41 protein-coding genes and 1 tRNA gene are annotated in these 45,027 nt (G+C 48.8%); 21 read left to right on the top strand and 21 right to left on the bottom strand.

Annotated features, from left to right (window positions below):
• Positions 1–113: 113 nt before the first annotated feature.
• Both BOO20_RS06380 and BOO20_RS12620 read left to right on the top strand, forming a co-directional pair.
• Positions 114–452 carry a DUF5615 family PIN-like protein gene (locus BOO20_RS06380; protein ID WP_233120912.1) on the top strand — a complete coding sequence of 113 codons (339 nt, stop codon included), beginning with the start codon at positions 114–116 and terminating at the stop codon, positions 450–452.
• 570 nt (positions 453–1,022) lie between these two features.
• The gene (locus tag BOO20_RS12620) at positions 1,023–1,565 is read left to right on the top strand and encodes an energy transducer TonB (protein ID WP_083694578.1); all 543 of its coding nucleotides are present in this window, start codon (positions 1,023–1,025) and stop codon (positions 1,563–1,565) included.
• A 34-nt stretch (positions 1,566–1,599) separates the two neighbouring features.
• Here the strand turns inward: BOO20_RS12620 and BOO20_RS06370 are convergent, their stop codons facing one another.
• Together BOO20_RS06370 and BOO20_RS06365 are read right to left on the bottom strand one after the other, a co-directional pair.
• Entirely contained in the window at positions 1,600–1,890 is a 291-nt protein-coding gene (locus BOO20_RS06370) for a type II toxin-antitoxin system RelE/ParE family toxin (protein WP_076791457.1), read from the bottom strand.
• On the bottom strand, positions 1,878–2,147 hold the full coding sequence (locus tag BOO20_RS06365) for a CopG family ribbon-helix-helix protein (RefSeq protein WP_076791456.1): 270 nt from the start codon (positions 2,145–2,147) through the stop codon (positions 1,878–1,880). Before BOO20_RS06365 ends, BOO20_RS06370 begins: the two co-directional genes overlap by 13 nt.
• A gap of 256 nt (positions 2,148–2,403) precedes the next feature.
• On the opposite strand from BOO20_RS06365, the gene BOO20_RS06360 reads away from it, so the two are divergent.
• The 8 genes from BOO20_RS06360 (at position 2,404) to BOO20_RS06320 (ending at position 9,865) form a co-directional block, all read left to right on the top strand.
• Positions 2,404–3,102, top strand: a complete 699-nt coding sequence (locus BOO20_RS06360; protein ID WP_076791454.1) for a carbonic anhydrase — start codon at positions 2,404–2,406, stop codon at positions 3,100–3,102.
• A 132-nt stretch (positions 3,103–3,234) separates the two neighbouring features.
• Positions 3,235–3,456 carry a transcriptional regulator gene (locus tag BOO20_RS06355; RefSeq protein WP_076791453.1) on the top strand — a complete coding sequence of 74 codons (222 nt, stop codon included), beginning with the start codon at positions 3,235–3,237 and terminating at the stop codon, positions 3,454–3,456.
• Positions 3,453–3,848: a type II toxin-antitoxin system death-on-curing family toxin gene (locus BOO20_RS06350; protein WP_076791451.1), complete on the top strand. Its 396-nt coding sequence runs from the start codon at positions 3,453–3,455 to the stop codon at positions 3,846–3,848. Before BOO20_RS06355 ends, BOO20_RS06350 begins: the two co-directional genes overlap by 4 nt.
• Positions 3,849–3,903: 55 nt before the next feature.
• Positions 3,904–4,599: an SOS response-associated peptidase gene (locus tag BOO20_RS06345; protein WP_076791450.1), complete on the top strand. Its 696-nt coding sequence runs from the start codon at positions 3,904–3,906 to the stop codon at positions 4,597–4,599.
• Between the two features lie 376 nt (positions 4,600–4,975).
• The gene (locus tag BOO20_RS06340) at positions 4,976–5,368 is read left to right on the top strand and encodes an ankyrin repeat domain-containing protein (protein WP_076791448.1); all 393 of its coding nucleotides are present in this window, start codon (positions 4,976–4,978) and stop codon (positions 5,366–5,368) included.
• A 727-nt stretch (positions 5,369–6,095) separates the two neighbouring features.
• On the top strand, positions 6,096–6,569 hold the full coding sequence (locus BOO20_RS06335; RefSeq protein WP_076791445.1) for a hypothetical protein: 474 nt from the start codon (positions 6,096–6,098) through the stop codon (positions 6,567–6,569).
• 523 nt (positions 6,570–7,092) lie between these two features.
• On the top strand, positions 7,093–7,398 hold the full coding sequence (locus tag BOO20_RS06325; protein ID WP_076791442.1) for an H-NS family nucleoid-associated regulatory protein: 306 nt from the start codon (positions 7,093–7,095) through the stop codon (positions 7,396–7,398).
• Positions 7,399–7,840: 442 nt separating this feature from the next.
• Complete coding sequence (locus BOO20_RS06320) at positions 7,841–9,865, top strand: carboxy terminal-processing peptidase (RefSeq protein ID WP_076791468.1); 2,025 nt, start codon at positions 7,841–7,843, stop codon at positions 9,863–9,865.
• 149 nt (positions 9,866–10,014) lie between these two features.
• On the opposite strand, the gene BOO20_RS06315 is transcribed toward BOO20_RS06320, so the two are convergent.
• Positions 10,015–10,087: transfer RNA gene (locus BOO20_RS06315), tRNA-Gly, on the bottom strand.
• Positions 10,088–10,220: 133 nt separating this feature from the next.
• Positions 10,221–11,420 carry a tryptophan synthase subunit beta gene (gene trpB, locus BOO20_RS06310; RefSeq protein ID WP_076791440.1) on the bottom strand — a complete coding sequence of 400 codons (1,200 nt, stop codon included), beginning with the start codon at positions 11,418–11,420 and terminating at the stop codon, positions 10,221–10,223.
• Between the two features lie 194 nt (positions 11,421–11,614).
• Here trpB and BOO20_RS06305 point away from each other — a divergent pair, with 194 nt between their 5' ends.
• A complete protein-coding gene (locus BOO20_RS06305) occupies positions 11,615–14,179 on the top strand; it encodes a putative LPS assembly protein LptD (protein WP_076791439.1) in 2,565 nt (854 codons plus the stop codon).
• Between the two features lie 78 nt (positions 14,180–14,257).
• On the opposite strand, the gene BOO20_RS06300 is transcribed toward BOO20_RS06305, so the two are convergent.
• Positions 14,258–15,130 carry an alpha/beta fold hydrolase gene (locus tag BOO20_RS06300; protein ID WP_076791437.1) on the bottom strand — a complete coding sequence of 291 codons (873 nt, stop codon included), beginning with the start codon at positions 15,128–15,130 and terminating at the stop codon, positions 14,258–14,260.
• A 135-nt stretch (positions 15,131–15,265) separates the two neighbouring features.
• On the opposite strand from BOO20_RS06300, the gene BOO20_RS06295 reads away from it, so the two are divergent.
• Both BOO20_RS06295 and uvrA read left to right on the top strand, forming a co-directional pair.
• Positions 15,266–15,679 (top strand): Rrf2 family transcriptional regulator, encoded by a 414-nt coding sequence (locus BOO20_RS06295; protein WP_076791467.1) that lies wholly within the window; start codon positions 15,266–15,268, stop codon positions 15,677–15,679.
• Between the two features lie 123 nt (positions 15,680–15,802).
• Positions 15,803–18,649 (top strand): excinuclease ABC subunit UvrA, encoded by a 2,847-nt coding sequence (gene uvrA / locus BOO20_RS06290; RefSeq protein WP_076791436.1) that lies wholly within the window; start codon positions 15,803–15,805, stop codon positions 18,647–18,649.
• 14 nt (positions 18,650–18,663) lie between these two features.
• Here uvrA and BOO20_RS06285 read toward each other — a convergent pair whose 3' ends face one another.
• Positions 18,664–18,963 carry a hypothetical protein gene (locus tag BOO20_RS06285; protein WP_076791434.1) on the bottom strand — a complete coding sequence of 100 codons (300 nt, stop codon included), beginning with the start codon at positions 18,961–18,963 and terminating at the stop codon, positions 18,664–18,666.
• Between the two features lie 188 nt (positions 18,964–19,151).
• Here BOO20_RS06285 and groES point away from each other — a divergent pair, with 188 nt between their 5' ends.
• The 6 genes from groES to BOO20_RS06255 all read left to right on the top strand — a co-directional run bounded on the left by groES (position 19,152) and on the right by BOO20_RS06255 (position 25,119).
• The gene (gene groES / locus BOO20_RS06280; RefSeq protein ID WP_076791433.1) at positions 19,152–19,436 is read left to right on the top strand and encodes a co-chaperone GroES; all 285 of its coding nucleotides are present in this window, start codon (positions 19,152–19,154) and stop codon (positions 19,434–19,436) included.
• Positions 19,437–19,478: 42 nt separating this feature from the next.
• Positions 19,479–21,122: a chaperonin GroEL gene (gene groL, locus BOO20_RS06275; RefSeq protein WP_076791431.1), complete on the top strand. Its 1,644-nt coding sequence runs from the start codon at positions 19,479–19,481 to the stop codon at positions 21,120–21,122.
• 140 nt (positions 21,123–21,262) lie between these two features.
• Positions 21,263–21,943 (top strand): 7-cyano-7-deazaguanine synthase QueC, encoded by a 681-nt coding sequence (queC, locus tag BOO20_RS06270; RefSeq protein WP_076791430.1) that lies wholly within the window; start codon positions 21,263–21,265, stop codon positions 21,941–21,943.
• 227 nt (positions 21,944–22,170) lie between these two features.
• Entirely contained in the window at positions 22,171–22,863 is a 693-nt protein-coding gene (locus BOO20_RS06265; protein ID WP_076791428.1) for a CPBP family intramembrane glutamic endopeptidase, read from the top strand.
• A 14-nt stretch (positions 22,864–22,877) separates the two neighbouring features.
• Positions 22,878–23,681 (top strand): tryptophan synthase subunit alpha, encoded by an 804-nt coding sequence (gene trpA / locus BOO20_RS06260; RefSeq protein ID WP_076791427.1) that lies wholly within the window; start codon positions 22,878–22,880, stop codon positions 23,679–23,681.
• Positions 23,682–24,093: 412 nt separating this feature from the next.
• Positions 24,094–25,119, top strand: a complete 1,026-nt coding sequence (locus tag BOO20_RS06255; protein WP_076791425.1) for a glycosyltransferase family 2 protein — start codon at positions 24,094–24,096, stop codon at positions 25,117–25,119.
• A 6-nt stretch (positions 25,120–25,125) separates the two neighbouring features.
• On the opposite strand, the gene BOO20_RS06250 is transcribed toward BOO20_RS06255, so the two are convergent.
• From BOO20_RS06250 to BOO20_RS06235, 4 genes are all read right to left on the bottom strand, one after another.
• Positions 25,126–25,776, bottom strand: coding sequence for an SRPBCC family protein (locus tag BOO20_RS06250; RefSeq protein WP_233120911.1), 651 nt, complete (start codon positions 25,774–25,776; stop codon positions 25,126–25,128).
• Between the two features lie 16 nt (positions 25,777–25,792).
• Positions 25,793–26,836: an SDR family oxidoreductase gene (locus tag BOO20_RS06245; RefSeq protein WP_076791422.1), complete on the bottom strand. Its 1,044-nt coding sequence runs from the start codon at positions 26,834–26,836 to the stop codon at positions 25,793–25,795.
• Between the two features lie 36 nt (positions 26,837–26,872).
• Positions 26,873–27,418, bottom strand: a complete 546-nt coding sequence (locus BOO20_RS06240) for an SRPBCC family protein (RefSeq protein ID WP_076791421.1) — start codon at positions 27,416–27,418, stop codon at positions 26,873–26,875.
• Between the two features lie 203 nt (positions 27,419–27,621).
• Positions 27,622–28,032 (bottom strand): thioesterase family protein, encoded by a 411-nt coding sequence (locus BOO20_RS06235; RefSeq protein ID WP_076791419.1) that lies wholly within the window; start codon positions 28,030–28,032, stop codon positions 27,622–27,624.
• 225 nt (positions 28,033–28,257) lie between these two features.
• Between BOO20_RS06235 and BOO20_RS06230 the strand changes: the two genes are divergently transcribed.
• Complete coding sequence (locus tag BOO20_RS06230; protein WP_076791417.1) at positions 28,258–28,923, top strand: DUF2461 domain-containing protein; 666 nt, start codon at positions 28,258–28,260, stop codon at positions 28,921–28,923.
• A 158-nt stretch (positions 28,924–29,081) separates the two neighbouring features.
• Positions 29,082–32,486 carry a patatin-like protein gene (locus tag BOO20_RS06225; RefSeq protein WP_076791416.1) on the top strand — a complete coding sequence of 1,135 codons (3,405 nt, stop codon included), beginning with the start codon at positions 29,082–29,084 and terminating at the stop codon, positions 32,484–32,486.
• 9 nt (positions 32,487–32,495) lie between these two features.
• Here the strand turns inward: BOO20_RS06225 and BOO20_RS06220 are convergent, their stop codons facing one another.
• From BOO20_RS06220 to BOO20_RS06170, 11 genes are all read right to left on the bottom strand, one after another.
• The gene (locus BOO20_RS06220; protein WP_076791414.1) at positions 32,496–33,185 is read right to left on the bottom strand and encodes a haloacid dehalogenase type II; all 690 of its coding nucleotides are present in this window, start codon (positions 33,183–33,185) and stop codon (positions 32,496–32,498) included.
• Positions 33,186–33,244: 59 nt separating this feature from the next.
• On the bottom strand, positions 33,245–34,459 hold the full coding sequence (locus BOO20_RS06215) for a multidrug effflux MFS transporter (RefSeq protein ID WP_076791412.1): 1,215 nt from the start codon (positions 34,457–34,459) through the stop codon (positions 33,245–33,247).
• A 20-nt stretch (positions 34,460–34,479) separates the two neighbouring features.
• Positions 34,480–35,910: a cation diffusion facilitator family transporter gene (locus tag BOO20_RS06210; protein ID WP_368665430.1), complete on the bottom strand. Its 1,431-nt coding sequence runs from the start codon at positions 35,908–35,910 to the stop codon at positions 34,480–34,482.
• A 66-nt stretch (positions 35,911–35,976) separates the two neighbouring features.
• Positions 35,977–37,191: a methionine adenosyltransferase gene (locus BOO20_RS06205; RefSeq protein ID WP_144277130.1), complete on the bottom strand. Its 1,215-nt coding sequence runs from the start codon at positions 37,189–37,191 to the stop codon at positions 35,977–35,979.
• A 128-nt stretch (positions 37,192–37,319) separates the two neighbouring features.
• On the bottom strand, positions 37,320–38,078 hold the full coding sequence (locus BOO20_RS06200) for a ParA family protein (RefSeq protein WP_076791410.1): 759 nt from the start codon (positions 38,076–38,078) through the stop codon (positions 37,320–37,322).
• Positions 38,056–39,624: a CHAD domain-containing protein gene (locus BOO20_RS06195; protein WP_233120910.1), complete on the bottom strand. Its 1,569-nt coding sequence runs from the start codon at positions 39,622–39,624 to the stop codon at positions 38,056–38,058. Before BOO20_RS06195 ends, BOO20_RS06200 begins: the two co-directional genes overlap by 23 nt.
• A 136-nt stretch (positions 39,625–39,760) precedes the next feature.
• On the bottom strand, positions 39,761–40,852 hold the full coding sequence (locus BOO20_RS06190) for a hypothetical protein (RefSeq protein WP_076791462.1): 1,092 nt from the start codon (positions 40,850–40,852) through the stop codon (positions 39,761–39,763).
• Positions 40,853–40,892: 40 nt separating this feature from the next.
• On the bottom strand, positions 40,893–41,579 hold the full coding sequence (gene phoU / locus BOO20_RS06185) for a phosphate signaling complex protein PhoU (RefSeq protein ID WP_076791408.1): 687 nt from the start codon (positions 41,577–41,579) through the stop codon (positions 40,893–40,895).
• A gap of 18 nt (positions 41,580–41,597) precedes the next feature.
• Positions 41,598–42,458: a phosphate ABC transporter ATP-binding protein PstB gene (gene pstB / locus BOO20_RS06180; RefSeq protein ID WP_076791406.1), complete on the bottom strand. Its 861-nt coding sequence runs from the start codon at positions 42,456–42,458 to the stop codon at positions 41,598–41,600.
• A gap of 7 nt (positions 42,459–42,465) precedes the next feature.
• Complete coding sequence (gene pstA, locus BOO20_RS06175) at positions 42,466–43,812, bottom strand: phosphate ABC transporter permease PstA (protein WP_076791405.1); 1,347 nt, start codon at positions 43,810–43,812, stop codon at positions 42,466–42,468.
• A gap of 48 nt (positions 43,813–43,860) precedes the next feature.
• Positions 43,861–45,024: a PstC family ABC transporter permease gene (locus BOO20_RS06170; RefSeq protein ID WP_076791460.1), complete on the bottom strand. Its 1,164-nt coding sequence runs from the start codon at positions 45,022–45,024 to the stop codon at positions 43,861–43,863.
• Between the last annotated feature and the right edge of the window lie 3 nt (positions 45,025–45,027).

Here is a 45,027-nt window from a genome sequence, read left to right as displayed (position 1 = left end):
GACAAGTATAAGGTTACGTGACCGTCTGGTTCGACAGTATCAGCAAAAAGGTGAAATGGCATTAATGCCGACTGCGGTTACGTACTCAATGGCAGTTTGACAGCAACTTCGATTTGTTCAGTAATCCCTACTTGAAGAGTGATGAGCCGGAAATATTTCCCGGTATCGCGTTACTTCCTGAAGGCACCCGTCGAAAACAATTGACAGACGCCGCAGAGAAAATGTTTTCCGCAGATTTCTCTCAACGATGCCTGCCTTTTGACAACCACTCTGCGGTTGAATATGCAGAACTGTTGTCAAAGCGGTTGCGTAACGGAAAACCGGTAAGCACAGAGGATGCCCAGATAGCAGCTATTGCCGTAACGAACAAGCTCATCCTTGTTACCCGCAACACAAAAGATTTTGTGGAAATTGACGATCTGATGCTGGTGAATCCATGGGAAACCACCTGACAAGCTATTCGCCAATACGTTGACAGGCAATTATGGCCACCACACTCTCCCGTTATTTTTCAGCTTTTGTTTTCTTTGTGCAAGTTTCTTTAGGTGGAGTTGGCCTCGTTCACTGTCATACCTGCTCTTGAAAAATCTCCGCAAACTGAGCGGCAAATTCTGCCGGTGTTAACCCTCCCATAGCGACGGACAACCCTTATATTTTATAGTTAAATCAGTTACTAACTATCCGGAGCGCGGTATGCACAGGAAGTTCGGGAAGAGTGATATTGTTGAAATTGCGGTTGATGCCATGCTGTTCAATTGACTGGAGCCGGATTTTTCGCTTCAGGTTGAGAAACAGACAGCCTCAATTGACGGGCCAAGTCATGACAGTAGTTCGGATATTCTTGATCTTACCTCACTGCTCTGGTGCTCTCCTGATGTAAAGCTTTGCATCCAAAAAAACTCTTTTATATCACATCAAGGTTTCTGCCTTTACTTCCATATTACAAGTGTTTTTCTTGAAATTCGATGTGATAATGGTGAATTATTCAATTTTTCAGCAGTTAACACAATCCATCTATCAAGATGCCAACATACGCCTTCATTCTCCATAGACAGGTATTCTCCCTCGTTTGCAATGCACAAAAAATACTGATGCCGGTCTTATGTTCTGTGTTGCTTTTTGCAACAGTAAATGCAGAACAGTATAACTCACACTATTCCCATGCTAATGGGTGTTCATTAGATTGCAATCCAAGTTTTATCGGAAATAAATCTTTTGAACGAAAGGGTTTAGGTTCAGAAGGATCTCGTTCATCCACCGATGATGAAGTTCCGATATTTGTTCCAACTGACAAAATGCCTGGTTTTCTTGATCAGAAAAAACCCGTCTATCCCGAGATTGCAAGAATTGAAGGAATTACTGGCAAGTTGTTTGTAAATGTTCTGATTGGAAAAGATGGTCGACCAGAAAAGGTAAAAGTTATGAAGCGTATTCCGCCTGACTGTTATGTATTTGATGAGGTTGCTATCAAGTCCGTAATGGAATCTGCATACTCTCCAGCTATTCTGAATGGCCGTCCCATAAAGGTATGGTTGACTGTTCCGATAAAATTTCAATTTGATTAGAGGGGGACGTGCCCATATTGACCGGTAACCGGCTCTAAGCCCGGTTTTCCTTGCTGTGCCAGACGCGAATAATAACAGCCGTATCGTTCCTCTCCCGCATGTAGCGAAGAACAAAAGCTCCGGCACCAAAAGATACCACCAATTCGCGCCTTCCCGTGTCATCGTTCTTCGGGTGACCAATGTCCGGTATTGATTTGAGCAAACCCGCTCCGTCAAGAATGGCTTGTGCTGCCCGAGCTGCCGCACCGGGATTTTTTTCGTACAGGAACGCATGAAGCCGCTCAATATCGGCTAAAGCCTCCGGAAGCCACTTTATTTGGGGCAAGAGGTCACCTCTCCTTTTGCCAGATTTTCAATCCATGCAGCAGCTTTCTCATGGGGGATAGCTTCACCGGTTAATTGATACCGTTCCCATCGTTCCAAATCCTCGCGTTTTTCCCGCTCATAATTTTCTTCGCTGTCCAGGAATTTTTCGATTGCCTTGCACATGAGCCAGTGCGGTGATCTGTCGCGTACACGAGCCAAATCTGCAAGGCGTTTATGCGTAGTATCGTCTAACTTGACGCTTTTCGTCTGAGTCATGATCTTCTCTCCTTTTGTTTCAAGGTAATACTTATTATGACTTTTGACAACCACTCTTTAGCGTGCAAGTTGTGATCGGAAACGAAGCATAAACCGGCATTACGCAATCCGCAATTCTGCGCGGGTAGAGAGCGCATTCATTCATCAATGCACACCACCGGGAAATATGGAATCTCCCTGCGTATATTATGGAATGGATCAGGTTTCCGGAGTGGCGGATTTCCCATTGCAATTAATCAGATAATAAATCGGTACAATGCGAAAACTGGTTGCGATCTGTTTTACTCTTCTCTCTCTGCTCTCTGCAGAAACGGCTCATGCCGGGCACGCTGAAGCAGAGGGGATTGCCCCGCAAAAGGCACTGACCCTCCTGCTTGACGGCAACCGGCAGTTTGCCAGAAAGGGAGCGGTCAGTAACCTCAATCACCATGCTTCAGTCAGTTATCGCAAGTCGCTCGCCACCGCTCAGCACCCCTTTGCCGTTATCATCGCCTGTTCGGATTCCCGCCTCTCTCCTGAAATTCTCTTTGACAAGGGGCTTGGAGAGCTGTTTGTGGTTCGGGTTGCCGGCAACATTGTCGGAGCCCATGAGCTCGGTTCGGTTGAGTATGCTGTTGAGCATCTCGGAGCAAAACTCGTTATGGTGCTTGGCCATGAGCGCTGCGGAGCGGTCACGGCAACCTATGAGGCCCGGTTCTCCGGCAGCAAGGTTGAAGGCAATATCGGCTCACTTGTTGCATCCATTGATCCTGCTGTCACGGCGGTGATGGCTGAAGGCGCTAAAGCAACCAAAGCTGAACTGGTTGACCGCTGCATTCATAAAAACGTGGAGATCGTCGCCGGTCAGTTGTCCACCAAATCGCCGATTATAGCCGAAGCGCTTCAAAAGGGTGAGATCAGGGTTGTCAAGGCTTACTATGACCTTGATGACGGTACGGTCAGCGTGACTCCCTGAAGCTGTTTTTTTTTGTCAACGTTTGATTGTAACTGCAAAGCCGGATAGCATGGTAAGTGGCTGATAAATTCATTTGACAATGGATTTATTTTGTTATAACATATGGTATAACAAAAATGCGGAGGCAGTGGTATGCGTGCTACGGTAACAAAGATTGGTAATTCAACAGGCCTTATCCTGCCCAGGGCTGCGGCTGATCGCCTTAAGGTAAAGCAAGGGGACATTGTTTTTTTAACGGAAACGCCAGCAGGGTATACCGTAACCCCCTACGATCCGGAATTTGCAGAACAAATGGAGGCGGCCCGTCGCGGCATGTCCGAATACCGGAACGCTCTTCATGAGCTGGCCAAATGAGCTGGCGCTGGCTTCTGGATGGGGTAATCATTGCCATACATGACGAACAAATTGCTGTGCATGGAGGAAGCCCCGGTATTCGAGATGCCGGGCTTTTGTCTTCAGCCCTTGCTCGCCCGAAACACAAGGCTGATTACGGTGATCCCTCCGTTTTTGATTTGGCAGCCGCCTATGCTTATGGCATCATTCGTAACCACCCTTTTGTTGACGGCAATAAACGCACAGGGTTTCTTGTTGCCTATGTATTTCTGACTATTAACGGATGGGAACTGAGGTCAGGAGAGGTCGAAACTTTTAAAGCGGTTTTTGATCTGGCGGCAGGTGAAATGGATGAACCCTCTTTTTCTGACTGGCTTAAAAACAACTCAGTTATTCGGGCAGCACAGGAATAAGCAGTGAACAGCATAATCGTTCCTCTGCTGCTCTATCCCTCAATCATCTCTATCCATGTGCGGACGATTCGGTTTTTTTGAGCTGAAGTACTTTATTGAGCAGCTTCGCCAGCTTGAGCTTCCTTTTGAGGAGGAGGAGGGGTTTGTTTTTCATCCGGGCTATAACATTGCTCCTGAATCAAGGATTGTCACCCTGCTTGCGGAGAGTGGTCGTTACACCCTTGCCGAAGCGCACTGGGGGTTGATTCCTCACTGGGCTCGTGAAATGCCGAAAGTGCGTCCGATCAATGCCCGCGCAGAGAGCCTTTCGGTGAAACCTTACTTCCGTCACATGCTCAACCGCCGCCACTGCCTCATTCCTGCAAGCGGTTTCTACGAGTGGCAACGGAGCGGAGGCGCAAAAAAACAGCCATACTACATTCACCGCGTGGATGGCAGGCCGATGGCTTTTGCCGGGCTTTGGGAGAGCTGGCAGCCGGTTGATGCTGCTGAAGCGCCGGTTCGAAGCTGCACCATCATTACCACCAGAGCCAATCATCAAATGGCGCCCGTTCATGACCGGATGCCGGTGATTCTTGAACCGGAAAATTGGCGGCAGTGGCTTCAGGCAGGAAAACCGGGCGCTGAAAAACTGCTGGAGCCCTCCGGTGAAGGCACTCTCGATATCTATCCGGTTTCAACAAGGGTAAACAATCCGCAATACATTCGCCGTGATTGTATAACTCATCTTGACGCGATAAATCCCGATTGACGATATCCTGGAGGGAGGGCCGGGGTTCCTCATGCCTTTTTACCGGTGCTGTATATGCGCCCGGTGATCCTTTTTGTGTATGAAGTATATGTGCGATAAAAAAGTTGAAAAAATATATTTTAACTTTTTTCTCAATAACTATATTCTGATGACCGATGAGTCAGCAGTAACAAGAAAAAACAGGATAAATCGGGCTTTATCTAAAGTTGTAAAACCCTGTTTCAAATAGAGATAGTGTTGTCACAGTTCTCTTTTCAGGATACAGTACTGGTCAATCACACCCCGGGTTCTCTGTCTTGCTCTCGTTGTAATGCTGATTCCAGGATACGATGTTCTGATTTCAATCTTCAGGTAATGAGCAAAAGGGGCATGTACGGTGAAAACCACTCTTAATCGAGAACTTTTCGATGCAACTTGTTACGATAATCTGCCAAGGGTCAGGGCGCTGCTTGCCCGGGGGCCCGATGTCAATGCAAAGTGTGAAATTGTAGATTTGACACCTTTGCTCTGTGCGGTGGATAATGGTCATACCGAAATCGCGAAACTGCTGCTTCGTAAAGGGGCAAAGGTGAATGTGACAACAAGAACCGGCAGGACGCCGCTGCACATTGCTGCGTTGCATGGGTATCAGGATGTGGTGGAACTGCTGCTTGATCATGCGGCAGAGGTCAACGCGGTAGATCAAAACAGAGCGACGCCGTTGAAGCTGGCGGAGGCAAACCGTCACACCAACGTTGCGGAACTGTTGCGCAAGCTTGGTGGCTGTTAATACGTTGATCCGAAATCAAGGCGGGCCATCAGCACATACCGCCAGAAGCGCAGTTTCGGTCAGATCAAGAACCCAGGTAAAGAGTTGCAAAAGCCCCGTCGATCTGTCGGGGTTTTCAGGTATGGGCGGAAAAGAGGCTTCCCGAATTGTCGCCTAAAAGCCTTTCCGGATTAATCCGATTTGTTGTCAATCTCCTCCTGCATTGAGTGCCATTAATTAACGGATTGTTACAGGTGAAAAAATATAGAGATCAGCTATTTTTTTGAAATATCGTATAGGGGAGGTATATGTTCTGAAAATAAAATCGTGTGATCGGGGTATCGTATATTTGTTGCTACCGGAATAATGAGATCCGATATTGATCGACATGCCTATTTACCTTACCTGTGCAATATGAGCACTTCAGGTTATAATGAACTGGCATTTTATTTTTTTCGATATGCTGCAGGGCTCTTTTTTCCCCTGCTGTTTTTGATGAAACAGGTTATTCGACAAGGAATTGCAGCATTAAAATACTTTTATGATGTGTCGCTCTCACTTTGCACGGGATACCGGGGGATATGTCCGGAATATTCCTTTGTAACTTGCGTGCGAAGTGTCTTGTACGTACATTAAAAAAGCAGAGTGCAGGGAAAATCCTTACATAGTTCTTTTAACTGGTTATAAAGCCATTATCAATGGGAGGAATAACAATGGTTACGGATAAGCATGTCAGAGCGGTGTAGTGATGAGTAATCCATCCGAGAGGGCGATAGAGGCGCTTAAGGTTGAAATAGCATCCAGGGAGAGGGAGCTGAGCAGACTGGGATCACTATTTGACGGGCAAGGTGCTGTACTCCGAAATTTTCTTGATCAGCTGAGTCTGCTCGGGATTGATGGAGAGTCCAGGCAGATGATAACCGATATCTGTCTCAATCTCATGGAGGTAGAAAAGTTCGAGAAGATGCTGAAGATGTCTCTGACTGAATCGGATACGCATTTTATCATCAGACTTCAGAAAATGCATCCTGCGCTCAACGAACGTGAATTGAAAGTCTGTCTGCTGTTAAAGATGAACTACGATCCTGGCGATATTGCCCGTTCTCTCGGTGTATCGATCAGGGGGATGGAGAGTATCCGCTACCGGATGCATAAAAAGCTCAAACTTGGAACACATCAATCAATCAAGAGCTACCTCTCAAAGTTCGTTTTTGCCGTTTAAGATTTATTCCCCTTTTCATCCGGTACTGCCGGAAAACATGGTATGGCTTCCTCAAGCCTGCCGCTGCAAAGCATAGATACTAAAAGCCATGACCGCGCATCACAACGTTTTGATTGAGATGCTTGCTGACGCTCAGAGCACGGATGGCTGCCCGCGCAATAGTTCAGACAAAAAGATGTTTTCCACATGGTCAGCTGCGGCGCGAAAAATAGAGAGAATATTTGCGGGGTTTTCTCTCCGGATTTTCCTTATGTCAGAACTCGTTTGATCCGGAATTGATGGAAGATCTCTATTTGTGTGATGAAATAATGGAGTTTTCAATAGAGAGAGAAGCCTTCAGAATATTTTATTCTTGTTTGAACGATCAATATTCTTCCATTGTTGATCTCATCAGTGGAGTTGCATCGATAATACCTGTAAATATGAAATAAATGCTGTTTGATTTTTTGATTGCTGTTTCAGTATTTATATTAGCCTGTATTTGAAATTAAGGATATTTACAATAAATCAATAAGGAGTGGATATGTCAAAAGTTGCAGAACTCAATGCAAAAATTGCCCAGCTTGAGAAAGAGCGTAACGAAATTATCAATGCTGAGCGTAAATCAGTCATAGATGATATCCGTGCGAAGCTTGTTACCTATAATATTTCTCTGGATGAGCTTGGAAGGAAGGGGAAAGCAGTGAAGTCTGCAGCAAAGACCCCATCGCCCATAAAGTACCGGAAGAACGAGCATGAATACTGGGTAGGCAGAGGCCCGAAACCCCAGTGGGTCAAGGCAGTTGAAGCAGCCGGTGAGAGTATTGAGATTTATCGTATTCCGGAATAGATCGAAGTTACGCTATCGGGAACAAGCAGCTACCGGTCGTTCTCCGAAGAAGCTTTGTTGTCTTCATGAAGGGATCTGCTCCTCCTTCACCGTTCTCGATATCGGTAATTATAAGCAGTTCATTATGCTGTCGTGTATCCACGGATAATGTTGATGTATGGCATCATCGTTAGCCGTGGTGAGCGGTAGTCCACCTGATTGACCTGACAAGAAATCGTGTGCTGTTCTTCACGCTTCAGAGCGACTCAGCTCTAATGCCGTCCCCCCGCTGATACCCGGCGCTTTTTTTATCGCTTTTCCTGATGAGGAGTTTATCTGTCAGAGATGATGATCGCTACCCTTTCGTATTGATGAAAAAAAGGTATTGCTGATTGTTATATTTGACTTTACAAATTATGAATTGCCGGAACAGGTTGTTCAAACGAAAGATTATGAGATGACAATGCTCAGAAAAAATCTGATACTTCTTCTTGTTGCCATAGGGTTATTTTTCCCTCTTGTTACTGCCCTTGCAGCAAAAACAGCTCCGGTCAAAGAGGTGCCTGCCCTCATGCCGACTCCGGCCCAGAGTGAGGCGGGTATTTATATCACCCAATATCTTTTGCAGAACCATTATCGAAAGGTTTCGGTCAATGACTCCCTCTCCCTGCAGATATTCAACCGCTATATCGATAATCTTGACGGCAGCCGAAGCTATTTTCTTGCGAGCGATGTTGAAAACCTCAAAAAGCGGTATGGTAGCCGTATTGATGATGACTTTCTTGCCGGAATGCCCACCGCCGGGTTTGAGATCTATAACTTTTTTTTGAAACGGGCGAAGGAGAAGGTAGAGTTTATGCGTGCGACGGTTGATACGGTAAATTTCAGGTTCACCCTGCCGGACAGCATCGATATTGACCGCAAGCATGACCTCTGGGCGGCTGACCGGCGTGAGCTGCTTGACTTGTGGAGAAAAGAGCTGAAATATCAGTGGCTCAATCTTAAATATTCCGGTGAAACGAAAAAATCTGTTCGGGGAGCGCTTGCAAAGAGTTTTTCAAGCCGGTTGAACCTTCTCAATCGCCTGAAACCGGAAGATGCCTTCCAGGCCTATATGTATGCGGTGACGACCTCGTTTGATCCCCATACCTCCTATTTTTCGCCCGATGAGTATGCCAATTTCCAGATTGACATGAGTCGCTCCCTTGAGGGTATTGGCGCCAAGCTGCAGACCGAGGGTGAGTATACGGTTATCAATGAGGTTATTCCTGGCGGGCCGGCCTTCAGAAGCAATCAGCTTAAAAAGGGGGACAAGATTATTGGTGTAGGGCAGGGAAAAGCGTCCGAGATTGTTGATGTCACAGCATGGCGAATCAATGAGGTGGTTAAATTGATTCGTGGGAAAAAAGGTACAATTGTACGTCTGAAAATTCTTCCCGTAAGCCAGAGAGGCAGTGGGCCGGCCATCATTGTCAGGCTTGTTCGTGACAAGGTGGATCTTAAGGAGCAGGCGGCCAAAAAACGCATTATCCTCCAGAACGGGAAGAAAATAGGGGTTATTACGCTTCCCTCATTCTATCTCGACTTTGAAGGTCAGCAGCGCAATACGGGCAATTATAACAGCACCAGCACTGATGTATTGAAAATTTTGCAGGAGCTGCAAGCCGAGAGTGTAGATGGCATTGTGATAGACCTCCGAAACAATGGGGGAGGTTCACTCGAAGAGGCGGTAAAGGTTACCGGTCTGTTTATTCCTGGTGGCCCGGTCGTACAGATCAGCAACGCCCGTGGTGCAACGACGGTGCTCAATGATGCGGATATTCGCGCACAGTTCAGCGGACCGCTTGCCGTGCTGGTCAACCGGTACAGCGCTTCGGCTTCCGAAATTGTTGCTGCAGCAATCCAGGATTACGGTCGCGGCGTGGTCATTGGCGAGAGAACATTCGGCAAGGGAACCGTTCAAAGCATCATCAGGATTTCAAGACCGATTACGTTATCCGACACTCCGGTTGATCTTGGCGAGGTAAAGCTGACGATTGCAAAGTTTTACCGGATTTCGGGAGGCAGTACCCAGCACAAGGGGGTCGAGCCGGATCTTGTTATGCCATCGATGATCGACACGGCAACAGTTGGAGAGGATACCTATACAAGCAGTCTGCCATTCAGCACCATTTCTCCGGCCAATTACCAGCCTGTTACAGCACTTTCGCAGGCGGAGATCGGAGTGCTTCGTCAGAAAGAGCTTGAGCGCTCAAAAGCGAACCCTCTTTACCAGACCTATCTTCGGGACCTGAAAACCATCGACCAGATCCGGAAAAGAAAAGGTGCATCCCTGCAGGAAACGGCGTTTAAATCGGCCATGGAGAACATAAAAAAGATCGAGAAACAGTGGGTACTCGACTCTTCAAAAGAATCAGATAACGATCTGCTGCTTATTGAGTCTGCCGGAGTGGTTTCTGATATGGTGAAGCTCCGCGACGGGAAATGATTTTTGTGGTTTGAATTGTTGTAGGGGCAAACCTGTGTGTTTGCCCTTCTTGCATTGTTATCAGGAACACAACATTCTCATACCGAACACAATAGAGAGATCTGAAAACAGAAAAAGCCTCTTTTGACAGAGGCTTTTTTGATTTGCCGAGCGGGAAACGAGACTCGAACTCGCGACCCCAACCTTGGCAAGGTTGTGCTCTACCAACTGAGCTATTCCCGCTTAATGAGCCATAAATATAAGGATATTTTTTTTTCGTGCAACTCCTTCATGCATTTTCTTGAGAAAGATGCTTTTGCACTAAGATCCTCCCCAACGACGCAATCACATCGCGTTATAAATTCAGAGCGTTTCCCTACAGCGAGAGCTCCCGGATGATCGTTTCCATATCCTTGTCACCCCTGCCGGAGAGATTGACTACGATAATGTTCTCCTCTCTCATTTTCGGCGCTCTCGTTATCGCGTAGTGGATGGCATGTGCCGATTCCAGGGCACAGATGATACCTTCAGTTTCTGCAAGGGTTTTCAGCGCGGCAACCGCCTCTTTGTCGGTAGCTGAGGTGTAGCTTACCAGACCGAGTTCCTGAAGGTAGCAGTGTTCCGGGCCTACTCCCGGATAGTCAAGGCCGGCCGAGATGGAGTGAGCCTCCTCAACCTGGCCGTCCTCATTCTGCAACAGCTTGGTCATGGCACCGTGAAGCACTCCGGTTTTGCCGAGAGTGAGCGAAGCGGCATGTCGCATCTGCAACCCCTCTCCGGCCGCCTCCACGCCGACAAGTTCGATGGATGATGCATCTTTCAGAAACTCATAAAACATGCCAACGGCATTACTGCCTCCACCAATACATGCTGCTATGACATCGGGCAGTTTTCCTGTCTGACCGAGTATCTGGGAACGGGTTTCATGACCGATTACGGCCTGAAAATCGCGAACGATCATCGGATAGGGATGCATGCCGACCACGGAGCCGATAATGTAGAAGGTCTCTTCGGGATTATTCATCCAGTCACGGATAGCTTCGCTTGTGGCATCCTTGAGTGTTCTTGATCCACTGCCGACCGCTCTGACCTCTGCTCCGAGCAACTTCATTCTTGCAACATTTGGCGCCTGTCGTCTGATATCCTCTTCACCCATATAGATCACACAATTGATGTCAAAAAGGGCACAGACCGTTGCCGTAGCTACTCCGTGCTGACCGGCGCCGGTTTCGGCGATTACCCTTTTCTTGCCCATACGGCGTGCGAGCAGCACCTGACCCAGTGCGTTGTTGATTTTATGGGCACCGGTATGGCAAAGATCCTCCCGCTTCAGGTAGATCTGCGCCCCTTTCAGGTTAAGGCTGAGCCGTCCGGCATGATAGAGTGGAGTCGGTCGCCCTACATAATCGCGCAGGAGGAGATCGAGTTCAGATTGAAACAGGGGGTCTTTTTTTGCCTTGAGATACTCCGCTTCAAGATCAGCAGCATTTTTTACAAGCGTTTCAGGAATAAACTTGCCGCCGAAAATGCCGAAATGACCGGCAGGATCGGGTGCGGAATAGAGAGTCGACACCATGGGACGAGTGAAGGTTAAATAATTGTTAACAGGCTGTTTACTGTGGTTCTTATGATAAGCCGGTCAGGAAAAACGCTCACCATACACAAATAAAAAGAATATATTTAAACTTTTATCACAGGCCATCACAATAGGGTGGCAGCAGGAGAACAAATAAACAGAGCTTCCCAATACTGAAGCGGAGAACTACACTTTTGACGATCATCAATCGAAACATCTCCCTGAAGATCATCCCGATAGTAGTCGCAGGGTTTGTTTCCTTGTTGATTTCCTGTCACCTTCATGGTGAAGAGAGTTTGCTTTCAAAAAAGGAACCAACCGGCATTGACAGCACAATTGTCTACAGTGCAAGAGATTCTGTTATCTATAATATCGACAATCGAACCATGGAGCTTCGGGGGAAAGCCGCGATCAACCATGAGAGCATGAGTATCAAGGCTCCGGATATTGTGATTGATCTCAATACCGCACTCATCAAGGCTTCCGGGGTGGCAGATTCCCTGCACAACCTGACAGCGCCGGCTGTTTTTACCGATAATCAGGGTGGTTTCAATGCTGAAACCATAAGCTATAACTTCAGGACAGGAAGGGGGGAGACCTCCAATGTTTCCTCTTATTCCGGCAAGCTGATTTTTCAGGGAGAGCAGGTTACACGACTTGAAAGCGGTGAACTGAAAATCAGTGACGGCAGGTTCACCACCTGCGATGAAGAGAGACCGCACTACTGGTTTGCTTCATCAAACATCTCCATTATACCCGGAAAAAGGGTTACTGCTCGACCGCTTGTCATGTATTTCAGTCCGGAACTTTTTTCCCGGCATCTTCCTGATATTCCGGTTCTCGCACTTCCTTACATGTCATTTTCCCTGGAGCAGGGGCGTTCGTCCGGTTTTTTGACACCGGGACTCAGAAGTGAGAGCAGTCGGGGCTATTTTTTGTCGGATCTCGGATATTTCTGGGCGGTCAATGACAATGTGGATGTCAGACTGGAAGGCGACGCGGCTCTGAACGGAAGCTGGCGACTTGGAAGCAGGATCCGCTACGCGAAACAGAATGATTATTCCGGCGGTATGTCCGGCGATTATAAACGTAATATTTTCAGTTCAGACAAGAGTGTCCATCGTGACTGGAATCTGAATGTTGTACATCGTCAGCTTTTTGATCCATCAATGCGTCTTGATCTCAATCTTGCTTTTCAGGGCGGGGATCGTACCTACGATCTGAATTCTCTTGATGCGGAAACTGTTTTGACAGGGCAGGCAAATGCCCGAGGTTCTCTTGCGAAAACGTTTAATAATGAAAGCAGTATTGCATCTCTGTTTTACGATCGGATCAAGGAACTGACAACCTACAATGCTACAGACACTTTTGGTGCCTCATATTTCCGGAACCGGTTTTATCCTTTCAGTGAGGATGTTTTTATAACTACTGATGCTGCACTTTCGGGGAGTACTACTTCGCAGAGAGGAGTATCTTCTTCCGGTTATACGGCGAGTGCCGATGTGGAGATTGGTTACTACAGGGAGTTTGCCGATGGGTATCGGGCGATATTTTCCCAGGGGGCGGGTCTGTTTGGCAATAAGCCGGTCCCGGGAATTGGTGAAGATGGTTACAGTGTAAAGCGTCTTGTCTTTCCGCTGCGGATGAAATCCACACTGTTTCGTTATTTCAATCTCAATCCGGGTTTGGCCCTCACCCGTTATTTTAACAGTGCCTCCAGCGACCGGGATTTTTCAACCACAGTTTTTTCCGTTGATGGTTCGACACGGCTCTATGGCATCCTTCAGACCGGATTTCTTGAGAATTCGCTCGGGCTCAAGGCAATCCGCCATACCGTTATTCCTGTTCTGACCTATAGATGGAACCCCGCGTTCAGCGGCAGTGGGTATGATTACTATCATCACCTCTACGACTGGGGCTATGGCAATGTCTATAACAGATTTGAAGATAACTGGTACAGCGGCCTTCCTGAAGGAGAGAGTACGGTAGGCATCAGCCTGAAAAATCTGTTCCATGGAAAATTCAGAGGATCTTCCGAATCAGCGGAGGATGATCCGGTTTATGGAGAGCATACAGTGCAACTGCTTTCGCTGAATCTCTCCACGGCATACAACTTTGCTGCCCGAACGCTGCAGCTTGCACCGTTGACCGTTACAGCCAACAGTAATGCCCTTTTGCCCGGTTTTTTGTTGAGTGCGGGCGCCATGTATGATTTTTACAGCTATGATGTGCTGACCGGTGAACGGGTAAACCGCTTCAACAGCGATGAGGGTAAAGGCCTTGTACGCTTTGCTCGGGGATTTTTGAATATGGGCTTTACACTCAAGGGGAAGCGGCGGTCTGGTGACACCCTGCCGGTTCCTGCGGCTGATGCCTTTAATCCGATTAGTGCCGCACAGCCGCTATGGCGTGAGCGATTTAATAACGGGGAGTTGAGTGAAGTTGATTATGGGCTGCCATGGCAGCTTCGGCTCTCGCTCTATCTCCAGTCTGACAGGAGTAATCCTCTTGAACCATCAACAACGGCAATGGTCACGACTTCGTCAAAAGTTGCGCTTTCAAGGAGTTTGCAGGTTGCAATTCATTCCGGTTATGATTTCCGGAACAGGGAAGTGATCTTTCCCATGCTGCAGATCTATCGCGACCTGCATTGCTGGCAGATTGGTTTCAGGTGGGTGCCGAGTGGCAATTTTCAGGGTTTTGCGCTTCAGATTGGCCTTAAAACTCCTCAAATAAAGGATCTTCGGCTAAAGTATTAGATCTGGCTCCACAATACATAGATGGGCTCCAGTAGGGATTGATACCTACATGGTCACTCCACGGGAGCTTGTCGAAGATTAATCGATAGAATCGAGAATCAGCTTCAGGCGATCATTGAACGCTTCATGAGCATCGTGATGGATGCAGTGTGCGGCTTTCGGGATGATAAAAGCGCCTGCTTGAGGCAGAAGCTGCTGAAATTCAGGGATGATTTTATGGGGAGGGAGCGCGGTATCTTCGGCACCCCAGACCAGATAAGCAGGCCCTTTGTAGTTGCAGGGTTTCTGAATCTCGTCGAGCCGGAAATCATTGGGCCGTCTTGATGGAGAGAGATAGGACCATTGGGCTCCTCTGTCCTGAAGTGGAAGAGCGAACTGGTTGATCAGGGTTACATCAACCTTTTTCTGGTTATAGTAGGTAGGCATAAGGCTCTGGCTTACACCCAAAGGATTTGCAAAAGCTGAAAAGAGCACATCACCAATCAAAGGGGAGCCGACAAGTCCGAAAAAAACACTGGTCATTCCCTCCATGGTATCTCCGAAGAGCCCGGATGGATTGGCAAGAATGAGCGCGGCTACTTTCTCGGGTTTGTGGTGCGCAAAATAGATGCCGCTTGCGGCGCCCATCGAGTGGCCGACAATAATGATTTCATCAAGTTTTTTTAGATAGAGAAATGCCTCAATCTGAGTGGCAAAGAGCTCAAGCGAGTAGCGTACATTGGGTTTTTGTGACTTGCCGAACCCGATCAGATCCATCGCATAGAGTTTGCGGTCATGGACGAATTCGGGAATATTGAGGTTCCAGTGCTCAAGCATGCCGCCATAGCCGTGAAGAAAGAGTATTGGTCTCTTTTCAGGGTTATCCCTGCCGTACTCCTGGTAACGGATTTTAGCCTCCTCATCAGGGGCAAATTGCCAGAGAAAATGTTGGTCCTTCACAGTTCTGCTCATGATGAAAATTCGAGGAAACCCGGACAGTGTCTAAAACTTATAAAGCAATATAGCGGTTGTGAGGCAATATAAAAGATATTGATTACTATATACATCAGGTTTAATTTTATCCAGTTTAACGGTATTTACTCAGAGATGCTTCAGGTTTCGAGAAAGTTTGAATATGGACTTCACGCCGTTACCTATCTGGCGACAAAAGGTTTGGATCGTGTTGTTACCGTCAAGGAGATGGCCGATGATATCGGCGTTTCCCAGGAGTTTCTTTCAAAGGCCATGCAAAGCCTGAAGCGGGCCGGTATTGCACATTCTGTCCAGGGAGTCAAGGGAGGGTATTCGCTTGGTCGCAAACCCGGCGAGATCACGGTTGCCGATATTGCCATTGCCATTGAGGGTGCGCCTCATCTGATGCGGTGCGGCAAGAAGCTGTCCAGTTGTGAAATCAGTTCATCCTGTCATCACCGTGACTATATGATCAGTCTGCAGAATAAAATTCAGGATCTTATGGCTTCGACCACTGTCGAATCGCTCCTGCGAAAGAACGCATTTTGACCTTGACCGGATTGAATAAGCTTTTTTACGAGCCTCATTCTGCCGTTATTAACCCCGTATCCGCAATGGTTCTTTTTCGATGGCTTTCCGGCCCGAACATAAACAGAGAAGATTAATTTGAACATGACAACTCAAAGGTTCAGCAATTCAGCCGTTGCTGAAACGAGTCTGCCGGATATTGTCCTTAAAGGGATCAATACCCATAACCTCGCCAATATTTCTGTCTGCATTCCCCGTAACCGGTTTGTTGTTCTGACAGGAGTCAGCGGATCGGGAAAATCAAGTCTGGCCTTTGATACGCTCTATGCCGAGGGTCACCGTCGTTACGTGGAGTCACTTTCAGCCTATGTCCGGCAGTTTCTTGAGCGCATGCCAAGGCCTGATATTGAAAGTGTGGAAGGTATTGCTCCTGCTATTGCCATAGAGCAGAAGCCGATACCGAAAAATCCGCGTTCTACAGTTGGAACGGTTTCGGAAATTTATGACTATCTCCGTCTGCTCTATGCAAGAATCGGCAAGATCTATTCGCGTGATACGAGTGAACTGGTGCTGAAGCACACTCCGGATGATGTGAGTCTGCAGGCCGGTTTTTTTGAGGAGGGCACAAAGTTTTATGTCGGTTTTCTTTTTCCCGCTCATCAGGATGCAGGTCACCATCTCTGCTCTGTGCAGGATGAGATTGCCAATCTTCTGAAAAAGGGTTTTTTCAGGGTGGTTGCCGGTGAGGAAATTCTTGATCTTAATCATGAACAGGAGTGCAAGCGGCTGCTTGATATGCCTAAAGCTGAACGCGCAAACGTAGTCGTGCTGGTTGACCGGTTTGTGGCAAAGAATGACGAGAAGGTTTTCAGTCGGGTCTCACAGGCTGCTGAGAGCTGTTTCAATGAATCGGGAGGATATGCGGCATTGAAGGTGGTCGGCGGAAAAACCTATCTCTTCAGTGACCGTCTTGAGTTGAACGGGATTGAGTACCAGGAACCATCGCCCCAGCTTTTTGCCTTCAACTCTCCGATCGGAGCATGTACGACATGTCAGGGTTTCGGCCGTATTGCCGGAATAGACGAGAGTATTGTCGTGCCTGACAAGTCGCTCTCCCTGAAGGAGGGTGCTATAGCCTGCTGGAACTCTGAAAAGTATCGCTGGCACCTTCGTCAGCTTCTTTCGGTTGCCCCTTCGTTCGGCATCCCCCTTGATGAACCCTATGAAAAGCTTTCCCGCGCACACAAGGATATAATCTGGAAAGGGCTTGGTGATGAACGCTTCAAGGGAATCCGGCCTTTTTTTGCAGAGATAGAGAAGGAGTCGGGTTACAAGATGCACTTCAGGGTCTTTTTAAGCCGTTACCGTGGTTATGCTCTCTGTCCGGATTGCGAAGGGAGCCGTCTCAACCCGGATGCTCGTCTTGTCAGGGTTTCAGGACGCCATATCGGTGAGGTTACACGTATGAATATTGCTGAGGCATCAGAGTTTTTTCGCAATCTGGAGATCTCTCCCTTTGACCGCAAGGTTGCTGAAGCGGTTCTGGAGGAGATTATCAAGCGGCTCGGCTATCTGCTCGATGTGGGTCTGAACTACCTTACGCTGGACCGCCTCACGCATACCCTGAGCGGCGGCGAGTTTCAGCGAATCAATCTCTCCACCTCACTCGGATCTCCGCTTGTCGGAGCGATCTATATCCTTGATGAACCGAGCATCGGCCTTCACCAGTGTGACTCCGCGCGACTTATTACGCTTTTACGGCGCCTGCGTGATCTTGGTAATACCGTGGTGGTTGTTGAGCATGACCGTGAAATTATCGAAGCCGCTGATGAAGTGATCGACCTTGGCCCCTATGCCGGACGTCTTGGCGGCGAGGTGGTTTTTTACGGTACGGTTGATGAGATGAAGCGGTCGGGAACCTCCCTTACTGCCGACTATCTCAACGGCAAAAAATGCATACCGGTGCCGAAGGTTCGCAGAAAACCTGATTTTACCGCTTGCATTGAGATTACCGGTGCCATGCAGAATAATCTGAAAAACATTGATGTGCGTTTTCCGCTCAATGTGTTGACCTGTGTTACCGGTGTGAGCGGTTCAGGCAAGTCCACCCTTGTCAATGATATTCTCAACAAGGGGATCATGAAGGAGAAGGTCGGGCTGAAGGAGCAGGTTGGAACTCACCGTTCTATTTCCGGCACATGGATGGTTGACCGGGTCGAGCATGTTGACCAGTCGCCAATCGGCAAGTCAAGCCGAAGCAATCCGGTTACCTACCTGAAGATATTTGACGATATCCGCACCCTCTTCTCCCGGACCAGAGAGGCCAGGGCAAGGGGATGGAAGGCCGGTTATTTTTCATTCAACATTCCGGGAGGGCGTTGTGAAACCTGTGCCGGAGAGGGAAGTGTTCACATTGAGATGCAGTTTCTTGCCGATATTGAGGCGGTATGTGAAGATTGCGGAGGTTTGCGCTACAAACCAGAGACTCTTGAAGTTGAGTACCGGGGTCTTTCGATTGCTGCCGTGCTTGACTTGACGGTTGAGGAGGCGATCACTTTTTTCAAAGAGGAGAAGGCAGTTGCAAGAAAGCTTATGGTTCTTGAAGAGGTTGGACTCGGCTACATCCGCCTTGGCCAGTCTTCAAGCACTCTTTCCGGCGGAGAAGCACAGCGGCTGAAGCTGGCAAGCTTCATTGCCCATGCCGATGCAGCGCACACGCTTTTTGTTTTTGACGAGCCAACAACCGGATTGCACTTTGAGGATATCAACAAGCTGATACTCTGTTTTGAAAAACTTCTTGAGCAGAATAACACCCTTGTTATTATTGAACACAACCCCGACATCATCATGCAGGCAGACTGGATTATCGATCTTGGTCCGGGTGCGGGTGAAAAGGGCGGCTCTCTTGTGGCTGAAGGAACTCCCGAAGCGATCGCAGTGATGGATCACTCTTTGACCGGAAGGTATCTCCGCCGTTCTTCAGAAGCGTAAGGGAAGAATCTGAATCATTTGAGCGGATCATCCTCAAGTGCTCCGCCGTGGAGGCGTATATGCGGATAGTGCGCTCCGGTGCGCTCCACCCATACATCGCATCCCTTGCTGAAATCGCTCTCATTGGCTGCAACCGAGATACGGTTTTTGGCCAGAGCCGTGATCTCATCCAGCATCCGTACGAGCAGCCGGTCCTCTTCAGTGTCGGTATTGTCAACCATTTTCGAGCGGATACTCTCCAGCTTTTCAATAGCCACCTTGCCGATTGTGCAGTAATGTGCGGCACTCAATGCGGATTGTGATTTTTCGTCCATAATTGTCGCTGGTAAAGGGTGAAATACAGACCATTCAGTATAAAGAAAATATTTGGAGTGAAATTTTTTTTTGTTATCATTAGTTGTTCTTTTAGCACTCTCACGCTGTGAGTGCTAAAAGATTAAAAGCGCTCTATTCTAACCAATAGTATCGTACTCATAATCTAAAACACAAACGAGATAAGACAATGAACTTGAAACCCTTAGCTGATCGAGTTATTGTTAAACCTGCACCGGCAGAGGAAAAAACCAAAGGTGGCCTCTACATTCCTGATACCGGGAAAGAGAAGCCGCAGTATGGTGAAGTTGTTGCCGTGGGCGCAGGCAAGGTTGCTGATAGCGGCCAGTTGCTTGAAATGCAGGTGAAAGCAGGTCAGAAAGTGCTCTATGGTAAATATTCCGGCACTGAAGTCAACGTTGAGGGTGAGGACTACCTCATCATGCGTGAGTCTGACATCTTTGCTATTCTTTAACTGTTTCTAACTTTTTAAACCTTACTGGAGGAACGCTTTACAATGACTGCTAAAGATATTCTCTTTGATACCGAAGCCAGAGCAAAGCTCAAGGTTGGTGTCGACAAACTGGCAAATGCCGTGAAAGTTACCCTCGGACCTGCCGGACGTAATGTATTGATTGACAAAAAATTCGGTGCCCCGACCTCAACCAAGGATGGCGTTACTGTTGCCAAAGAGATCGAGCTTTCCGATTCCATCGAGAACATGGGTGCCCAGATGGTTCGCGAAGTTGCTTCGAAAACCAGTGATGTTGCCGGTGACGGTACCACCACCGCTACCGTTCTTGCCCAGGCGATCTATCGCGAAGGCCTGAAGAACGTTACCGCAGGTGCACGTCCGATTGACCTCAAAAGAGGTATTGATCGCGCTGTTAAAGAGGTTGTGCAGGAGCTGAGAAACATCAGTCGCAACATCTCCGGTAAAAAGGAGATTGCACAGGTCGGTACCATCTCCGCCAACAACGATCCTGAAATCGGTGAACTGATTGCCGAGGCGATGGACAAGGTTGGCAAAGACGGTGTAATCACGGTTGAAGAGGCCAAGGGCATGGACACCGAGCTCAAGGTTGTTGAGGGTATGCAGTTTGATCGCGGCTACCTTTCGCCCTACTTTGTGACCAATCCCGAGACCATGGATGCTGAACTGGAAGATCCGCTGATTCTTATCTACGACAAGAAGATCAGCAACATGAAGGAGCTGCTTCCTATTCTTGAAAAATCAGCACAGTCCGGACGTCCTCTTCTGATTATTTCTGAAGATATCGAAGGTGAAGCGCTTGCAACGATTGTTGTCAACAAGCTGAGAGGCACCCTGAGAGTTTGCGCTGTCAAGGCTCCAGGCTTCGGTGACCGTCGCAAGGCAATGCTTGAAGATATCGCCATTCTTACCGGCGGTACGGTTATCTCCGAAGAGAAGGGCTACAAGCTTGAAAACGCAACCATCTCCTACCTCGGCCAGGCTGCCCGTGTTACCATCGACAAGGACAACACGACCATCGTTGAGGGTAAAGGTACTGCCGAAGAGATCAAGGCCCGCATCAACGAGATCAAAGGCCAGATTGAAAAATCAACCTCTGATTACGATACCGAAAAGTTGCAGGAACGCCTTGCAAAACTTTCAGGCGGCGTTGCTGTTCTCAATATCGGTGCATCAACCGAAGTTGAGCTGAAAGAGAAGAAAGCCCGTGTGGAAGATGCGCTGCATGCTACCCGCGCTGCTGTTCAGGAAGGTATTGTTGTCGGCGGCGGTGTTGCCCTGATCCGTGCGATCAAGGGTCTTGACAGAGCGGTTGCAGACAATGAAGATCAGAAAACAGGTATTGAGATCATCCGCCGCGCGCTCGAAGAGCCGCTTCGCCAGATCGTCGCAAACACCGGTACCTCGGACGGTGCTGTTGTGCTTGAGAAGGTCAAGGCCGGAACAGGCGATTATGGTTTCAACGCAAGAACCGAAACCTACGAAAACCTGGTTGAGGCCGGTGTTGTCGATCCTACCAAGGTAACCAGAAGCGCTCTTGAGAACGCTGCATCAGTTGCCGGTATCCTTCTGACAACCGAAGCTGCAATTACCGACATCAAGGAAGACAAGCCTGACATGCCGGCAATGCCTCCGGGCGGAATGGGCGGAATGGGCGGCATGTATTAATCTCCGCTCTCCATCTCTTTTCTTTACAAAGCCATCCCGAAGCAATATCGGGGTGGCTTTTTTTATGGTGTGTATCATCTCAATCCAAAAGAATTTTATACCTTTCAGAAAATTTTGCTAAACCCTATTTTTTTTCAGCCATGAGAGCCGTTGTATTGTTAAGCGGAGGTATGGACAGCCTTGTCACTACGGCGATGGCCCATGAACAGGGGTTTGAACTTGCAGCCATGCATGTCAACTACGGGCAGCGTACCTGGCACAAGGAGCTTGCTTCGTTCAGGGCCATTTGTGATCACTACAATATTGATCGACGTCTTGAAGTTGATGCCGATTTTCTTGCAAGGATCGGTGGTTCATCACTGACCGATCTCTCCATGCCGGTTAGCGGAGCCGATCTTCAGGGATCGGAAATCCCCACCAGTTATGTGCCTTTCCGTAATGCCAATTTCCTCTCCATGGCCGTGAGCTGGTCAGAGGTGATCGGCGCTAACCGTATTTTTATCGGGGCAGTTGAAGAGGACTCATCCGGTTATCCCGACTGCCGCAAAGTGTTTTATGATGCATTCAACAAAGCTATTGCACTTGGTACCAAACCCGAAACGCATATCGAGATTCTGACTCCCCTTATCGAAATGCAGAAGTCCGATATCGTGCAGAAAGGGATGGAGCTTGATGTTCCGTTTGCATACAGTTGGTCATGTTACAAAAGCGAAGGGAAGGCATGCGGCGTGTGCGACAGTTGTGCCCGACGGCTCAGGGCGTTCGAACTGGTCGGTGTCCGCGATCCGATTGAATATGAAGAGAGGCCTCGGTATATTTAGGCGTCACCGCTATTAATTTGTTACGCGATTTGATTACTTCGTTGGGCGGTGCTCGAAATCCTCAAGTACTATGTGTACATTCCGGTTTCTGTGCTCCGTCCGTCTCGTACTCAAACCGCTCACGACAATTTATAGCGGTGACTTGAAGATGTGGCTTTGGTATTGATTGTGAGGGATCCCGTTTCTGCGATAAATTCAGTAATTATCACCCATAAACCAGTTCAACCATGAGTTCTGTCAAAGCGTTTTCTTCGTCGTCCGGGTTGGAGTCGCTCAATGCGAGGTTTAACCAGTCATTCGCTCTCATGGCGATGATCTGGATTCTCGGTCTTGTCGGACATTTTACCCAACTGCAGGAGTGGCCGGCTCTCTTTCTCTATGTACTTGGCTCAATCGGTCTTGTTGTCTGGCGTGGAAAAAGTAACGGGGAATGGCAGGAGATGTTTCTTGCCGGCGGAGATCTGCGCAAGTCGCTTCTTTGGGGTGGCGTTGTCGGTTTTGTGCTGTTTGCAATGGATGTGATAAACACGGTTCTGTATTACAAAAACGGTGGACCACCGATGATGGAGATGCAGAACATCCTTGTAAACAAATCACTGCTTTTTCTCTTTCCGGTGCTGGTGTTAGCTGAAGAGTTTTTGTGGCGCGGTATTATGTTTTCTGCCATGATTGAGAAGGGGTTCAACAAACATCTGACAGTATTTTTAACTGCCATGTTCTATGTTGTCAACCACTTTGCTGTGGCACCCGTCGGCATGAAGGAGCGTGCGTTGATGGCTATGATGGCTTTTCCGATAGGCATTTTTGGAGGATATCTTGTTCTGAAAACCCGAAATGTCTGGGGCAGCGTTCTGGTGCATATGATCACCATGCTCTCCATGATGCTTGATATTTTTGTTATTCCACAACTGTTGCATTGACCGGCTGAGGCTTTATGGCTCAAAACAGAATTACCACCCGTTTGCAGCAGGATGAAAAGCTGCTGATTGCTTACTATATGCCCGAGTTTCCGGTTTCCGGCTCAACACTTCCGGTGCTTGAAGCGCTTGAAGAGAGCGGAGCTGATATTATTGAACTTGGCATGCCCTTTTCCGATCCGATTGGTGATGGTCCGGTGATTCAGGAGGCGGCTCATACAGCCATCAAAAACGGAGTAAGTATCAAAGGTCTGCTTGAACTGGTGCGTCATGCCCGCCAGGGAGAGGGGTGCCGGAGGATTATAGCCCCGATTCTGCTGATGGGTTATTGCAACCCCATCATCGCATACGGGATAGATCGTTTTTTGCAGGATGCCGCTCTGGCGGGAGTAGACGGGTTGCTTATCCCTGATTTTCTGCCGGAGGAGGCCACCCTTTTTCTTCAAAAAGCAAAAGAAGCCGGTTTGACGGTGGTTTTTCTTGTTTCACCGGTTACGCCGCCGGAGAGGATTGAGCTGATCGATTCGCTCTCAACCGATTTTTCCTACTGCCTTGCGGTTAATGCTACAACCGGCACAGCCAAGCTTTCCGATGCGTCAACTGAAGCTGCGGTGGATGACTACCTGAAACGGGTGCGGCTCCATGCGCGGAAAAAGTTTGTCGTCGGATTCGGCATCCGCGACAGGGCAAGGGTGGAGCACATGTGGAGTCTGGCTGACGGAGCAGTTGTTGGAACCGCACTCCTGCAGCATATCGCTCCGGCCTCAACCCCGGCAGAGAGTGCCCGTCTGGCCCGGGAGTTCTGGATTTCACTGAAGTGATGAGTGATGAGGAGATTTTTGGGCCACGAATTACACGAATTGGCACGAATGTAGGGGCGTGTTGCGCCCGCCCTTTTTTGTGTCCACGAATTACACGGCATTGCACGAAAGGTATTCCTCTTTGTCGTTGTTGTCGTTGCCGTCCGTTCAGTTTTTTTTAAAAAAACGGTGGCATCCCGAACTTCAGAGAGGGATCTTCTGGTACTATCTTTGCCGAGATTTCTCACCCGAGTTCCTCGGGATTCGAAATGACCTGTCGCAGTGTTATTTCTCCTTTCGAATAGTTCTCTTTATCATCCCGATCGAAGAGAGGGATCTGATTCTTTATGATTTTTCTTTTCATGCTTTTTCGTCTGTTTCGTGGTTAACATTTTTCTCTTCCAATCCGGAATCCAACATTCAAAATCCCTTCATGACCTCATCTGCTCCACATCTCCCGTCGGTTGATATCATCATTCCCCATTTCAAACGGCGAGACATGCTTGAGCGCTGTCTTGATTCGCTTGCTGAGACCCTCTATCCTGAGATGGGGATTATTGTTGTGGATAACGGAGGGAAACAGGCTGGCCTTGTCTTTATGGTGAAGCGGTACCGCAATGCACGTCTTGTGCGTCTGGAGGAGAACAGGGGGTATGCGGGGGGGTGCAATGAAGGGCTGAAACACTCTGATGCCGACTATGTGGTTTTTATGAATGATGATACCCGCCATGACCCGCTCTGGCTTGATCGGCTTGTTTCTGCGGCTCTTGAGGATGAGCGTACCGGTGCGCTCCAGCCGAAAATTCTTTCCCTGAAGGCTTTCGAAAAAGGTAAACAAGTTTTTGATTATGCCGGAGCCGCAGGAGGCATGATAGACCGCCTTGGTTATCCATGGGCACTTGGGCGTACCTTCTCGGCAATTGAGATGGATCAGGGCCAGTATGATAATGGCAGGGAGATTTTCTGGGCTTCCGGAGTTGCCATGTTTGTCAACAGATCGCTGGCAGAAGGGCTTGGTGGATTTGACGGGGATTTTTTTATGCAGATGGAGGAGATTGATCTCTCCTGGCGCATGAAACTTGCGGGCTACTCGATCCGCTCGGTACCCTCATCAATTGTGCTGCATGAAGGGGGGGCATCGCTGCCGGGCGGTTCGGCGGATAAAATCCGTTTCAACCATCGCAACAACATTTCCATGCTGATGAAGAATCTTGGCGGTGCAAGGCTGCTCTGGGTGTTGCCGATTCGTTTTTTGCTTGAATTTGCAGCCGCGCTTTTCTATCTGACACAGTTTCCGGGCAGTCTGAAAAAATCAGGTGCTGTTTGGCGTGCCATCAGTGAAAATATCCGGCAGATTCCCCCTATCATAAAGAAGCGCCGGGCAGTCCAGAAGATGAGGCGGATCCGGGACAGCGTTATTTTTCGCGACTCTCCGCTGACCTTGTTATTTCGTTACTGAAGCAGTTCAAGGGGTCTTTTTTGCCAGAGTCAATGATGATTCAGCCCGTTTTTTCATGGCAGAAAGCATTAACGGACACTCTTTTTTCTGAACATTTCTTACCGCAAAGCCTGGGGCGAAAAAATCCGGTTTTACTTCAGCCTTGTATGTCAGAAATGTCCCCTTGTCGGGAGGAGAGACCATTAGCAGCCACTCTCCCCGATAGACTTTGAAATCACCGGTGATCTGCTCAAAATTCAGCCGCCTTGGCTTCTCTCCCCACACTCTCATGTTGACAGTAACCGTTTTATTGAAAATGAACATTCCGGATTTGCCCTTCTCAAACATCACCTTCTCATTGCCATTGTCTGAAATGATTCCGCTGTCAAGCACATTCGGGACAAAATTTTTGTGATTGTCGTAGTCTGTAATAACTGCCCAGACGATTTCAGGGGGGGCTGCAATATAGACATCACCCCTGACTCCTGTCACCCCGTTTTCAAGGTGTGACAGAGCAACGATAATCTCCCCGTTGAGCAGCATTGTCCTGGCGATGGAGAGCGTGTCGGATGTAACAGGAGTGACGGGCATGGCTGTCGCCGTCGAAAAGGGAATCGCGTGCAGCGCCATTAACAGCAGCATCGTGATCCATCGTTTTGCTGAAAGGGTTTTTGTCACGGGATTTCGAGTATGTTCATCGTTTCGGAGGCGTTAAATGGCCCCACTTTTCCATATCCTTAACGGCTTCAATAATGCTTTCCTTTACATCCATGAATGAGAGGCCAAGTTCCCGCTTGATTTTAGCATTGTCATAGCGGAAGGTACGGCCTACATTGGTGCGGATATAGGTTCCGGTATCTTTCGGCTGCGTGAATGAGAGCAGTTTCATCAGTAGTGTGCCGGCTTTACCTGAGAGATCGAGCTTCGGGAGCGCATAGTTGCCGAAGCCGGACGATTTGAGCAGTGCAACAAGGTCACGCATATGCATCGCCTCTCCTGAACAGAGATAACGTCCGCTTGCCGAACTGGTTGTGATGGCAAGGATATGTGCTTTTGCAACGTCACGGACATCGACAAAACCCCAGTTTATATCCATGATCCCGGGATAGACTCCGGTCATGATATCACGGATAATCCGGTTTGTAGTGTTGAGCTGAGGCGAGAGCGACGGACCGACGACCATGAAGGGATTGATAACGACAAGGTCAAAGGGAGGCTTTTTCTGCATGATGAAATCCCATGCTGCCCTTTCGGCAAGTGTTTTGGAGTACTGGTATGGGTGGCGCTCAAGAGAGGACATGGTATTCCAGTCTTTTTCGGTGAATACTTTCGAACTCTCCGGTTCATCGGTGATCGCAGCAATTGACGAGGTGAAAACCACTCTTTTGACACTGCCTGATTTCATGCAGCTTTTGAGCACACTCTCGGTGCCCTCAACGGCAGGATCAACCAGATCCTCCTGTGGATTTTTCACATTGATTTCGTAAGGGCTCGCGGTATGGATGACATAGTCGCACCCCTCAACTGCAAGGTCATAGGCGCGCTCCTGCATCAGGTCAGCCTTTACCAGCTCAAGCCGGTCAGAAGCACCGGGCAGATTGAGCAGAAATGGATAATGATCGGCACTTTTTCGGACTGTTCCCCTGACCCTGTAGCCCTCCAGGAGCAAATCCCTTACAATATATGCGGCAATGAATCCGGAGGCTCCGGTAACACATACGGGTTTACTGGTGATCATAATTCACTCTGTACTGAATGGTTGAAATAATCGCTGTTACTTGGCTTTGCTGCTCTTTTCACAAGCTGTCGCTTCTGCCGTTTTTTTGTGCGCCTTGAGTATGCCAGGCATATCCTGCCACTGCACAAAGCTTACAAGAATCGGTGGAGCAAAAAAAAGCGGTCTGATCTCCGCATGGTAGGAGAGTATGGTTCCTTCAAGTGAGTCACTGCTCTCAAGAATCCACTCTCCCCGGTAGACGCTGAAATCCCCCTCTACCTGTTCGAATATGACTTTTTTCAGAAGCTCTTCCCGTAATCGCAACCGAAAATAAACGGTCTTTTCAAAAAAAAAGATGCCGGTTTTTCCCGTCTGATCCAGAGTAACCTCATTTTCTTTTCGCTCCACAACTCTGCTTGCGATAACTTTCGGCAACGTGTTATGGAGATTGTCGTAATCCGTCAGGGCTTTCCATACATGCTCTGCCGGTGCAGCTATCAGGATTTTACCGTCAACTTTTACGATGTCGTGCGGAAGAAATGCAAGCTCAACAATGGGCTCGCCCTCCTTTAGTCGGGATATCTCCCTTGATTGCTGTTCCATATCTCTGTAGATGTAAAGCGTTTTCCGCTCTCTTCCAGGTCAAGCTTGTCTGGTGTTGGGGCATTGCCATCAGAACTCCTGCTCTGCAATGTACGAGCAAGAGCGATACCCTGCAACGACAGTTTCAACAAACGTCATGATGCACTCTGTTATTGAGATTGTTTCATTCACTGCAAGGTGCTGTTTTCGTGAAGCAGGGATAGTTACTTGATCGACTCCACAGCAAAGAGTTCCCGAATGGCGGGGCTGATGTCAGTTGGGCGACCGTTTTTGCGGTCAATGGGGCACAAGACCGTTCTGACGATGGCAAGCGGGCGAAGGTTGGAAGCATGGAGGATTTCGGTGTGGCGGTCGAATGCAAACCGTGAGGCGTTACCGATCCATGTTCGTACCAGAACCGTACCCCCCAACAGGGCTGGCCTTTTATAATCGATCTCATGACGGCGTATTATCCGGATGAGCTTCTCCTGTTCATCCACCGGAGCAATGGTGCTCCAGTGCGCCATTGCAGCCTCCTGCACCCAGCGCAGATAGACCAAGTTATTGACATGGCCAAGCATGTCGATATCCTCCGGCACCAGCCTGATGGTTATGGAAAATCGCTCCTCCGCCATGATTCAGTTTCCCGTTTGAGTGTTGGTGTTGATCAGAACAACAAAGTAAAGAAAAAGAAATCCGGTAACACACATTTGACGGACGTGTATGGGATCAGACTCTGGAAACGCAGGAGTTGTTACTGGCAAAAGTGATTCGCTGTGCCGGATTTTTAGATCTTTCAAGAATAGAAAAGGGTGTGTAACTTTACCGTTATATTTTGACACCGCTTAATCCTTCTTCGTATGATTACCACAGCAACACTTGATTTTCTCCGGGAGCTGAAACTGAACAATGACCGGGGGTGGTTTGAGCTTCATAAGAAAGAGTATCAGCATGCCTACGGAGAGTTTCTTGATACGGTGGTGAAGCTGATTCTGGCGATAGGCGAGTTTGATAAAGAGATTGCAGGGTCGCACCTCGATCCGAAGTCGTGCATTATGCGTATCAATCGCGATGTCCGCTTTTCAAAGGACAAGTCGCCCTACAAAACCAACTTTTTTGCCTTTATCAACAGGGGAGGACGCAAAAGTCCTTTTGGCGGCTACTATCTCCATTTAGAACCGGGGGCATCATTTATCGGGGGTGGAATCTATATGCCGGAACCGGCGGTGCTCGATCTGTTGAGAGGTGAAATCGACCGGCATTTCAGTGAGTGGCACTCCATTATTACAAAAAAAGAGTTCATCTCCCGGTTTCCGAAAGGTGTTGAACCTTCAGGCGCTCTGAAGAGGCCACCGAAAGGGTATGAGGTCACCAATCCCGCCATCGAGTATCTCAGGTTCAAGGGGTACTATACCCAGCAGTTTCTTTCAGACAGGGAGGTAGCCGATCCGGCTCTGGTCTGTCGCATTGCAGATGCCTTCCTCATCTCCAAACCGATGATTGATTTTCTCAACAGGGCACTGTAGGTGTATCCCCTTACGCCGTTTTCTTGTTGTGTTTCCGTGTTCATTATTACGTATATTATCCTTGTTTTTTGGTGGTTCATATACAGTATTTGCTGCAGAATCCTCCGAATCGTCTGAGCATCTTTCAGTTGTTTTAACCGACTAAACAGCTTCAATCAATGGAAGAAAATTCCACCAAAACCGAAGTCCGTTTTGCTGTTGTCATGTACGGCGGCGTTTCCCTGGCGATTTATATGAACGGTATTGCGCAGGAGCTGTTGCGGATGGTCAGGGCAACGGCAACCAAAGATGCGAACAATACGCCGCTGATTGATTACCGTGATCTTGACCATGTTGAAGTGGTCTACAGAAAACTTGCCTATTGCAGTACTTCGCGGCTGGACGAAGGGAGTGAACGCAAGCTGCTTGAGTCCAATGCTCCTCTTCACCGAAAGTTCGTTATCGATATCATTTCAGGAACATCAGCGGGGGGGATCAATGGTATTTTTCTGGCAAAGGCACTGGCAAATCGCAAGAATATTGACGGGCTTAAAAATCTCTGGATCACAGAAGGAGATGTCAGCCTGCTTCTCAATGACAAAAATTCAGTCAAGGCTACAAATCTGAAACTGCAGAAGGAACCGGCATCGCTCTTTAACAGTCAGAGGATGTACCTCAAGCTTTTTGATGCTTTCAACCAGATGGAGAGTGGTGGGGATGTCAAGGCAGCGCCTGATGAATATGGCTCATATGTTCGTGAACTCGATCTGTTTGTTACGGCAACAGATATTCTTGGCCTCACGCTTCCGATGAAGCTATCCGACTCTACAATATATGAGCGGAAATACAAAAATGTTTTCCGGTTTACCTATTCCGCAGCCACAGATCAGATATGGAACGATTTTATAGGCAGTAATAATCCAATGCTGGCATTTGCTGCCCGTTCGACCTCCTCTTTTCCCTTCGTCTTTGAGCCGATGTGTTTCAGTGATATTGATGCAGTTCTTGACAGCATGAAGTTGGGCGAAAAGTTTTATTCAGCAAATCCATACTCTGACAACCCGAAATGGCAACGGTTTTTTAAAAATTATCCGCACACTGCAGTTAATGGCACCATTCCCTATATGAGCCGTCCCTTTGGAGATGGCGGCTATCTTGATAACAAACCCTTTACCTATGCGATCGATACGATTTCAGAACGTTCTTCTGATTACCCGATAGAACGGAAGCTGCTTTACATTGAACCTGCTCCGGATAATCCTGAACTAACTGTGGAGAAGGTCGGCAAGCCAGATGCCATTGAAAATTCGCTGGCGGCCCTGCTCAAACTGCCGAGAGCCGAAACCATCAGGGAAGATCTCGATAAAATATTTGAGAGGAACCGCCTGACCGAACGGGTTGAGCGGATAATCAGCAATATAGAGCGCGACCAGATGGCTCTGCGGGGAGAATACGTGAGCTATCGGAAATGGCAGCCAAAAAACGCCACAGAGGTTCCTCCCCTGTGGACAAAGAGCACCTTGAGCGATGAGGAGTGGGATCAGCTTGATCTTGAAGATATGACCAACCGAAGGGGGCCGGGGTATGTGGGATACCACAGGCTGGAGATATCGGTTGTTACTGATGATTTCGGGCGGTTGCTCACCAGGGTTGCCGGTTTTAATGAGGAGTCAAACTATTTTCTTGTGTTCCGCTATCTTTTGAGGGCATGGAGAGAGCGGAGGTACACTGACTATCATGAAGATGACCATAAAGATGTCCCGCCAAAGCAAACACTGAATGCATTTCTCAATGCATTTGACCTGACCTATCCAATGAGAAGGTTGAAGTTCCTGATTCGTCAGATTGACCGGCTCTCTTGTTTGGACCCGAAAAAATATATTGAGGAGATAGATAACTATTCTGTATGGATGGCTCAGGTTCCGGGAAGTGTCGGACTTAACCGTGACAATAGAGAGGATTGGATTGTTCAATTCAGGGCTGAACTTTTTCAAATCAGACGGGAACTCAACAGGCAACTTGTTCTTTTGGTGAAAGCTGGCAGGGAACTGCGTTCACGATTTACCCCTGGGCAGGTTCTGCCTGAGGCCGCAAAAGTGAGCCCGATTTATGACAAGTTGACAGAACTGATTGAGTGTCTGGTCAGGGGCTGTGAAATACATAGCCGCCCTCAGGGGAGTGCTGTACACTCTTCGCCGGATGCTTCTGTACCGAATCCTGAGAAGAGGTTTCAGACTGTGCTTGAGTATTTTTTTGGCAGAACGGCAGATTCTGATATGACAAGTGCTCACTCCACGGTTATCGATGAACAGAACGGAGAAGAAAAGGCCCGAAATATTCTTGAAGGTAACGAGCAGCTTCAGGCTCTGCTTGATGAAATTAGTGTAATTGTTAAGGCTGAGCTAAAGCGTTCAATTTCTGCAAGCGATGAGGCTTGCCGCAAGGCGCTGACGGGCGAATGCAGAGCCCCGGCAAGAGAAGTTGCTCAATCGATTCTCCTTGCGTACTACCGTAAATACAGCGATTTCGATATGATTATTTTTCCTGTTATCTATGGTACCGGAGGTGGGGAGGGTGACTGGATCGATGTTTCAAGGGTAAGCCCCGAGGATGCAAAATTGCTCATTGATGAACAGAAAATGAAGCTTCACAAGCTTGCGGGCACCTCCCTCGGTAATTTTGGCGCTTTTATGGAGAAGAGGTGGCGACAGAACGATATTATGTGGGGGCAGCTTGATGGTGCCGAGCGAATTATTTCTGCACTCATGCCTGACAGGGAAGCGGCTAAATCATTTACCGGTGAGGCCCAGGCTGCCATTGTACTTGAAACCATTGCCCCGATGGGCAGAGAGGAGAAGTACGACCTGCTTGTTGAACCATTCATGCGTCCCGATAACGGTCAACCTGATCCGGAAGTTCTCACTGCATTTATTTCTGCACTCAGGCAAAATGCCGGTGATGCTGTCCGAACAGGCCGCGATACTGCATATGCATTCAGAACAATCGACGAGGGGGAACTTCGGGATCATTACCTTGCAAAATTCAGGACAAACAAAGGACTGGAACCGGAAGGTGCCCTGAAAAATGCAGCGAGGGCGACGACTGTCATGGGTAAAATGCTTACCGGAATTGCAGACAATAAAAGTTTACCCGGAAGAACATACATCCCGCTGTTAACGAATTCCGGACGATTTTTCCTTGGCCTTGTAGATGCGGCTATTCCTCGCAGTTTTTCGAATCTGATATTCAGACACTGGATAAATCTTCTCTATCTTTTCGCGGTGGTGATGTTTGTCGGTGGGTTTGTTTTTGTAAACGATTCTGTACAGCGCTTTGCTATTTTCGCTTTTGCCTTGACTGGTTCAGTTCATGTTATCATGTTATGGTTGAACAGTCTGATTCTTTTCAGGAAAAGCTGGACAATGCTCTTAAAAAGCATGGCATTTGTACTGGTTGTTCTCATGATGATTTCCGGTTTCACTTTTCTCTATGCGCTTCTCGGATTTCAGGATAATTTGTGGGCTTATTTTATTGGTTTGCATGACTGGTTGAACAATGACATATGGCATCGCAAACCTGTTTGATAAAAATATTCAAGCCTGGTGCCAGCCAGTTATGGATTCGGCCACGCTCTCAATGGTGTTGATGATAAGTGTCGGCTTAATCTCCCAGGGATCCATGACGAGATCCGGGAAGCGCTGGAGCCATATGGCCTGCATCTCTGCGGCTCGGGCGCCAATGACATCAAACGGGTTGGCTGACACCAGCCAGCTCTTTTCGGCTTGTGCGGATGCACGGTCGAGAAAGTGGCGGTAGACTGCCGGGTCGGGTTTGAAGGAGTGCACCTCATCGACACTGATGATATCAAGAAAGTAACCACCTATTCCTGCCCGGTCGAGCAGCAACTCAATATCGGATGCTTTCCCGTTGGAAAAGGCATAGAGCCTGAACCCGGCATCTTTTGCTTCCTCAAGCCCCCTCTTTACATCATCAAAAGCGGGCAGAGCTTTGTATGCAATGAGCAGCTCCTCTTTTTCTTGTTCTGTGAGAGCGACGCCGAAGGAGAGAGCGGCATAATCGAGCGCTTGCGCGGTACAAACACCAAAGTTGAGGTACTTTTGCATCAGACCGCGACGGAATGAGTATTCAAGCTGTTTCTCCCGCCAGAGCTTTGAAAATGGCGCGGCGTTGTCGCCGACGTGTCGCTGAAGCATGCCGATCAGGCCGTGAGTATTGATCAGGGTGCCATAAACATCAAACGCGATTGTTACTTTTTCGCTCATGATTGGGCCTCATTTCGTTCGTTTTGCCGTTCAATGCATAAGTAGCTTTTTTCTTGCCTTCAGGATAGCTGTTTTTCTGCTTCTGTCCACTGCATGACCCCGAGTGCCATGAGCGTGACAATGAAGAACCCGGTGGTAAGGGGGAGTACGGTGCCGTTGTAGTTCAGGCCGATTGCCGTGCCGACGATGAGTGAAATAAAGGTTGAGAGTGAACCGACAATACCGGATCCGATACCGGCAATGCTGCCGAGGGTCTCCATGGCCAGTGCATTGAGGTTTCCGAAAAGAATGCCTGTACTGAAAAAGGTGAGAGACAGATAAGCCATGAGCTGCCACAGGGGGGGGGGATGGTTATTCTGCAGCAGTATCATGAGGAGGAATGATGCCGACATGGTGCCGATGGTCAGGAGTGCCCCGCGTGAGAGCAACTGCATGGTGTGATGCAGTAAAAGCCGCGCATTGACAAACGATGCGCAGCCGATCGAGAGTGCCAGAGCGGCAAAATAGAGCGGAAAAAGAGTGCCGAGAGCATACTCTTCCTGAAAAATCTGCTGCGCAGAGTTCAGATAACCGAGAAAATAACCGGACACAAGACCTGCGGTTACGGTATAACCGATTGCACTGCGGTTCTTTAGAATTTTGCCAATAGTGGATGTCATTCTCTTAAACGAAAAGGGAATCCGGTTTTCCGCCATCAGGGTTTCGGGTTGCCGGAGTGCAAACCAGAGAAGCGAGAGCAGTGCAAGAATAAGAAACATTGCAAAGATCGCACGCCAGCCGGAGAAGAGCAGTATTCCCTGGCCGAAAGCAGGAGCGACAATCGGCACGAGAATAAAGATGGTCATGACGAATGACATGACACGCGCCATGGAACTCCCTTCGTACCGGTCGCGGACAATAGCAATGGAGATAATGCGGGGGCCTGCGGTTCCGAATCCCTGAAGGAAGCGACCTGCAAGCATGACCGGAAAGTTTGTAGCAAAGAGTGAGAGCAGGCAGCCGGTGATAAAGATTGTGTAACCCAGATAGATCGCCGGTTTGCGCCCGGTGCTGTCGGATATCGGGCCGTAGAGCAACTGGCCAGAGGCCATGCCGAGAAAGAGTATGGAGAGGATGAGCTGGTTTGCATTCTCATCATGGACACCCAGCTCCTTGCCGATATCAGAGAGCGCAGGCAGCATGGTATCAATCGAAAGGGCGACCAGCGACATCATGATGGCCGTCAGGGTTATGAATTCAGCAAAACCCGGTTCACTTCTTTTCTTGTGCTTCATACGGTTCCGTTTCTCATGTATCAGCCGTAGAGGGGTTCGGCGTGGATAATAACCCTGTAGGCATAGGGCAGGGAGTGGTAGATAGCACCTTCAAGCTGGCTGGTGAGTGAGTGTACCTCCTCAAGCAGTGCTTCATCGTCAAATGAGCAGTGGAGGGTGATGAAGAGCTTGCCGGTGTCGGATTTGCGGATCTGGATGTCGTGTACATCCTGAATTTTTTCAATAGTTTTTGAGACCGCAATGATTGTTTCGCGTACAACGGTTTCCGCTCCGTCTGAGAGGGCGGTGGTGCTGTGTTCCTCGTTACGGAGCGGGTCGAGATGGATGCAGATATCAAGCTCTCCGTCGAACTCCCGGTGCAGTTCCTCTTCCAGCGCACTTACGGTATCGTGAGCCTCTTTTATGGTAAGCTTCTGGTCGATTTCGACATCAAACGTGATAAACTTTTTCTGCTCCGAAAGATTGGTCGAAATGTTATGGGCGTGCAGGTTGTGGTTCAGGCCGATCACATGCACCCTTTCGGCGATGGTTTCGCTGTTGAGGGCAATCGGGCGGGTGTTGATGATCATATCGGCCAGGGTGAACTCTTTACGCACCTTCTGCTCGATTTCGGCACAGATTTTCTGAACTTTTTCAACAGAAAGTGTCCTGTTGACACTGACACCCATCTCCACAAATATCTGGGGGCCACTTGGCTTTACCCTCAGCTTGTCAATGGCGATTACTCCGGCGACACTCATGGTCATCTCTTCAATCCGGTCCGCAAGCCCTTCAGGTGCAGCATCGGTCAGGACATCGATGGTCTCTTTGCCGAGACGGAACGCGGCCCACAGGACTACCAGAGCCACAGCAATACCGGCAACCGCATCGGCCCAGGCGATACCGAGAGAGACAAAAACAAGCCCGAGGATAACGACTGCTGAACTGAGAATGTCAGAGCTGAAGTGGAGTGCATCGGCCTCAAGCGCCTGGCTGCCGGTCTCTTTCGCAACCTTTTTCAGGGCTATTGATCGGGAGATGTCAACGACAATGGAGATGGCCATAACGGCAAATGCATACCAGGTGACCTCGATCTCTGTTGTTCCGGCAATCAACCGCTCGATGGCGGCATAGATGATCCATGCGCTTGTCACAACAAGAAGGCCGGTTTCGATCAGGGCGGAGACACTCTCCACCTTTGCATGCCCGTAATGGTGTTTGCTGTCAGCCGGTTTGCCGCTCATTCTTACGGCGTACCAGGTGAGCGAAGCAGCTCCGAAGTCGAGGGCGGAGTGTGCGGCTTCGGAGATGATGCCGATACTGCCGGTCAACAGGCCGACGATGAGCTTCATAGCCGTAAGCAGGAGGCTTGCTACGACCGAGCTTATGGCAACCTGTTGTTTTTTGTGAGCGTGTTCCATCTCTTTTTGTCTTTCAACCCTGTTCTCATTGGTATACAGAGCGCTGTCCATGCTGTTCGCCGGACTTCAATGTACGCAGGAGGCGTGAAAGACAAATTATTTATTTTCAGCTTCACCTCAGCAGATCGGGAACTCCCCGCGCGCAAGGCGGCCGGTGAACTTTGTGATATCGGCAAGTTCTGCATCGATGATGGCAGTGACGTTATCCCTGACATCGTTGAGCGTTACACCCTGCGAAGTGGTAATTCGTGCTGAAGCGGCAAGGGGGCGGTCGAGAGGTTTGCCGATCTGGCTGCAGAGCAGGATCGACACATCCTCTACTCCCTCAATCTCCCTGTAGATGCGGGCGGCAATTTCAGAGGCAAGTACATTATAGATTTTTCCGACATGGCTTACCGGATTTTTACCTGCTGCTGCCTCAAGAGTGAGGGGTCGCTCGAATGCGATAAGCCCGTTTACCCTGTTGCCGCGCCCGACCTCTCCTCCGTCAGCGCCCTCTGCCGAGGTGCCGAGCACGGTCAGGTAGATACCGCCTTCACCCCTCGTCGGGTCGTCGAGTGTGTTGAGTTCAACGGTTATTCCACTGAAAGGCATGCACTTTGCTGCAAGAACGTGCTTCACGGCGTCAAGTACGGCGGCTTTCCGTTCGAAATAGTGTGCGGGAGAGAGGATAAAGCGGTCAACAAAAGCCATGGCAATGGTAAGGGTGAGGTGGTTGCGGTTTCTGTACCCCATGATCTTGATATCCTCACCGGTTTCAGGAAAAGCCTGCTTGAATCCCGGTGAGTTGAGATAGTGTTCAATCTCAAGCACAACTTTTTCGGCATTGCTGAGCGGTGCATAACCAGCTCCGACAGAGGTGTCATTTGCTCCGATCACGCTGCGCGCAAACAGGTCGGTAAGCTCTGCCGAACCGGGTTTGATTTCGTTCTGGAAGCGTACATGGATATCAGGATCGACAAAACGCAGGTGCTTTTTCAGCCAGTTTTTTGCGGCCTCTTCTGCGATTTTGCCGACAGGGATGTGCACTCCTCTGAAATTAATGGTTGCCCTGTCGCCGAAAATGATCTTCATCGGCTCCAACACACGGCCGCCACCCGGTTTTACAAGGGTTCTTCCGGCTACAAGCAGCCCTTTGTCGAGGTTGTGATGCAGGATTTGTCCGGTTCGCTCAATATATTCCCGGCAGAGGCTCAGGCATACTGACTCCATTATCGAGTCGCAGATGGTATCGGGATGTCCGGTTCCCTTGCGTTCGATCAGTTCAATCAGCCGCATTCCGGCGGGAGTGGTTCCTGCCGCTTCGACGGTGATGTTTCGCAGAGTGTTCATGCAAAAGGCCTCTATCTGTTCAGCCGATAGACGAATACTGATGAATGTATCCGGTGTATCTCATTTACTGCGTAAATCCGATCATTCGCGAGCTAACCTCCTTGCCGCGAATGAAGGCCTTTCAACGGTCAATAAACACTGTCAGTTAAATCAAGGATCGCCTCAAGCTCTTCCCAGAGAGCTTTATAGGCTTTTGCCGCCGGAGCGTTCGGCGAAACGGCATGGATTGGTGCCCGGTAGATTCCCATTTTCTCAACATCCGAACTGTAGGGTATCGTTTGTGAGAGAAAATTCGGGTAGTCACGGAATTCACTGAGAATATCGCGGTGCATTTTTTTCTGTTTTTCCACCATGGTGAAAAATGGCCGGATTCTTGAGCTGTCAAGGTTATGCGTTTCGAAGAACTCTTTTAGCTGGTTGTAGGTGCGGATGGAGAGTGTTGTCGGGATCATGGGAACAAGGATCACATCCGAAGCGGCAAAAACACTTTCGGAGAGCAGGGTCAGGTTTGGCGGGCAGTCAAAAAAAATAACCTTGTACTCTTCGCTCAGTTCCTTGATGTTTTTTTTGAGTTTTTTCTTCGGATTTTTTTCTTCGAAAAGTTCAATATCGAGATTCCGGTACGAAAAGTCTGATGGGAGCAGGTCAAGATGTTCAAAATCGGTGGCCTTGATGTTGCTGTATATTTTGTTGCTTCCCTTGAGAAACTTTTCGCTGTTGTACTTTTTTGAGGCCGCAATCCTGAAGTAGTATGAGCTTGCCCCCTGGGGATCAAGGTCGCAGATGAGTGTCGGAGAAGTATGCAGGGAAGCAAGATAGGAGAGGTTTACAGCAGTTGCGGTTTTACCAACACCTCCTTTGATGCTATAGAGTGCTATTGTTTTCATTTTCTTTCCGGAAGGTTAAGAGTTCATGCATGAACTTCGCGGTTTGCTCATCATCGAAACCTCTGAAGGTATCGTGAAATTTCCGGCGTGTTTCTTCCTGCTTCTGATAAAGGATTGCGATTAATCCGCCAGTTGTGGCTGCAAGTAATGTATGTTTTTTTTCTGTTTCCATTAATACCAGGCGTTTTTCAAGAAATGAGATTTGCACCGAAAAATCGGTAAAGTTGCCAAGGTTTTCCTGAAGCTCCTTAAGCTGCCCTATGATTGGAGCAATTGTTTTATTTGGAAAAATCGATGAGAAGAACTCAAGCAGGTAGCGAAGTTTTTTACAGTCTATGCGAAGTGTATGAAGCTCTTTGTCCGTTGTTTTTCGGCCGATCTTACGACCATCCCGAATCACTTTTTTCCATGCTTTTTTTATCGTTGCTTCAGCTATTGTGGACGTGGCAAGGGTTGCATTTGGTGCCTTCTCCTGCGACGGCAGCTCTTTCTTGTTGATCCACTCATCCCACTCTTTCAGGAAGGATCTGTATTTTATCGATGCAAGGTGACTGCAAAACTCTTTGTGCAGTTTATTGCGTTTTGCTGTGATTTCGCTGAAGAACTCTTTGAGTGGCGGCTGCAGCACCGGAGGGAGATACCCTAAATAGTTCGTTTGGTGGAGCAGGTAGACATCCATATCACGCAGTTCATTAGTCCGTTCGCCGATATCCTTGAGCGCATTGAGGAAATAAGCGCTTTCTTCAGGATTGAACACTCCCTTGAGAAGCATTAACACCGATCTGGAACGGCGGATGGCGACGCGATAGTCGTGCAGAAACTCAGTATCGATATCCCTGCTGATACCGGTTTCGTTCTGCTTGACAAGAGTAAAGGTGCTCTGTAGCATCCTTCGGGCATTTTCATGAATCATCGCATGCTTATCAAGCTGTAAATGGATTTTTGACGCATATCCCTTTACATTCAGCCCGGCCTCTTTCATCAGTATCAGATAGAGATCCCGGTACTCCACAATTTTTCGGGATTCATAATTGCTGGACAGCCACGTTTCAAGTTCCTCCACCTCATTACTGAACCCCTTGAGCGGTTTCAGTGCATAACCTTGACAAAAAGGATTTTGGCCTGGATATTCCGCAAGATGCCATGATTCGGAAAAAAACGTGCCTATGGTTTTGTTTAGGCCGTCAAGGATGCTGTAGGTTTGCGATAACGTTGTGAATACGCACAGCTTGATGAATGCCCTCATATCTCCGCACGCACCAAGCAGTTTTTTTAGTTTGCATTCAGGTAAACGGGACGGAAAAAATACGGTGGGGTTTCCGCGAAAAGGGATGTATGCGGTTTCACTGCCGGAATGGAGAGCAGTAATATACAGGGAGCCTTCTTTTTTTATAACGGCCATCCCGTTTTCGAATGCCAGCCAGTCAAAAGTATCATAGTAAACCGACTCTGCCTGTCGGGATGAACATTGTACAAGCTGCCATCCCGCAGCATGCATTTTTTCCTGATGCAACCATGGTGAGTGCAGGTGATTTGGACTCAACACTATTTTTGTTGGAGTGACACCCATCCGTTTCTGACATTTTGAGGAGTTATCCACCATCAAGGGAAAAAAACGGTCCCGATGGCAACAGATATATTTAATGGATTGGTTGATCCGATGTGTCGGGACTCATAATAATTTAAAGAGGAGCTTCAATGTAGAGTCCCTTTACCGTGCAAACCGCGCGAACTTTTTTTTCATTAAAGAGTCCTGCGTCTTCGGTGCAAATAAAATTACCGCCTACTTTTTTTATTGATCCGTCAAGCGTCAAAAACGGATTTCCTGTGCAGTCAAAATTGCCTTTAATCTTTTTTACGGAGCCTTTCAGTGATGTTAACTTGTTTTTTGAACAGACAAAATTGCCCTTGACTTTTTCTGGAGCCCCTTTGAGCGATGTCAGACAATTATCTGAACAGTCAAAATTTCCACTTACTTTCTCAGAACTCCCGTCAAGTTTTGTTAACTGATTATGTGAACAATCGAAATCAATAACTTCCTGAGGAGCGCCAATGAGCGAGCTGATCTGGTTTACGGCACAAGAAAAATTACCCCCGACCACTTCAGGTGCTCCCTTCAGGGATGCAAGCTGATTGTTTGAGCAGACGAAATCCCCATATACTTCAACAGGTCCGCCTTTGAGTGACGTTAACCTGTTGCTGTCGCAGGAAAAATCACCAAGAATAAACGCGGATACTCCAGCAAGAGAGGTTAGTTTATTGTTTGAGCAATCAAAATCTCCGAGAACCTGATCCGGAGCACCGTCCAGCATTTTCAGGTGATTGATCGAACAGTCACAATCAAATACTTCGCCCGGAATGCCTTCCAGCGAGGTCAAGTGGTTATCTGAACAAATGAAATCTCCACCCACTTTGTTGGGTCCGCCAAGCAATGTTATCAGTTGGTTTCCTGAACAGTCAAAATTCCCCTTTACCTTTTTCGGCCCGCCTTTAAGTGAGGCCAGGCGGTTTCCCGAGCAATCGAAATCACCATGTATTTTATGCGGAAGACCTTCGAGTGTCGTCAATTGATTGTTTGAACAATCGAAATGGCCATATACCTCTAAAGGGCCCCCTTCAAGTGATTTTAACCGGTTTCCCGAAGCATTAAAATGGCCCGCTATGATCTCCGGGCATCCTTCAAGAGAGGTTAGCCCTTTGTTTGAACAGTCGATATTTTCTTTGCCATCGACCCCGATCATGATATCCTGAAACGTTATTTCTCTTGCTTTCATCTTCGCATACATCACAAATGATCGTTTTATTGTAATCGTTTTATTCTTTCAGAGAGTCGATGAGGTTTTGATAAAAATCCCCTTTGTGACGGACAATTTCGCCTGTCACCAGATAGATCACCTCACGGGCAATCATGGTGGCATGATCAGCCATACGCTCGATGTAGCGGGAGATGCTCAATGCGGCCATAAGCTCATCGACAGGCGAATCAGGACTTTTCATCAACAGGGTAACCCTTTTGAAGACCGTGCGGTGCATCACATCAATCTCTTCATCCAGGGCACACACCTGATCAGCAAGCCGTCTCTCCTTTGAGATGAAAGCCTGAATGGATTTTTTCACCATCTCGCCCGCATGTACTCCCATCTTTTCAAAATCAAACGATTCAAGCATTTTGGGACTGATTTGCGGCATACGGTCGATAATGTGAACGGCCAGGTCACCGATACGCTCAAGATCATCATTGATTTTTATAATGGTGACTATGGTACGCAAATCTCTGGCCACCGGCTGCTGCAGGGCAAGAAATGCCAGACAGCGCTCTTCAAGCCGTACCTCGGCTGCATCAATCTCGTCATCGACCAGCCTGATACGGCGGGCACTCTGTTCGTCCTGGTGCTTGACTGCATGCAGAGCATTGAAAAAGTTCTCAAGCACCTTGTCGGAAAGTTGTACGAGAACAAGCGAGAGCTCTTTTATAAGTTCATGAACCGGGCGGTCTGACATAGGAGTGAATAGGTTTCGTTAGCTGAATCTTCCGGTGATATAATCTTCGGTCATCGAATCCCTGGGATTGGTGAAGAGCTGTGCGGTTGAAGCGTGCTCGACCAGCGACCCCTCATAGAAAAACATGGTGTAATCCGAGACCCGTGAAGCCTGCTGCATGTTGTGGGTCACAATCATGATGGTATAGCTGCCCCGCAGCTCCTGGATCAGATCCTCTATTTTAGCCGTAGCTTTCGGGTCAAGCGCCGAGGTGGGCTCATCAAGCAGCAGCACTTCAGGCTCAACGGCAAGCGTACGGGCAACACAGAGTCGCTGTTGCTGGCCTCCGCTGAGACCGAGGGCATTCTTGTCGAGCCGGTCGCACACCTCGCTCCAGAGCGCCGCCTTTTTCAGACTCCGTTCGACAATATCTCCGAGAGTTTTTTTGTCATTTATACCATGCAGACGCGGGCCGTAGGCGATGTTGTCAAAAATGGATTTCGGGAAGGGATTGGGTTTCTGGAATACCATGCCCACCTTCTTGCGCAACAGCACCTCATCGGTATACTTCCCATAGACATCGTTATTGTCAAAGAGCAGGGCTCCGGTGGTATGACAATTTGGAATCAGGTCGTTCATCCGGTTTATGGAGCGTAAAAAGGTGCTCTTGCCGCAACCGCTCGGGCCGATTATGGCCGTCACATATTTTGAGAGAATATCGGCACTCACTCTCTTTACCGCCTCAAACTCACCGTAGTAGATCGAAAACTCTTTGGCTACAATGTGCGGGGTACCTCCACCGGTTATCTTCTTCCGGGCCGGGGGCAGATAGATCTCCCTGGTGGATTTCTTTACCGGTACATCCGGAGCTGTTACCGTAACATCATCTGTCATGGGCATTATTACTTTAGCCTTTTAATTTTTTGGAGATACGTGCTCTCAATACAATCGCCGAGAGATTCAGGAGCAGAACAATACTCACCAGCGCAAGCACCATACCGTACTGGACATGGCGGATCTGGGCGGCGGCTTCATGCTCACTGGCAAGGTTGTAGATGTTCCATGAAAGCGCCGGGGTCGGAGAGGAGAAGACATCGGCCAGACCAATCGCGGAACCGACACTGACGGCGGCGGTAAAGATAATCGGGGCGGTCTCTCCTGCTGCACGGCCGAGACTGATCACCCCGCCGGTCAGAATTCCGGGGAGCGCTGCCGGAAGAATCACGGTGGCAATGGTGTTCCATTTGGTTGACCCGAGACTGAGCGATGCTTCACGATAGGTTTTCGGTACGGCAAGTATCGCCTCTTCAGCCGCTCGGATAATGGTCGGCAGAATCATGATCGCAAGCGTGAGCGAACCGGCAATAACGCTTTTCGATTCGGACACCTTCAGGGTGTTGATAAAAAAAGCAAGACCGAACATGCCGAACACAATACTCGGCACTCCGGCAAGCGTGCTGTTTGCGCTGCGCAGCATGCTGTTGAAAAAACCGGATTTGGCGTATTCGGTAAAGTAAACCGCCGCAACAACACCAAGCGGAAAGGCAAAGAGCATGGCTCCGACGGCAAGGAAAAAGGTACCCTGAATTTCCGGCCAGATACCTCCGAAAATATGGGAGTCAACCGAGCTGTCGGTAATGAATCCCCAGTAAACCGTAAACTCCGGAAGCAGCATGTTTGACATGTTCTCCCTGACGTAGGGAAAGAGTTTGACAAGGGAGGTTCCTGCAAAGCTCTCACTGCGGTTTGCAAAGTACTCTTTCGACATGGCATTGGGATCGGAGTTATCCCATTTCGTTTCATAGAGCAGGTCGTGCAGCTTCTCCCCGGCTTTCTCCCACCGTGTCTGACCGTACTTGAAGCGGGTCAGCATCGGTTCAGGGTCACCCGGAAGAGGGCCGAGCAGTGCCTGCACGGCCGTTTTGACCTGCCCGTATTTCGGGCGGTACTCATCCTGGCGCTCAGGCGTCATTGCTGCCATTTCACTCTCGAACCCGGCAAGAATCTCGTAAACCTTTGCCCGGTATCGATCTGAAGAGGCGATCTCTCTCTCCAGCTCCCGGCTGTCACCCCGGTTGAACTCACTCAGCAGCATTTTGCGGTGCTCAACCGTACCGGTAAAAAACACGGCTCCGAGCCCGTTGGTTACAATCGGCACCAGCACGACCATCAGGGCGAGCGCCATAATGACAATTGAGCCGATACCGACAGCGGTGAACGAACGATCCAGAAGTTTCCTGGTTCCGAGATTCATAACAACAGGGTTAAATGAGCAATATGCGGCAGCTACACTCTCCGGAACCTACTGGCCGGAGAGGATTTTGCGCTGGCGCACCACAATTCTTTCACTGACGAGATTACAGATAAAGCTGATAACAAGCAGAAGCAGTCCCATGGCAAACAGGACGTGATAGCGGGCTGAACCGGTTACCTGGTCGGCCTCGCCCATATCACCGGCAATGGTCGCGGTCAGGGTTCTGATTGCTTCAAGGTAGTTGAACCAGGGCTCGGGAATGTGGGCCGAGTTGCCGGATGCCATCCAGACCACCATGGTTTCACCAAGTGAACGCATGATACCGAGAATGACGGCCGCAAGAATACCGCTGCTGGCCGCCGGAAGAATTGTTTTCACAATTGTCTCGGCCCGTGTGGCTCCGAGCGCATAACTGCCCTCACGAATATCACGCCCGACCGCCTGAAGGGCGTCTTCGGAAACACTGACAATGGTCGGCAGTGCCATAAAACTCAGAATAATGGAGACGTTCAAGGCATTGGTACCGGTCAGAATCTCGATGGCATGCAGAAGGGTGCCTACGCGATAGAGCAGCCCGGCCGAAAGCAGGCCGAAGAGGAGTACCGATAACAGGTTGAACAGTTTACGCCGCGCAGGGTCTTCAATACGGGTAGTCAGCAGGTCGGACAGGACAATAACAAAGAGCACCGCGAAGGGAGCGGCAAGAACCCACCAGGCCCACATCAACAGAGCGCCTCCTTTGTCCTGAAGCAGCGGAGCAAGAACAACGAGAGCAAAAAAACCGAACGCTACCGAGGGAATGGCGGCAAGCATCTCGATGACCGGCTTGGCATACTGGCGAATGGAAAACGGAAGAATATCACTCAAACATATTGCGGCAGCTATACCCATCGGAACGGCAATCATTGCCGAGCCGAGCGTCACCATCAGACTGCCATAGATAATTGATAGGGCACCGAATTTCCCCGGATCATCAGCCGGATACCACTCCGTAGTGGTAAAGAATTCGCTGAAGCCCCTCAGCTCAAAAAACGGGATGGCATCGCGGGCAACAAAATAAAAAATAAACAGGACGACAACGGCCACAAACGAGGCCAGTACCAGCAGAAGAAGCTCTCCTGCCCTGTTTACTGCCTTCTGTATGGTTCGCTTGCGGCTGCTTACCACAAAGGTGTTTGTGCGGTTCCGCTCACCGACCCTCTCTTCAGCCATAAC

It is taken from the genome of Chlorobium sp. KB01 (assembly GCF_001975465.1).
Lineage (GTDB): Bacteria > Bacteroidota > Chlorobiia > Chlorobiales > Chlorobiaceae > Chlorobium.
The sequence above is the reverse complement of the archived record's forward strand: the minus strand, read 5'-3'. Positions and strand labels throughout refer to the sequence as shown.

Bases quoted from the DNA above. Each gene is read 5' to 3' on its own strand.
- queC (WP_076791430.1), top strand. From the start codon at position 21,263: ATGAGAGCCGTTGTATTGTTAAGCGGAGGTATGGACAGCCTTGTCACT.
- BOO20_RS06170 (WP_076791460.1), bottom strand. From the start codon at position 45,024: ATGGCTGAAGAGAGGGTCGGTGAGCGGAACCGCACAAACACCTTTGTG.
- BOO20_RS06285 (WP_076791434.1), bottom strand. From the start codon at position 18,963: ATGGACGAAAAATCACAATCCGCATTGAGTGCCGCACATTACTGCACA.
- BOO20_RS06360 (WP_076791454.1), top strand. From the start codon at position 2,404: ATGCGAAAACTGGTTGCGATCTGTTTTACTCTTCTCTCTCTGCTCTCT.
- BOO20_RS06245 (WP_076791422.1), bottom strand. From the start codon at position 26,836: ATGATCACCAGTAAACCCGTATGTGTTACCGGAGCCTCCGGATTCATT.
- BOO20_RS06255 (WP_076791425.1), top strand. From the start codon at position 24,094: ATGACCTCATCTGCTCCACATCTCCCGTCGGTTGATATCATCATTCCC.
- BOO20_RS06240 (WP_076791421.1), bottom strand. From the start codon at position 27,418: ATGGAACAGCAATCAAGGGAGATATCCCGACTAAAGGAGGGCGAGCCC.
- BOO20_RS06210 (WP_368665430.1), bottom strand. From the start codon at position 35,910: ATGGACAGCGCTCTGTATACCAATGAGAACAGGGTTGAAAGACAAAAA.
- BOO20_RS06200 (WP_076791410.1), bottom strand. From the start codon at position 38,078: ATGAAAACAATAGCACTCTATAGCATCAAAGGAGGTGTTGGTAAAACC.
- BOO20_RS06230 (WP_076791417.1), top strand. From the start codon at position 28,258: ATGATTACCACAGCAACACTTGATTTTCTCCGGGAGCTGAAACTGAAC.
- BOO20_RS06190 (WP_076791462.1), bottom strand. From the start codon at position 40,852: ATGAAAGCAAGAGAAATAACGTTTCAGGATATCATGATCGGGGTCGAT.
- groES (WP_076791433.1), top strand. From the start codon at position 19,152: ATGAACTTGAAACCCTTAGCTGATCGAGTTATTGTTAAACCTGCACCG.
- BOO20_RS06215 (WP_076791412.1), bottom strand. From the start codon at position 34,459: ATGAAGCACAAGAAAAGAAGTGAACCGGGTTTTGCTGAATTCATAACC.
- BOO20_RS06325 (WP_076791442.1), top strand. From the start codon at position 7,093: ATGTCAAAAGTTGCAGAACTCAATGCAAAAATTGCCCAGCTTGAGAAA.
- BOO20_RS06295 (WP_076791467.1), top strand. From the start codon at position 15,266: ATGCTTCAGGTTTCGAGAAAGTTTGAATATGGACTTCACGCCGTTACC.
- BOO20_RS06355 (WP_076791453.1), top strand. From the start codon at position 3,235: ATGCGTGCTACGGTAACAAAGATTGGTAATTCAACAGGCCTTATCCTG.
- groL (WP_076791431.1), top strand. From the start codon at position 19,479: ATGACTGCTAAAGATATTCTCTTTGATACCGAAGCCAGAGCAAAGCTC.
- trpB (WP_076791440.1), bottom strand. From the start codon at position 11,420: ATGGTGTCGACTCTCTATTCCGCACCCGATCCTGCCGGTCATTTCGGC.
- BOO20_RS06235 (WP_076791419.1), bottom strand. From the start codon at position 28,032: ATGGCGGAGGAGCGATTTTCCATAACCATCAGGCTGGTGCCGGAGGAT.
- phoU (WP_076791408.1), bottom strand. From the start codon at position 41,579: ATGTCAGACCGCCCGGTTCATGAACTTATAAAAGAGCTCTCGCTTGTT.
- BOO20_RS06365 (WP_076791456.1), bottom strand. From the start codon at position 2,147: ATGACTCAGACGAAAAGCGTCAAGTTAGACGATACTACGCATAAACGC.
- BOO20_RS06345 (WP_076791450.1), top strand. From the start codon at position 3,904: ATGTGCGGACGATTCGGTTTTTTTGAGCTGAAGTACTTTATTGAGCAG.
- BOO20_RS06220 (WP_076791414.1), bottom strand. From the start codon at position 33,185: ATGAGCGAAAAAGTAACAATCGCGTTTGATGTTTATGGCACCCTGATC.
- BOO20_RS12620 (WP_083694578.1), top strand. From the start codon at position 1,023: ATGCCAACATACGCCTTCATTCTCCATAGACAGGTATTCTCCCTCGTT.
- BOO20_RS06265 (WP_076791428.1), top strand. From the start codon at position 22,171: ATGAGTTCTGTCAAAGCGTTTTCTTCGTCGTCCGGGTTGGAGTCGCTC.
- BOO20_RS06350 (WP_076791451.1), top strand. From the start codon at position 3,453: ATGAGCTGGCGCTGGCTTCTGGATGGGGTAATCATTGCCATACATGAC.
- uvrA (WP_076791436.1), top strand. From the start codon at position 15,803: ATGACAACTCAAAGGTTCAGCAATTCAGCCGTTGCTGAAACGAGTCTG.
- pstA (WP_076791405.1), bottom strand. From the start codon at position 43,812: ATGAATCTCGGAACCAGGAAACTTCTGGATCGTTCGTTCACCGCTGTC.
- pstB (WP_076791406.1), bottom strand. From the start codon at position 42,458: ATGCCCATGACAGATGATGTTACGGTAACAGCTCCGGATGTACCGGTA.
- trpA (WP_076791427.1), top strand. From the start codon at position 22,878: ATGGCTCAAAACAGAATTACCACCCGTTTGCAGCAGGATGAAAAGCTG.
- BOO20_RS06335 (WP_076791445.1), top strand. From the start codon at position 6,096: ATGAGTAATCCATCCGAGAGGGCGATAGAGGCGCTTAAGGTTGAAATA.
- BOO20_RS06320 (WP_076791468.1), top strand. From the start codon at position 7,841: ATGCTCAGAAAAAATCTGATACTTCTTCTTGTTGCCATAGGGTTATTT.
- BOO20_RS06205 (WP_144277130.1), bottom strand. From the start codon at position 37,191: ATGAACACTCTGCGAAACATCACCGTCGAAGCGGCAGGAACCACTCCC.
- BOO20_RS06225 (WP_076791416.1), top strand. From the start codon at position 29,082: ATGGAAGAAAATTCCACCAAAACCGAAGTCCGTTTTGCTGTTGTCATG.
- BOO20_RS06300 (WP_076791437.1), bottom strand. From the start codon at position 15,130: ATGAGCAGAACTGTGAAGGACCAACATTTTCTCTGGCAATTTGCCCCT.